Source organism: Pelomonas lactea (assembly GCF_043555885.1).
Taxonomy (GTDB): Bacteria; Pseudomonadota; Gammaproteobacteria; order Burkholderiales; family Burkholderiaceae_C; genus Pelomonas; species Pelomonas lactea.
The window spans coordinates 55098-112768 of sequence record NZ_JBIGHX010000010.1 but is presented as its reverse complement, the minus strand read 5'-3'; the positions used below and the strand labels follow the sequence as shown (position 1 = coordinate 112768).

The following is a 57671-nucleotide window of genomic DNA, read 5'->3' as shown; positions in this document are numbered from 1 at the left end:
GCATGGCGGTGGCGTCGTTCCAGTTGCGGCCCGGCGAGCCCTTGTCGGTGTAGCTCTGCAGGCGCTTGAACGCCAGCAGCACCTTCTTGAACGCCTCGCCCTGGATGACCTTGGGGTCGCGGTCCTTGAAGACCTTCAGGTACAGGTCGCGCCCGCCGTAGTGGGCCAGCACGGCGGTGAAGACGATGCCGTCCTGCCAGGGCTGGCCGCCATGGGCCAGCGGCACCAGGCCAGCGGCCTTGAGCTTGTCCAGCGCGGCGAACAGCTCGTCGAAGGTCTTGGGCTCTTCCGCGATGCCGGCCTTCTTGAAGGCAGCCTTGGAGAACCAGAACCAGCTCATGTTGTGGATGTTGACCGGCGCGGCGTAGTAGTGGCCGTTGACCTTGATGGCGCTCAGCACGGCCTCGGGCAGGAACTTGTCCCAGCCGTCGCGCTTGGCCACGTCGTCGACGTTGTTCAGGTAGCCCTGCTCGACGATGTCGCGGAACTGCTGCGTGGTGTTGAACTGGGCGGCGGTGGGCGGGTTGCCACCGGCGATGCGGTTGATGGCGACGGACCGCGCCTGCTCCCCCAGCGCGACGGCGGTGTCGACCCACAGGCCGCCCTGGGCCTTGTAGGCCTCGGCCAGCGTCTTGGCGGCGGCGGACTCGCCACCGGATGTCCACCAGTGGATGACTTCGGCCTTCAGCGGCGCCTGGGCGACGGCAGGGAAGGCGGCGGCGGCCAGCGCAACGGCGGCCAGGGCGTGGCGGGGGAACTTCATCGTGTCTCCGGATCTCGTGGGGTCGGCGAGGCGCAGTGTCGCCCGGTCAGGCGCGGCGCGCCTGAGGGGAGACCCTGTAATATTTCATTTAGAAATCAACCTCACCCCATGAAGCCAGGTTGATTTCTTATTAATTATTCGTTCAGAAACTGGCTGTACCAGAGGCCGGAGTCCTTCAGGATGCGGCGCTGGGTGGGGTAGTCCACATAGGCCAGGCCGAAGCGGCGCAGGTAGCCCTCGGCCCACTCGAAGTTGTCCAGCAGGCTCCAGGCGAAGTAGCCCTTCACCGGCACGCCGGCGTCCACCGCCTGCTTCAGCGCCGCGAGGTGGCGCTGCAGATAGGACAGCCGCTCCTTGTCGTGCACGCGGCCTTCGGGCGTCAGCTGGTCCTCGAAGGTGGAGCCGTTCTCGGTCAGCTGGATGACGGCCGGGTTGTAGTCGCGCTGCACGCGGGTCAGCAGGTCGACCAGGCCTTGTGGCGAGACCTCCCAGCCGAAGCCGGTGCGCTCGACACCGTGCTTCTCGACAAGGCTGGCACGCATCGGGCCGCCCGTCTTCGGATCCGGATCGTTCTTGACCATCTCGGGGAAGTAGTAGTTCACGCCGAGGAAGTCGGTGGGCGTGGCGATGGCCTCCAGGTCGCCCGGCAGCACCGTGGGCGCCGCGTCGCCAACGAGCGCCAGCGTGTCCGCCGGATAGCCGCGGCCGAACAGCGGGTCCAGGAACCAGCGGTTGCGCAGGCCGTCGTGGCGCTGCAGCGCGGCCGCGTCTTCAGCGCTGTCGCTGGCCACCGTAATGGGGTGCAGGCTCAGCGTGATGCCGATGTCGGCGCCGGCCACGTTCTTGCGGATGACGGGAATCGCCTGGCCGTGGGACAGCAGCACGTGGTGGCTGGCCTGCAGCGCGTCGGCAAAGCTGTTGCCGCCAGGCGCATGCACGTTTTCCCAGTAGCCCATCATGCAGGAGCACCACGGTTCGTTGTGCGTGATCCAGTGCTTGACGCGGTCACCCAGGCGGCGGGTCACGATGTCGGTGTACTCGACGAAGGCGGCCACGGTGTCGCGCGACAGCCAGCCGCCCTGCTCCTGCAGCGCCTGCGGCAGGTCCCAGTGGTAGAGCGTGCACCACGGGTCCAGGCCGCGTTCGAGCATGGCGTCGACGAGGCGGTCGTAGAAGGCCAGGCCGGCCTCGTTCACGGCGCCACGGCCCGTGGGCAGGATGCGCGGCCAGGCGATGGAGAAGCGGTAGGCGTTGACGCCCATGGCCTTGGCCATGTCCAGGTCTTGCGGGTAGCGGTGGTAGTGGTCACAGGCCACCAGTCCGTTGCCGCCGTCGCGGATGCGGCCGGGCTGCTGGCAGAAGCGGTCCCAGATCGATTCGCCCTTGCCGTCTTCCTGGCCGGCGCCTTCGATCTGGAAGGAAGAGGTGGACACGCCCCAACGGAAGTCGGCGGGGAAGTCTTTGCGGGTCGGGGCGTTGTTGGAGCTCATGCTTCGGATGTAAGGGCGCCGGCAGTGAAGCCGGCGCGGGGTCAGGTAACTAGGAGATCAGATCAGAACTTGTACGTGCCGCCCAGCAGGTACTGGCGACCGTAGTGCGTGAAGCGCTCCGGCAGCGTGGAGTTCGGGTCGCTGGCGCCGGACGAGATGCCCACCCGCGTGCGGTAGGGGCGGTCACGCAGGTTGTTGACCTGTGCCGTCAGCGACAGGCCCTTGAAGGCGCCGGTCTCGAACGCGTAGCCGATCTGGGCATCGATGATGGTCTCGCCCGAGATCATGCTGGGCACGTTCTCGCCGAAGGTGCCGCGCACCGTCGTCACGAACGGCGAGCGGTGGCGGCTGCCGACGCGGGCCGAGACGCCGTCGCGCTCGTAATAGACGGTGAAGTTCGTCGACACGCCCGACAGGCCGTCCAGCGGCTTGTTGGGGTTGTTCTCCTCATGCATGGAGCTGCGCGTGTTGGAGTAGCTCAGCGACACGCCGATGCCGTCCAGCGCCGGGCTGAACAGGCCGCCGTCGATGGAGCCGCTCAGCTCCGTGCCGGCGATCATGCCGCCCTGGCCGTTGGCGGGCCGGTTCAGCGTGCCGATGTTGCGGGTGGGCGTGTTGGGCGTCGGGTTGGGGAAGCCGGTGAAGTCAAAGTCGACACCCTGACCGTAGACCGAGCTCTTCACGTTCTTGTGGAAGGCCGCCGCCGCCACATAGCTGCGCTTGCTGAAGTAATGCTCGACCGACAGGTCCACCGCATCGGCGCGCCATGGCTCCAGCTTGGGATTGCCCGCGTTGCCGGACCACAGGAACGGCGCCGTGCCGCTGAGGCTGTACGACATGCCGGCACGCATGTCTTCCATGTTGGGGCGCGCCAGCACCTTGGCCAGGCCGAAGCGCATCACGGTCTTCTCGGTCAGGTCGGCCGACAGGTTGAAGCTGGGCAGCACATCGGTGTAGCTGGTGCCGCCGCTGATGGGATCGCCCTTCTTCGTGACCGGGTTCCACAGCTGTCCATCGCTGGACTGCTGGGCATGCACCACCCGCAGGCCCAGCGTGCCGCGCAGGGGCACCATCCACTCGACGTCGAAACCCAGCTTGGCGTGCGCGGCGGTGACCTTCTCGTGCACGGCCCAGATCCGGCCCGGCGCCTGGTCTTCCGACGCCGGCACGGCGTTGTACAGGCCCAGCGCGCTCGGCAAGTCGAAGTTCACCATGCGGATCGGGCTGCCGGCGAAGCTCAGGTCCGTCGGCGCGCGCAGCAGGTTGGCCGGGATGGCAACAGGCGCGCGGTTGTTCTTGAGGTTGTAGTAGACCTCCGTGCGGTTCATGTTCTTGTCGCGCTCGGAGTAGTCCAGCCCCACGTCGAGGCTGTTGAAGAAGCCGTCGAACGCGCGCCCGGCGGTCAGCTTGAGCGCCTTGATCTGGTCGCGCACCATCGGGAACTGGCTGCGGCCATCGCGCCCCCAGTTCGGCGGGTCGGCCAGCACCACCTTGCTGCCGTCGCCGTAGTCGAACGCCGGGTGGAAGGTGGAGATGCCGTCGCCGGTGGCGATGTTGACCTGCCCGAGGCTGACGCGCGCGGGCGCGCCGGCCGCCAGCTCGGCGTTCTGCTCGTCGCGCTTGGCCTTGGACCAGCTCAGGTCCGCCATCAGCTTCCAGTCGGCCAGCTTCAGCTCGTTGTTCCAGCCGATCGCGCGCACGTCGTCCTTGCGCTTGTTGAAGCTCGTCAGCGCCACCGGGTTGACGTTGTTGACGGTGCCGCTCGTGACGAGCTTGTCGCCGTTGACGACCGTGGTCTGCGCGCCGCTCCAGCTGGCGCCGGCCCACACCGACATGTCGGCCATCACCGTACGGCGCGATTCGGTCTGATCGAAGCGCGAGTAGTAGACGTCCAGCGTGGAATGGAAGCCGTTGCCCGGCTTGTACTCCAGCACGCCCATCAGGCCGTCACGCTTCTGGCGCGACGAGGCCACGCCCAGCTCGAAGCCCTGCAGCGCGACGGAGTCATCCGGCGTGCCCGGCAGCGGCGAGCCCCACACCTTGGTGTTGGCCCACCACCAGCTCTTGTAATGCTGCTCCTGGTTGGGCGAGTCCAGGTGCGCGAAGCCCACGGCCGCGCCCCAGGTGCGGTCGGCCGACTGCGTCACGTAGGACGCCGACAGGCGGTTGCCGTTGCCCGAGATCTCGGGGTTCAACGCGCCGTTGGAATTGCGCTCGAAGCGCGCCCCCACGACGGCTTGCGTCTTGCCGAAGTCCAGCGGCCGCAGCGTCTTCATGTTGATGGTGCCGGACAGCCCTTGAGCCGACAGGCTGGCGTCGGGCGTCTTGTAGACGGTCGCGGCGTTGATCAGCTCCGACGGGAACTGGTCGTACTCCACCGAGCGGTTGTCGCCGGTGGAGACGATCTCGCGGCCGTTCAGCAGCGTGACGCCATAGCGCGGCGCCATGCCGCGGATGCTGATGACCGACGAGCGGCCGGCCACGCGCTGGGCCGTCAGGCCAGGCAGGCGCGAGATCGCGTCGGCGATGGACACGTCGGGCAGCTTGCCGATGTCTTCGGCCGAGATGGCCTCGACGATGGCGTCGGCATTGCGCTTGGTGCTGATGGACGATTCGAGGCTGGCGCGGAAGCCCGTCACGGTGACGGTTTCCAGCTTCTGCTCGGCAGGCGCCGGCGCGGTCTGCGCAAAGGCCGACGTGGCACACAGGCCGACGCAGAGAGCAGCGATGGGGGTGAGGCGCAGGCGCTGTTGCGGCGCCTGCGAAGGCAGGGCGAGGCGGGGCATCTTGTGAGTCTCCTGGATCTGGTTCATCTTGTTCGCCGGTCCGGATATCGGTTCAAATTGGAACCGGTTCCAAACGCGGCGCAAATCTAAGTTGCGCGCACCAGCCTTGTCAACCGGCCTCGCCCTGGGGTTGACGTTTTTTTGCTTCACCCTCTACCGTCGCGGCCCCGACCAGCCCATGCCCATGACCCGCTCCACCCCTTTGCTTGCAGCCACCTTGCTGCTGTGCGCCGGCACCCCCGCTGCACTGGCCGACACCGATGCCGTCGTGCATGCCTGGCCCGTGCGCCAGCCGCAGCGCGACGCTGCGCTGGAGGCCCGCGTCGAGGCCGCGCTGAAGACGCTGACCACGCGCCAGAAGGTCGGCCAGATCACGCAGCCCGAGATCCGCGCCATCACGCCCGACGAGGTGCGCGAGTACGCCATCGGCACCATCCTCAACGGCGGCGGCGCCTGGCCCAACCTGGACAAGGCCGCCACACCGGCGCAGTGGCGCGCGCTGTCGGAGAAATACCAGGCCGCCGCGCAGCAGGCCACGCCGGGCATCCCGCTGCTGTGGGGCACGGACGCCGTGCACGGCCACAACAACGTGCGCGGCGCCACGCTGTTCCCGCACAACATCGGCCTGGGCGCCACGCGCAACGCCGCCCTGGTGCGCGACATCGGCCGCGCCACGGCCCGCGCCGTGCGTGCGACGGGCCTGCACTGGGCCTTCGCGCCGACGCTGGCCGTCGTGCAGGACGTGCGCTGGGGCCGCACCTACGAGAGCTTCGGCGCCGACCCGGCGCTGGTGCGCCAGCTGGGCCAGGCCGCCGTCGAAGGCCTGCAGGACGGCCTGAAGGACGGCCGCGGCGTGCTGGCCACGGCCAAGCACTACATCGCCGACGGCGGCACGCGCCGCGGCATCGACCAGGGCGTGGCCCACGCGTCCGCCACCGACCTCGCCCGCGTGCACGGCGCCGGCTACCTCGGCGCGCTGGACGCCGGCGTGCTGACCGTGATGGCCTCGTTCAGCAGCTGGACCGACAGCGCCGGCTACGTCCAGCACGGGAAGATGCACGGCAACAAGACGCTGCTGACCGGCGTGCTGAAAGAGCGCCTGGCGTTCGACGGCCTCATCGTCAGCGACTGGGACGGCGTGGGCCAGGTGCCCGGCTGCACCGACGAGGACTGCCCCGCGTCCATCAACGCGGGCATGGACATCATCATGGTGCCGTTCAAGTGGAAGGCCTTCCACGCCAACACGCTGCGCGCCGTGGAACAGGGCCGCATCCCGATGGCGCGCCTGGACGACGCCGTGCGCCGCATCCTGCGCGTGAAGTTCAGCATGTCGGTGCCGGCGGCGGTGCCCGCCACGCTGGAGGCGGTGCAGGCGCCCGAGCTGGCGCGCCGCGCGGTGAGGGAGTCGCTGGTGCTGCTCAAGCACAGGCCCGGGCTGCTGCCACTGCCGCGCACGGCGCGCGTGCTGGTCGTCGGTGCGGCGGCCGACAGCCTGGCCCGGCAGGCCGGCGGCTGGAGCGTGACCTGGCAGGGCCGCGACACGACGAACGCCGACTTCCCGCAAGGCACCACGCTGCTGGCCGCGCTGCGCCAGCGGCTGGGCGCGGGCCAGGTCACGTTCGACGCGGACGGCACGCAGCACGACCCGGCCCGCTTCGACGCCGTCGTGGCCGTCATCGGCGAGCCGCCCTACGCCGAGGGCGAGGGGGATGTGCGCGTCACCGAGAACCTGCGCCACAGCCGCCGCCAGCCGGCCGACCTGGCCCTGCTGCAGCAGGTGTCGGGCCGCGGCGCACCGGTCGTCACGCTGCTGTTCTCGGGCCGGCCGCTGTACGTGAACGACCTCGCCAACAGGAGCGACGCCTTCATCGCCGCCTGGCTGCCCGGCACCGAAGGCACGGGGCTGGCCGACCTGCTCGTCGCGCCCGCCGCCGGCGAACCGGCCTGGCCCGGCTTCACGGGCCGGCTGTCGTTCCCGTGGCCGGCCGGGCCGTGCCAGTTCAGCACGCGCGAGGCCAGGCCCTGGTGGCCCATCGGTGGCGGCCTGAGCGGCAAGGAGGCCAAGGCCGAAGGCAAGCCGCTGCCCGAGCCGGCCGACCCGCCCATCTGCCCTCTGTGAGGCTTGCTGTGATTCAATCCGCCCCGCAAACCTAGAGGGCGAATGGCAACGATCAAGGATGTGGCGAGACTGGCCGGCGTGGGCGTGGGCACCGCGTCGCGCGTCATCAGCGGAAACGGCTCCGTCGCGCCGGCCACGGCCGAGCGCGTGCGCAAGGTCATCGCGCAGCTGAAGTTCCGGCCGTCGCAAACGGCGCGCTCGCTGGGCGCCGGCACGTCCAAGCTGATCGGCGTCTACATCCCATTCCTGCGCGGCACCTACTACACGCCCATCCTGCGCGTCATCGACACGGTGCTGCGCACGCAGGGCCTGCACATGGTGGTGGCGTTCGGCGAGGGCATCGAGGACGAGCGCGTCGAGACCAACGACGGCATGCGCTTCCTGCTGGACCGCGACTGCGACGGCCTCATTGTGCTGTCCAACGCGCTGCAGGACGAGGACATCAAGGCGCTGGGCCCCGCGGCCCGCCAGGTCGTCGTGCTGAACCGCCACTTCGACCGCATCAAGGAGCAGTGCTTCACCGCCGACCACGTCCAGGGCGGCGTGCAGGCCGCGCGGGCGCTGCTGCAGCACAAGCACAAGGACATCGCCGTTGTCTCGGGCCCGACGACGTCGCCCGACAACGTCGCCCGCCTGGCCGGCTTCATGGGCGAGCTGGCGCTGCGCGGCCATGACGTGTCCAAGGTGCTGACCGTGCCCGGCGACTTCTCCAACCAGGCCGGCTGGGACGCCGCCGACGTGCTGCTCAAGCTCAAGAAGCTGCCCACCGCCGTGTTCTGCGCCAACGACGAGATGGCCATCGGCCTGCTGGCCCACTTCCAGGAGCGCGGCGTGTCGGTGCCGCACCAGGTGTCGGTGCTGGGCTATGACGACTCGCCCAGCGCCGAGTTCGCCGCGCCGCGCCTCACCTCGGTGCACATCCCCAGCCACGAGGTCACGCTCGCGGGCCTGAACTGGCTGCTGAACCGCTGCTACGAGCTGGCGCTGCCCGTATCCCGCCAGTTCGACATCACCGTGACATGGCGCGCTTCCGTGGCGGCCCCCCGCCCAGTCGCCCGCCGCTGAACGCGGGCGCGCCTGGTCGGCCCCCCGAGGGGGCGGCGATGCGTTCGGCATGGAGCCGAACGCACATCGCCCGCGGGCCGGCTTGGGGCGGCCCGGCGCTCGGCCTCCGCTTTTCGCGGCATCGAAGCAGAGGCCACAATCCGGGCTGATCTTTTTCGGCCTGGCCTCTCCATGTCCCACCGCGTCCTGACCGGCATCACCACCACCGGCACCCTGCACCTCGGCAACTACGTCGGCGCCATCCGCCCGGCCATCGCCGCCAGCCGTGCGGCCGGCGTGGAGAGCTTCTTCTTCATGGCCGACTTCCACGCGCTGATCAAGTGCGACGACCCGGACCGCCTCGCCCACTCCAGCCGCGCCATTGCCGCCACCTGGCTGGCCGCCGGGCTGGACACCGACCGCGTCACCTTCTACCGCCAGAGCGACATCCCCGAGATCCCCGAGCTGACCTGGCTGCTGACCTGCGTGACGGCCAAGGGCCAGATGAACCGCGCGCATGCCTACAAGGCCGCCGTGGACGCGGCGGTGGCGGCCGGCGAGGAGCCCGACGCCAACGTCAGCATGGGCCTGTTCAGCTACCCCGTGCTGATGGCGGCCGACATCCTGATGTTCAACGCGCACAAGGTGCCGGTGGGCAAGGACCAGATCCAGCACATCGAGATGGCCCGGGACGTGGCCCAACGCTTCAACCACCTGTTCGGCCGCGGCCAGGCGCTGTTCACGCTGCCGGAGGCGGTGACCGATGCCGAGATGGAGCTGCTGCCCGGCCTGGACGGCCGCAAGATGAGCAAGAGCTATGACAACGTCATCCCGCTCTTCGAGGGCGGGCCTAAGGCGCTGCAGGACGCGGTGGCCCGCATCGTCACCGACAGCAAGCTGCCCGGCGAACCCAAGGACCCCGAGGGTCAGGCGCTCGTGACGATCTTTGATGCCTTCGCGACGCCCGACGAGCGCGCCGCCTTCCGCGCCGCCCTGCGCGCCGGCCTGGGCTGGGGCGAGGCCAAGCAGCAGCTGGTGGCGCAGATCGAGGCGCAGATCGGCCCCATGCGCGCCCGCTACGCCGAGCTGATGGCTCACCCCGAGCAGCTGGAGGCCACGCTGCAGGCCGGCGCCGCCAAGGCCCGCGCCATCGCCGTGCCGTTCCTGAAGTCGCTGCGCGAGGCCGTGGGCCTGCGCCCCTACACGCAGACGGCCACCGCCGCCGCCACCAAGACCGAGAAGGCCGCGCTGCCGGTGTTCAAGCAGTACCGCGAGGCGGACGGCAAGTTCTACTTCAAGCTGCTGTCCGCCGGTGGCGAGCTGCTGCTGCAGAGCCACGCGTTCGAGCAGGGCCGCGACGCCGGCCAGTGGGTCGCACGGCTGAAGAAGGACGGCTGGGTGGCCGACGCACCGGTGCAGCGCGAGGCCGCCGAGGCCGACATCGCAGCGGCGCTGGCCGCGTTCCAGGACGACCACTGACGTGGTCACCACGCCCGCGATCACCGAGTTGCTGGCCGGCACCGCGCGCGGCGACGCCGCGGCACTGCAGCAGCTCTATGCGGTGCTGTACCCCGAGATCAAGCGGGTCGCCCGCGTGCGGCTGGCGCAGAGCGGCCACGCGGCGGGGCTGAACACGACGGCGCTGGTGCACGAGGGCTTTCTGCGCATGGCCGACCAGCAGGGTCTGCAGGGCGACACGCGTGGCCAGTTCTTCGCCTACGTGGGCCGCGTGCTGCGCTCGGTCGTCATCGACCACCTGCGCACCGAGGGCCGCGACAAGCGCGGCGGCGACGCGGTCATGGTGACGCTGTCGGCCGCCGGCGACGTGGCCGCCGTGCAGAGCCAGGCCGTCGACCTGATCGGGCTGGACCAGGCGCTGGAACGCATGCGCGAGCTGGACCCGGGCCTGTACGAGCTCATCGAGATGATCGGCTTTGCCGGCCTGACCATCGCCGAGGTGGCCACGTTGCGCAACCTCTCCACGCGCAGCATCAACCGCGAGCTGCTGAAGGCGCGCGCGCTGCTGCAGGAGCTGCTGGGCGACCCGCCCAACACCGTGTACTGATGGCCGCTGGCTTGCAGGCCACCGACTGGCAGCGCCTGTCCGCGCTGTACGACGAGCTGGCCGAGCTGCCGCCCGCCGCGCGCGAGGCCCGGCTGGCCGCGCTGCAACCGCCCGAGCTGGCGGCACGCCTGGCCCGCATGCTGGCCAGCCTGCCCGATGGCGACCTGACGGCCACGGCCGGCGTCGCCGGCTTCGAGCAGCAGCTGGCCGCCGCGCTGGCCGACACGCCCGGCGCCACGGCGCGCGCGCCGCAGGCCGGCGACCGCTTCGGCGCCTGGTGCCTGGCCGAGCTGCTGGGCGAAGGCGGCATGGGCCAGGTCTGGCGCGCCGAGCGGGCCGACGGCCTGTACCAGGGCGAGGCCGCCATCAAGCTGCTGCGCGACGACGTAGCCGGCGGCGGCCTGGCCGCGCGCTTCGCCCGCGAGCGCGCGCTGCTGGGCCGGCTGACGCACCCCGGCATCGCGCGGCTGCTGGACGCCGGCGAGCAGGACGGCCGCGCCTTCCTCGTGCTGGAGTACGTGGCCGGGCGCACGCTGTCGGAGCATGTGCGCGCGCACGACCTCGGGCTCACCGAGCGCGTGCGCCTGCTGGTGGACGTGGCGCGCGCGGTGGAGCATGCGCACGCACAGCTCATCGTGCACCGCGACCTCAAGCCCAGCAACGTGATGCTGGACGAGGCCTACCCCTCGCCCGCGGGTACGCGGGCGGTCCCCCGGGGGGACGCTGCCGCCCTTGGGAGCGGCCAGGCGGGCGGCGGCCGCACCAAGCTGCTGGACTTCGGCATCGCCGGCCTGCTGGACGACTCCGGCCAGCAGGCCGACAGCCAGCTCACGCAGCTGGCCGGCCGGCGGCTGACGCCGGCCTATGCGGCGCCCGAGCAGATCACCGGCGGCGCCATCGGCGTGGCTGCCGACATCTACTCGCTGGGCGTCATGCTGTACGAGCTGGCCAGCGGCCAGCTGCCGTTCGGCAAGCGCGGCCTCAGCCGCACGGCGCTGGAGCATGCGGTGCTGCACGGCCAGGCGCAGCGGCTGTCGCGCACCACCGGCGCCGACACCGGCGGCCCGGGCGCCGACAACGCCGGTCCCGGCCGGCCGCGCGACGCCGACCGCGCCGCCGGCGACCTGGAGGCCGTGGCCGCCAAGGCGCTGCGCCGCGACCCGGCAGAGCGCTACGCCAGCGTGGGCAGCTTCATCGACGACCTGGAGCACTGGCTGGCGCAGCGCCCGGTCAGCGTGCGCGCCGAGGACTGGCGCCACCGCGTGCGGCTGTGGACGCGGCGCAACCTGGCGCTGGCCGTGGGCGCCGCCGCCGTGTTCGCGACGCTCAGCGCCGGCCTGGCCACCAGCCTGTGGCAGCGCAACCAGGCCCAGGCCGCCGCCCGCCAGAGCGAGGAGGTCACGCGCTACCTGACCGAACTGCTGGCCTCGGCCAACCCCGACCGGCACGGCGGCCGCGTGCCCACCATCTTCGACGTGCTGGAGAAGAGCCGCGCCGAGCTGCGCCAGCGCTTCGCCGGCGACGACGCCACCTACACCCGCGTGCTGGACGTGATGGTGGCGACCTACTCGGACATGAACCGCCACGACATCGCGATCCCGCTGGCGCAGGAGCTCATCACCGTCAACGCGCGCCACTGGGGCGAGTCCGACGAACGCACGCTGACCGCGCGACTGCGGCTGGCACGCATCTACACGGCGCTGAACTCGCCGCTGGAGGTCATCGCGCTGGGCGAGCCGCTGCTGCCGCAGCTGTCGCGGGCGCGGCCGGGCTCCGAGCAGGAGAACGACCACGTCAACCTGCTGTACCAGCTCATCGTGGCCTACGCCGGCGCGGCCCGCTTTGCCGATGCCGAGGCCATGCACGTGCGGGCCTGGCCCATCGTGCAGCGCCAGTACAAGCCGGCCGACTTCGAGTACCCCTACTACAACACCTACCTCTATCAGCTGCGTCTGGCCGAAGGCCGGCTGCTGGAGGCCGAGCAGCTCATCGCGGCCACCCGCCCGTCATGGGCCACGGCGCCGCCGCACCGCGCGCGCTTCGTGACGCGCTCGCGCCAGCACCTGTGGAACGTGCAGGCGCGGCTGGGCCGCCCCGAGGCCAGCGTCGAGGCGGCGCGCCAGCTCATCGCCGACATGGACGCGCTGCTGGGCCCCGGCAACTCCAGCAGCCAGCGCATGCGCGCCGACCTGGCGCGCCACTTCGTCGAACGCGGCGACTACGCGCAGGCCGTGCAGGTGCACGAAGCCATGGCGGCCGGCCTGCCGCCCGAGGCCGCCCGCCACCCCACGCTGCGGCTGCCGCGCGAGACCGCGGCGCTGCTGGCCCGCGCGCTGGCCCAGCCCGACCGGGCCGGCGACTGGCTGCCCGCCGCGCACCGGCTCGCCGACGAGCTGGCGCACAGCCGCGACATCAGCGGCCCGCCCTGGGCCGAGGCCGGCCTGGCGCTGGCGCGCGTGGGCCTGCGGCTGGGCGACCTGGCCCTGGCCCAGCGCGCGCTGGCGCCGCTGCAGGACCTGCAGGCCCAGCCCTGGCTGGGTATTCACCGCCAGCTGCAGAGCCGCGTCGCCCAACTCGCCGGCGAGCTGGCCCGCGCCCGCGGCGACCGCGGCGCCAGCCTGGCCGGGCTGCGCGAACGCGTCGCGCTGCTGGACGCGCTGCCCGCCCCGCAGGGCCTGCCGCACTGGCGCGCCCAGCTGGACCTGGCGGCCAGCCTCGTGGGCACGCCCGACGCCGCGGCTGCGCTGGCGCGGGCCGACGCGCTGCGGCCGCCGTGGCTGCAGCCGCACCCGCTGGATGCGCTGCGCGCCGAGCTGGGCCGCGGCCAGTGGCGGCCGCAGTGGGCCGGCCAGTTCTGAGCGCGGCCACCCGTTTCTAGAGTCCTTGCCCTACAGAAACTGGGCAGGTCATCACGCCAGAACGTGTTTACCCGCAGGGGAAGGCCGTTACCTCGCGGTAACTTCGCAGGTCCGAAAAGAACGTCGAAGGAGACACCCATGGCCACCATCGCCGCCGACCAGCTCGCGCTGCCCCGCCTGTACCACTGGGAGCGCACCGCCGGCAACGCCGTCACGCTGACCCAGCCCATGGGCGGCACGGAGGTGAAGGACTTCACCTGGACCCAGGTGGGCGACCAGGTGCGCCGCATGGCCGCGTTCCTGAAGGCCAAGGGCCAGGCCGAGGGCTGGCCGGCCGATGCCAAGGTGGCCATCCTGTCCAAGAACTGCGCCTGGTGGCTGATGAGCGACCTCGCCATCTGGATGGCCGGCTATGTGTCCGTGCCGCTGTACCCGACGCTCGCTCCCGAGACGATCACGCAGATCCTCGAACACAGCGAGTCGCGCTTCGTCTTCATCGGCAAGCTCGACGGCTGGGAGGGCATGAAGCCCGGCGTGCCGGCCGGCCTGCCCGGCGCCAGCTACGCGCTGTCGCCCGACGACGCCAAGAAGACCTACGAGAGCTGGGACGCCATCTGCGCCCGCACCGAGCCGATGAAGGACTCGCCGCAGCGCGGCGCCGACGAACTCTGCACGCTGATCTACACCTCCGGCACCACGGGCCTTCCCAAGGGCGTGATGCACACCTTCGGCGCCTTCGCCTGGGCGGTGCATTCGGGCCTGAAGCGCATCCCGATGACGGGCTCGGACCGCATGCTGTCCTACCTGCCGCTGGCCCACGTCGTGGAGCGCACGCTGGTGGAGCATGGCTGGCTGGCGCGCGGCATCAAGATCTTCTTCGCCGAGTCGCTGGACACCTTCACCGCCGACCTGCAGCGGGCGCTGCCCACCGTGTTCTTCTCGGTGCCGCGCCTGTGGGTGAAGTTCCAGCAGGGCATCCAGGCCAAGATGCCGCAGAAGAAGCTCAACTCGCTGCTGCGGCTGCCCCTCATCGGCGGCCTGGTGCGCAAGAAGATCCTCAAGGCGCTGGGCCTGAACGAATGCAAGTTCGCCGCGGGGGGCGCCGCACCCATGCCTGTCGCGCTGCTGGAGTGGTACGCCGCGCTGGGCCTGCACATCAACGAGGGCTACGGCATGACCGAGAACCTCGCGCTGTCGCACCTGACCATCCCGGGCAAGAACCAGCGCGGCACCGTGGGCCCGGCCTACGAGGGCGTGCAGGTGCGCATCGACGCCACCACGGGCGAGCTGCAGATGCGCAGCCCCGCCGTCATGCTGGGCTACTACAAGGCGCCCGAGCAGACCCGCGACAGCTTCACCGAGGACGGCTGGCTGCGCACGGGTGACAAGGCCAGCCAGGACAAGGACGGCTGCGTGCGCATCACCGGCCGCGTGAAGGACTTGTTCAAGACGAGCAAGGGCAAGTACGTGGCGCCCGCGCCCATCGAAGACAAACTGGGCATGAACCCGGCCATCGAGGCCTGCTGCGTGGCCGGCGCCAACATGGGCCAGCCGCTGGGCATCGCGATGCTGTCGCCGCAGGGCCTGGAGCGCGCCGCCAGCGACGCCGCCGGCCTGCAGGCCGAGTTGGCCGAGCACCTGGAAGCCGTCAACGCGCGCCTGGACCCGCACGAGCAGCTGGACACGCTGGTGCTCATCAAGACGCCGTGGACCGTGGACAACGGCTTCATCACCCCCACCTTCAAGGTCAAGCGCAACCGCGTGGAAGAGGCCTACGGCGGCAAGCTGGAAGGCTGGGCGGGCAAGCGGGCCAAGGTGCAATTCGGGGACTGACGTGCCCCTCGCCCAGTCCTGCGCCGCTGCACGCGGGCAGGCTTGGGAGCGGCCCGGCGCTCGGCACGCACGAAAGCCGCGTCAACCGCGCCAGTACTCTGCCCGCCCGTAATGCGCCCGCAGATGCTCCACCCACAGCCGCGTCCGCAGCGGCAGGTGGCGTGACTGCGGAAACACGGCGTAGATGCCGTTGGGCGGCGCGGCGAAGTCGTCCAGCACGGTGACGAGCCGGCCGGCTGCCAGGTCGGCCTCCACCTCCCAGGTGCTGCGCCACGCGATGCCCAGCCCCTGCACGCACCAGTCGTGCAGCACCTGGCCGTCGCTGCAGTCCAGCCGGCCCTGCGTGCGCGTCTCGGGCCGCAGGTGCTGCACCGCGCCGTCGACCTGGAAGGCCCAGCCGCGCACCTGGCTGGCCTCGGAGCTCAGCGTCAGGCAGGCGTGCCGCGCCAGCTCGTCGGGATGGCGCGGCACGCCGGCGCGCTTCAGGTAGCCGGGCGACGCCACGCACAGCCGCCGGTTGTCGGCCAACCGCGTGCTGACGAGGCTGGAGTCCGGCAGGTCGCCCACGCGGACGGCGCAGTCGAAGCCCTCGTGCACGATGTCCACGACGCGGTCGCTGAGGTTCAGCGACAGGCTCAGCTCGGCATGCTCGGCCAGGAACGCCGGCACCAGCGGCGCCACATGGCGGCGGCCGAAGCCAGCCGGGGCCGTCACGCGCAGATGGCCGCTGGCCTTCAGGCCGCCGGCGCTCACTGCGGCCTCGGCGTCGGCCAGCGACGCGATGAGGCGCTGGCAGTCCTCCAGGAAGGCCTGTCCCTCGGGCGTGAGCGTCAGCCGCCGCGTCGTGCGCAGCATCAGCTTCACACCCAGCCGCGCCTCAAGCGCGTCCAGCCGCCGGCCCATGACGGCGGGCGCCAGCCCTTCCGCCGCGGCCGCCGCCGTCAGGCTGCCCTTGGCCGCCACGAGGACGAAGGACTCCATCTGCTTGAGCTTGTCCATGCGCTGATTGTGCTGAACTGCAGACGCAAACCCGGCCGATTCAACACTGATCTTTGCGTTTTAGTCACAGATTCCCTGCGTGTACGGCTGCGAATCGCGGGCTCGCGCGGCGGCAAGATGCGCGGCAATCTGTCATCGGTTTCGTCGTCTTTCCGAGGAGCTTGTCCATGTCCACCACCCGCACCCCTCTCCACCGCCTGCAGGTCGATGCCGACCTGGCCCGCTTCATCGATACCGAGGTGCTGCCCGGCACCGGCGTCGCGCCGGACGCGTTCTGGGCCGGCTTCAGCGCCATCGCGCATGACCTGGCCCCCAAGAACCGCGCCCTGCTGGCCGAGCGAGACCGCCTGCAGTCCGAGCTGGACGCCTGGCACGAGGCCCACCCCGGCCCCATCGCCGACATGCCGGCCTACCAGGCTTTCCTGAAGCGCATCGGCTACCTCGTCGAGCCGCCCGCGCAGGTGCAGGCCACGACCGCCAACGTCGACGCCGAGCTGGCCGTGCAGGCCGGCCCGCAACTCGTCGTGCCCATCCTGAACGCCCGCTATGCGCTCAACGCGGCCAACGCCCGCTGGGGTTCGCTGTACGACGCGCTGTACGGCACCGACGCCATCCCCGAGACCGACGGCGCCACCCGCGCCGGCGCCTACAACCCGGTGCGCGGCGCCAAGGTCATCGCCTACGCCCGCCAGGTGCTGGACCAGGCCGCCCCGCTGGCCGCCGGCTCGCACGCCGACGCCACCGGCTACCGCGTGGAAGGCGGCCAGCTCGTCGTGACGCTGGCCTCCGGCGCCACGACCGGCCTGCAGGACCCGGCTGCCTTCGCCGGCTACCAGGGCGACGCGGCCGCGCCCAGCAGCGCGCTGCTGGTGCACCACGGCCTGCACCTGGACATCCGCATCGACCGCAGCACCGCCATCGGCAAGACCGACCCCGCTGGCGTGGCCGACGTGGTGCTGGAAGCGGCCCTGTCCACCATCCTGGACCTGGAAGACTCGGTCGCCGCGGTGGATGCCGAGGACAAGGTGCTGGCCTACCGCAACTGGCTGGGCATCCAGCTCGGCACGCTGACCGAGGAAGTCGCCAAGGGCGGCACCACCTTCACGCGCCGCCTCAACGCCGACCGCGTCTACACCGCACCTGCAGGCGGCACCGTCACGCTACATGGCCGCTCGCTGATGTTCGTGCGCAATGTCGGCCACCTGATGACCAACCCGGCCATCCTGCTGGACGACGGCAGCGAGATCCCCGAGGGCATCATGGATGCCGTCGTCACGACGACCATCGCGATGCATGACCTCAAGCGTCGCGGCAACAGCCGCACGGGCTCGGTCTACATCGTGAAGCCCAAGATGCACGGCCCGGCCGAAGTAGCCTTCGCCGCCGAGCTGTTCACCCGCGTCGAGCAGCTGCTGGGCCTGCCGGACAGCACGGTCAAGCTGGGCATCATGGACGAGGAGCGCCGCACCTCGGTCAACCTGAAGGCCTGCATCGCCGCCGCCGCCAGCCGCGTGGCATTCATCAACACCGGCTTCCTGGACCGCACCGGCGACGAGATGCACACCGCCATGCGCGCCGGCCCCATGCTGCGCAAGGGCGACATGAAGACGTCGAGCTGGATCGCCGCCTACGAGCGCAGCAATGTGCTGACGGGCCTGTCGTGCGGGCTGCGCGGCCGCGCCCAGATCGGCAAGGGCATGTGGGCCATGCCCGACCTGATGGCCGAGATGCTGAAGGCAAAGATCGGCCACCCCAAGGCCGGCGCCAACACCGCCTGGGTGCCCTCGCCCACCGCCGCCACGCTGCATGCGCTGCACTACCACCAGGTCAGCGTGGCCGCCGTGCAGCAGGAGCTGGAGAAGGTGGACCTCGCCGCCGAGCGCGACGCCATCCTGAACGCGCTGCTGACCATCCCGGTGGCGCCGTCCGCCGACTGGACGCCCGAGCAGCGCCAGCAGGAGCTGGACAACAACGTGCAGGGCATCCTGGGCTACGTGGTGCGCTGGGTGGACCAGGGCGTGGGCTGCTCCAAGGTGCCCGACATCAACGGCGTGGGCCTGATGGAAGACCGCGCCACGCTGCGCATCAGCAGCCAGCACATCGCCAACTGGCTGCGCCACGGCGTCGTCACCGCGAGCCAGGTGCGCGACACCTTCGCCCGCATGGCCCAGGTGGTGGACAGCCAGAACGCCGGCGACCCCGCCTACCAGCCGCTGGCGGCCAACCCGCAGGGCGCGGCCATGCAGGCGGCGCTGGACCTGGTGTTCAAGGGCGAGGCACAACCCAGCGGATATACCGAACCCCTGCTCCACGCCTGGCGACTGAAGGTCAAGGCAGGCTGAAACCGGTATTTACAGACGCGCCGCCCGGCAATATGCCGAACCCTTTCAGCAACGAACGGGAAACCTGCGAAACGCGTTTGTGACAATTGCAGGGGGCTGCCGGGTAGTCCGCCCGACCGGACGGGCGCCCGGCGGCGCCTTGCGAGCGCGAGAAGCCCGGCTTCGTCGCGCATGCACAACAGACCAGCTCGAAAGTCACGCATGACCTGAGGGACCCTGCGCTGACGTAAGTTGGCGTCGCCTCTCCCAAAACAGGCGCCGGCGCGAGGAGCCGCTAGTGCTAACCCGGGGCGGGCAGGGGGTGTCTTCCTTCACACTGCCTGCGCCTCGCCACTTCGGTGATCCTGATGTGGCGAGTATCGGTATTGCATTCAATACTCGCCCATCTTGGAGTCACTATGTTCAAACGAAATATTGTGAGCGCTGCGTCACTAGCGTGCCTCGCAACCCTGGCAATTCCGGCATTCGCCCAGCAACAACAGACGCTGGAGCGTGTTGAAATTACCGGCAGCCGCCTCAAGAAACTCGACCTGGAGGCTGCCAGCCCCACCGTGACGATCACCGCCGCTGAACTGCAGGCGAACCAGGACGTCACGCTGGAAACCTTCCTGAACACGCTGCCGCAGGTCAACCCCGCCGGCACGACCAGTTCCAACAACCCCGGCAACGGCGGCCAGTCGAACATCGACCTGCGCGGCCTGGGCAGCAACCGCAACCTCGTCCTGATCGACGGCCGCCGCCCCATGGTGTCGGCATCGGACCAGACGGTGGACATCAACACCATCCCGATGGCGATGGTGGAAAGCATCGAGATCATCTCCGGCGGCGCTGCAGCCGTGTACGGCGCCGACGCCGTGGCCGGTGTGGTCAACATCAAGCTGAAGAAGCGCTTCCAGGGCCTGGACCTGCGCGCCGGCTACTCCAACACGACCAAGAACCGTGACGCCCGCGAGCGCACGTTCCAGGCGCTGTTTGGCGGCAATTTCGCCGACAACCGCGGCAACGCCGTCATCGGTCTTGAATACATGGATCGCCAGGCGATCTACAAGCGCCAGCGTGATTTCGCGGCGCTGGCCACCAGCACGACGACGTCGTGGCCCGAAGGTCGTTTCGCGCCCAACTCGGCCAATCTGCCCTCGCAGGCCGTCGTGAATTCGCTGTATTCCGGCTACGGCTATACCGGCCCGCAGATTTCCAACGCCAGCCCCCATTCGTTCAACAGCGACGGCACGCTGATCTATCCCGGCCTGTTCAATTCGCCGCTGGATGTCGTGAACTGGAAATACCCGGTCGACGCGGGCGTCAATACCCGTTTCTTCCCCGATTTCTACAGCTACAACTTCGACCCGGCGAATATCCTGGTGCTGCCGATGCAGCGCCGTTCGATCACCGCCAAGGCGAATTACCAGCTGAACAACGGCATCGAGGTCTTCGGCAAGTTCTCGAACTCCAACTACAACTCCACCACCGCGCTGGCACCGACGCCGGTGTCGGGTGGCGCGTGGCGCGCCCCGGGTGAAACGACCGCCGCGACGCAGATCGTCAGCCCCTTCATCGTGCCGGGCAAGCGCGGCACGACGCTGCTGGTGAACGCCAACAACGTGTTCATCCCTGCCGACCTGAAGACGCTGCTGAACAGCCGCACGGGCGACGACCCCAACCTCGTGGGCACCGGCGCTGCCGAGCCGTTCACGATGGCCTGGCGTACCGTCGCTGCGGGCCTGCGCACCAACACGTACACCAACGACGTGACGCAGTACCTGGCTGGCGCCAAGGGCGAGATCCTGAACACCGGCTGGAACTGGGAAGGTTCCGTCTCGCACGGCATCACCAAGATCGACCAGAACCAGCTGGGCAACATCAACGCCCAGAAGCTGGCCGACGCCTTCGGCGCCGTCGACGGCGGCAAGAGCCTGTGCGCGGGCGGTGTGAACCCGTTCGGCCGCCAGGCGCTGTCTGCCGAGTGCGTGTCCTGGCTGCAGCTGCCCACGTCGCTGGCGCAGAAGTTCAAGCAGACCATCGGCCAGTTCTTCGTCAGTGGCGACATCACCGAACTGCCCGCCGGCCCGATGGGCCTGGTGGTCGGTCTGGAAACCCGCCGCTTCGACTACGAGCTGAAGCCGGGCGCCACGTCCGGCCCGATCTACGGCTTCAACTCGCAGTCGCCTGCCAAGGCCCGCAACGCCTTCGACGACATCTTCGCCGAGCTGTCCATTCCCCTGGCATCCAACACGGCCTGGGCCAAGTCCGCCAACCTGTCGCTGGCCTATCGCAACTCCAGCAGCAAGGCGAGCGACTTCATCAAGAACCTGGAAACGCCCAAGACGCGCTCCAACGCGTTCGCCGCGAACCTGGACTGGAAGCCGACCAACGAAGTGCGTGCCCGCGGCTCGCTGCAGCACTCGGTGCGCGCCCCGAACTTCGGCGAACTGTTCGACGGCGGTGGCGGTTTCCCCAGCTTCTTCGACCCCTGCTCGGTCAACAGCGTGGGCCGTACGACCGGCGCCGACGCCGCCAAGCTGGGCACGCTGTGCGCAGCCACCGGTGTGGCCAACCCGAGCTTCGTCGCCACGCCCGGCGGTCAAGCCGAGACCAACACGACCGGCAACGTGAACCTGAAGCCGGAATCGTCCAACTCGGTCACCCTGGGTCTGGTGTGGGCGCCGCGCGCCGACAGCATGTTCGGCGGCTTCCGCGCGACGGCCGACTACTACCGCATCAAGGTCAAGGACGCGATCGCGTCGCCGGACGTCAACGAGTTCATCGCCGACTGCTACAACTACAACGGCCGCAACCCGTCGTACTCGGCCACGCAGTCCAGCTGCGCGACCATCCTGCGCTCGGGCAGCTCCATCGTGGGCGCGTATGACACCGTGGATCCGGACGGCAACTTCGCCGGCAGCAACGAAGGCAAGATCGACACGTCGGGCATCGACCTGTCGCTGGGCTGGACCGGCAAGGTCGGCCCCGGCAAGCTGGACGTCCAGGGCTTCTGGACCCATCTGCTGAACTTCAAGTCCAAGACGACGTCGCTGCTGCCCTCGGTGGACTACGCCGGCACCATCGCCTACTTCGGCGCTGGCCTGGGCCAGACCTTCCCGACGGACAAGGTCACCATCAACACCAACTACAAGTGGAACAGCGTCGGCGTGGACCTGCGCATGCGCTATATCGGCGCGATGACCAACCGCATGGCCAAGCTCTTCCCGGGCGAGGCCCTGACGGGTGTGCCGTCCACCGTGTACTGGGACCTGGGTGGCAGCTACGAGTTCACGAAGGGCATGGTCGTCCGTGCCGGCGTGAACAACCTGCTGGACCAGAAGCCGCGCACCTACTCGCCGAACGTGCAGTCGGGCACCGACCCGTCCACGTATGACGTCGTGGGCCGCCGCTTCTTCGTCACGGCCAACATGACCTTCAACTAAAGTCCTCACGGGCTCCCGAAACGGCCGCAGCGATGCGGCCGTTTTTTTTGAACGCGAGGAAACAAGACCGTGACGACCGAAGACCCCGGCACGATGGTGCTGCTGTCCGATGCCGGCATCGACCTGGCTGCCCACCGGCAGCGGCTGCGCGAGGCCGGCCGCACGCAGATCCGGCCCGCGCTGCGCGACGAGGCAGCAGCCCGGGTCCGTGCCGCCGCGGAGCAGGCACCGTTCCGGCTGTCGGTCAACAGCGGCGCCAAGAGCCTGGACCTGTCACTGGAAGAGCTGGCCACGCTGCAGCCCGAGCAGGCCGCCAAGTTCACCGAACTCGTCCATGCCGGGGCCGCCGCGGGCTTCCAGTACTGCTTCGACACCTACCGGCTGTCCGACGAGGTGGACGCCGGCCGGCTAACCGCGGGCCCGCTGGCAGAGCTGTACCGCGCGCTGAACGCGCCGCCCTTCCTGCAGCACTGCCGCCAGCTGGCCGACGACGACACCATCGCCTTCTGCGACGCGCAGGTCACGCGCTACCGGCCGGGGCACTTCCTGACGATGCACAACGACGACGTCGCCGGCAAGGGCCGCGTGATGGCCTTCGTGCTGAACCTCACCCCGGACTGGCGCGCGGACTGGGGCGGCCTGCTGCTGTTCCACGGTGCCGACGGCAACGTCGACGGCGGCTTCACGCCGGCCTTCAACGCGCTGAACCTGTTCAAGATCCCCTGCGACCACTCGGTCAGCCTGGTGGCGCCGTTCGCGCCGCAGCCGCGCTACGCGGTGACGGGCTGGGCGCGCCGAAAATAGCGCCCGCTCCATGAACCCCGCCCCTGGCATGCCCGACTCCACCGCTCCCCTGCCGACGCACTGCGGCGTCCTCATCATCGGCGCCGGCCCCGCCGGCAGCGCCTGCGCCCGCGTGCTGGCGCAGGCCGGCGTGGACGTGCTGCTGGTGGACCAGCAGCCGCCCGGCCGCGACAAGACCTGCGGCGACGGCCTCATCCCCGACGCGCACAAGGCGCTGGCCCGGCTGGGCCTGCTGGAGGCGGTGATGCGGCGGGCCGAGCCCGTGTCGCACGTGGGCTGCGTCGGCCCGCGCGGCGGGCGCATCGACGTGCCCGGCACGCTGGCCGTGCTGCCGCGCAAGCAGCTGGACGCGCTGCTGCTGCAGGCGGCCCGCGACGCCGGCGCGCGTTTCGAGCAGGCGCGCTTCGAGGCACCGCTGGAGGAGGCCGGCCGCGTCGTCGGCGCGCGGCTCAAGCAGGGCGACGCGGTCGTCGACGTGCGCACGCCGTGGGTGGTGCTGGCCACCGGCGCGGTGCCCAAGGCGCTGACGGCCGCCGGCATGTGCGAGCGCCACACGCCCAGCGGCGTGGCGCTGCGCGGCTACGTGAAGGCGCCGGCCATGGTGGGCCGGATCACGGCGCTGGAAGTCGTCTGGGACAAGGCGCTGCGGCCGGGCTATGGCTGGATCTTCCCGGCGCCGGATGGCCACTTCAACATTGGCGTGGGCGTGACCAACTCGCACCGCGACGACGACGGCAAGGGCCGCAAGCGGGACGTCAACCTGCGCGCCATCTTCGACGCCTTCGTCGAGAAGTACACCCCCGCCGCCGAGCTGATGCGCGTGGGCGAGCTGGTGGGTGAACTGAAGGGCGCGCCGCTGCGGTTCACGCTGGCCGGTGCCAAGTGGACGCGACCCGGCCTCATCGTCACCGGCGAGGCGGCCGGCTCCACCTACTCCTTCACCGGCGAAGGCATCGGCAAGGCGCTGGAGACCGGCATGCTGGCCGCGGACGCGCTGCTGGCGCACGCCAACGACGACGCCGCCGCCCGCCGGGTCTACGAAGCGGGCCTGGCGGCGCTGAAGCCCAAGTTCAAGCTGTACGAGGCCGCCAACCGCGTCAACGACCATCCCTGGCTGGCAGACCTGGTGATCTGGCGCGCGAAGAAGAGCCCCCGCGTGCTGAAGCGCATGGCCGGCGTGTTGAACGAGACGAGCAACCCCGGCAACCTCGTCAGCTTCAAGGGCATCAGCCGGCTCTTCTTCGAGTGAACAACGCCCCTCGCCCAGTCTGGCCCGGCTGAACGCCGGCCACACGGGTCGGCCCCCCTTGGGGACGGCGATGCTCGCGGCATCGAGCCGCAAGCACATCGCCTACGGGCCGGCTTGGGGCGGCCCGGCGCCGGTCCGCCAGAACCCAACGCGTCAAACCCGCTCGACGATGAGCGCGATCCCCTGCCCCACGCCGATGCACATCGTGCACAGCGCGTAGCGGCCGCCGGTCACTTCCAGCTGGTTGACGGCCGTCGTCACCAGCCGCGCGCCGCTGGCGCCCAGCGGGTGGCCCAGCGCGATGGCGCCGCCGTTGGGGTTCACGCGGGCGTCGTCGTCGGCCAGGCCCAGGTCGCGCAGCACGGCCAGGCCTTGCGCGGCGAAGGCCTCGTTCAGCTCGATGACGTCCATCTGCGCCAGCGTCAGGCCGGTCAGCGCCAGCACCTTGCGCGTGGCCGGCGCCGGGCCGATGCCCATGATGCGCGGCGCCACGCCGGCCGTGGCCATGCCCACCACGCGGGCGCGCGGCGTGAGGCCGTGGCGGGCGGCCTGCGCTTCGCTGGCCAGCAGCAGCGCGCAGGCACCGTCGTTGACGCCGCTGGCGTTGCCGGCCGTCACGCTGCCGTCGGGCGTCACGACGCCCTTGAGCTTGGCCAGCGCCGCCAGGCTGGTCTCGCGCGGATGTTCGTCCAGCGTCACGCGCAGCGCCTCGCCCTTCTTCTGCGGCACCTCCACCGGCACGATCTCGCGCTCAAAAAAGCCGCGCTGCTGGGCGGCGATGGCCTTGGTCTGCGAGGCCAGCGCCATGCGGTCCTGCGCCTCACGCTCGATGCCGAAGTCACGCGCCACGTTCTCGGCGGTCTCGGGCATCGCGTCCACACCGTAGGCCGCCTTCATCGCCTTGTTGACGAAGCGCCAGCCGATGGTGGTGTCGTAGATCGCGTTGCTGCGGCTGAACGCCGACTCGGCCTTGGGCATGACGAAGGGCGCGCGGCTCATGCTCTCGACGCCGCCGGCGATCAGCAGCCCGGCCTCGCCGGCGCGGATGGCGCGCGCGGCGCTGCCCACGGCGTCCAGGCCCGAGCCGCACAGGCGGTTGATGGTGGCGCCGGGCACGTCGATGGGCAGCCCGGCCAGCAGCGCCGCCATGCGCGCGACGTTGCGGTTGTCCTCGCCGGCCTGGTTGGCGCAGCCGTAGAGGACGTCTTCCACCGCCGCCCAGTCGACACCGGCGTTGCGCGCCATCAGCGCCTTGATCGGCAGCGCGGCGAGGTCATCGGTGCGGATGCTGGACAGCGCGCCGCCGTAGCGGCCGAACGGGGTGCGGATGGCGTCGCAGATGAAGGCGTGGGTCATGGTGCAGATCCTGAGCAGGTCACGACGTGGTGAGGCGGAGGTAAGGGCTCACGCGGTAGCGTTCGCCGCGGTGGTAGGCGTCCAGCCGGTTGAGCAACGCGACGATGGCTGCCGCGCCCCAGCGCCCTTGCCACTCGAACGGACCGGCGGGGTAGTTCACGCCCAGCTTCATCGCGGCGTCGGCGCCCTCCTCGCTGCACACGCCCTGCTGCACGGCATCGTTGGCTTCGTTCACGAGCATGGCGATGGTGCGAGCCACGATGAGGCCCGGCACGTCCACCATCTCCACCGGCTGGAAGCCCGCAGCGGCGAGCCAGGCCACCGGCGCGTTGAAATTGCCCGACTTGGCATAGGCCAGGTGCGCAGGTTCGCCCAGCGGCAGGTCGAACACCACCACCGGCGCCTGCAGGTCGCGCTCGGCCGCGATCTCGCGCGCGGTGCGGCCGTCGGTCAGGCGGATCTGCGCCCGGTCGGCCTCCAGGCCCACCCAGTCGCTGAGCGTCTGGCGCTCGGCCTGCGGGAAGACGGCCGCGAAGCGGTCGGCCACGAAGCCCTGGCCATGCACCACCAGGCGCTGCGCGGTGGGCGTGTCAAAGCCGGCGACCGGAACGGCGGGCGCGCCTTCCGGGTAGCGGTAGAAGCCCCGCCCGGTCTTGCGGCCCAGGTAGCCCGCATCCACCAGCTCCTGCTGCACCAGCGACGGCGTGAAGCGCCGGTCGAAGAAGTTGGCGGCGAACACCGAGTTCGTCACCGCGAAGTTGGTGTCGTGGCCGATCAGGTCCATCAGCTCGCACGGGCCCATGCGGAAGCCCGCGGCGCGGAGGACCGCGTCGATGACCTCGGGCGTGGCGGCACGCTCCTGCAGCAGCATCAGCGCCTCGGCGTAGTACGGCCGCGCGATGCGGTTGACGATGAAGCCCGGCGTGGAGCGGGTGTGCACCGGCGTCTTGCCCCAGCGCGCGGCCAGCGTGGCGATGGCCTGCGCCACGTGCGAATCGGTGCCCAGCCCCGACACCACCTCCACCAGCTTCATCAACGGTACCGGGTTGAAGAAGTGCATGCCGACCAGGCGCTCGGGCCGCTTCATGCCACGGGCCAGCGCCGTCACGGAAATGGACGAGGTGTTGGTGGCGATGACCGCGTCGTCGGCCAGCAGCGCCTCCAGCTCGGCGAACAGCGCCCGCTTCACGTCCAGGTTCTCGACGATGGCCTCGATGACCAGCTCCGCCGGTTGCAGCGAGGCCACCGGCGTGATGCGCGCCAGCGTCGCGGCCACCGCCTCGGCCGTGAGCTTGCCCTTGGCGGCCAGGCCATCCAGCGTCTGCGCCAGCTTGGCCTTGGCCGCGTCGGCCGCGCCGTCGCGGGTGTCGAACAGCAGCACGTCGTGGCCGGCCTGCGCGGCGACCTGCGCGATGCCGGCGCCCATCAGGCCGGCGCCGACGACGAGCAGGCGGGCGTTGTCGAGGTTCATTCGGGAGCGCTCCAGTTCGGGGGGCGTTTGCCCAGGAAGGCGGCGAAGCCTTCGCGGGCCTCGGGCGTGGTGCGCACGCGGGCAATCGTCTGCGCCGTCAGCTCGCGCACGTCGGCAGTCACGAGGCCGGGCGCCAGGCGCGCGTAGAGCTGCTTGATTTCGGCCTGAGCCTGCGGCCCGCAGGCCAGCAGGTCGGTCACGCAGGCGTCGACGGCGGCGTCCAGCCCGTCGGCCGGCGCCACGCGCTGCACCAGGCCCACGCGCAGCGCCTCGGCGGCGTCGATGCGGCTGGCGGTCAGGGCCAGCCGTCGCGCCTCACGCAGCCCCACCGCATTGACAAGGTGCGGGCCGATGACGGCGGGCAGGATGCCCATCTTGGCTTCGCTGACCGAGAAGCTCGCGGCCTCGGACGCGACGGCCAGGTCGCACGCGGCCACCAGCCCCACGCCGCCGCCCAGGGCCGCGCCCTGCACGCGGGCCAGCGTCGGTTTGGGGCAGTCGGCGATGCGCGCCAGCATGGCCGCGAAGCGGCGCGCGTCGGCGAGGTTGTCGTCCTGCGAGGCGGCCGCGGCACGCTGCATCCACTGCAGGTCGGCGCCGGCGCTGAAGTGCTTGCCAGCGCCGGCCAGCACGATGACGCGCACGCCGGCGTCCGCGCCCAGCGTGGCAAAGGCGTCGTCCAGATCGGCGATGAGCACCTCGTCGAAGGCATTGAACACGGCCGGCCGGTTCATCGTCAGCACAGCCACGCCGCGGGCACGGCGATCAAGATCAAGCGCAGTCCAGGAAGGCATGGACCGGCATTCTGCACCTTTCCCGACCGCTCGGTCGACTAACCATCCACCCGCCCCGTTCCGCCATTCGCCGCCGCAGCCGCCGGCCCGCCCGGCCTGCCTCCTAGACTGCGCGCCATGCCCGAGCCCTCCGCCCTGCGCCGCTGGATCTGCACCGACTGGTCGCAGTGGCTGTACCCCGGTCCGCGTCGCGTGTTCACGGCCGACGAGATGGCCCGCGCCGGCGGCCAGCCCTGGCCCCAAGGCATCGACCAGTACGCCTACGTCAACCTCATCCTCGTGCTGGCCGTGTACGCCAACCACCGCTCGGGCTGGCTGTGGCCGGTCGCGCTGGGCGTGGGCTGGGCGACGCTGGCCGTGGCGCGCTGGCTGTGGCGGGCGCCCACCCGGGCACGGCTCAACGCCGCGTCCTACGGCGTCTGCGCCGGCCTCTTCGTCAGCGCGATGCTGGCCGTGCGGCACGGCATGCGCGAGCAGCTGGAGGACCGCCTGCCGCTGATGCTGGCCGTGATGACGGCCGTGCTGTCCGGCTGGTGGATCCTGACGCTGTACCGCGTCGAGCAGATCGAGGCGCGGCTGCGCGAGCTGGCCGACCGCGACGCGGCGCTGCGCCTGTCCACGCGGCTGGCGGCGGCGCAGATCCAGCCACACTTCCTGTTCAACACGCTGGCCTCGCTGCAGCACTGGGTGGACACCGGCGACGCCCGGGCCGCGCCACTGCTGCGCGACTTCACGGCCTACCTGCGCGCCACGTTGCCGATGTTCGAGCGCGAGCTGCAGCCGCTGGGCGACGAGATGGCGATGGTGCGACGCTACTTGGCCATCATGCAGGCGCGCCTGGGCGCGCGCCTCACGGTCGACATCGACGTGCCCGACGACGCGGTGGCCGAGCTGCCGCCCGGCATCGTGCTGACGCTGGTGGAGAACGCGATTGCCCACGGCATCGAGCCACAGCTGCGCGGCGGCCATCTGCGCATTGCCGCGCGGCGCGACGACAAGCGGCTGCAGCTCACCGTGCAGGACGACGGCCCCGGCCTGGCCCCCGGCTGGGCCGACGGCGTGGGGCTGGCCAACACCCGCCGCCGCCTGCAGCAGGCCCACCCGGCCGCCTCGCTCACGCTGACCGACACCCAACCCGGCTGCCTCGCCACGCTGACGCTATGACCTCCATCACCGCCCTGATCGCCGACGACGAGGAAGCCCCGCGCGAACAGCTGCGCGCCGCGCTCTCGCGGCTGTGGCCCGAGCTGAGCCTGGTGGCGGCCAGCGCCAACGGCGTGGAAGCCTGGGACGACTGCCTGGCCCACGAGCCGGCCATCGCCTTCCTGGACATCCGCATGCCGGGCCTGACCGGGCTGGACGTGGCGCGCCGGTTGTCGACGCTGGCGGCGCCGCCACTGATCGTCTTCGTGACGGCCTTCGACGACCACGCGCTGGCCGCCTTCGACGCCGGCGCGGTGGACTATGTGCTCAAGCCGGTGGACGACGAGCGGCTGGCGCAGACGCTGGCCCGTCTGCGCACGCGGCTGGCCAAGCCGGCGGCCGATGTCGGCGCGCTGCAGCGGCTGCTGGCCAGCCTGCCCCAGTCCCGGCCCGCGCCGCGCCCCATCCAGGCCAGCATCGGCCGCGAGGTGCAGCTGATCCCGCCCGACGAGGTCTTCTACTTCGAGGCCGATGCGCGCTACACCCGCGTCGTGCACCAGGGCGGCGAGGCGCTGATCCGCACGCCGCTGCGCGAGCTGCTGACGCAGCTGGACCCCGACCTGTTCTGGCAGATCCACCGCAGCGTGCTCGTCAACAGCCGCTGCATCGCCAAGGCCATCCGCGTCGACGAGGGCACCATGGTCGTCACGCTGCGCGGCCGCGACGAGCGGCTGCCGGTGTCGCGCCAGTTCCAGGCGCTCTTCAAAGGCCAGTAGATCTTCCAGGCCTGGGGCAAACCCTTGCAAATCCGCGGAGTCCAGTTCGGAGAATCCGCGCCACCGACAAGGCCCCCCAAAAAATAGGGAGGGGCCGCCACCAGAGAAGCCCCCATGCCCGCCGCCCTGCCCAGCCCCCGCTTCGACCACTTCTACCGCCACGACGAACTCACCGCCCTGCTGTTCGCCTACGCGGAAGCCCGCCCCAACCTTGTGTCGGTGCGCTCCATCGGCAAGAGCTACGAGGGCCGCGACATCTGGGTGGTCGTCGTCACCAACCTGGCCAGCGGGATGGACATCGACAAGCCCGCGCTGTGGGTGGACGGCAACATCCACGCGGCCGAGCTGACCGCGTCGACGACCTGCCTGTACTACCTGCACCAGCTGCTGACGCAGCATGGCGGCACATCGCCCGAGGCCCAGCAGGTCAACCGCCTGCTGGACACGCGCACGCTGTACCTCGTGCCGCGCCTGAACCCCGATGGTGCCGAGCTGGCGCTGGCCGACCGGCCGCGCCACATCCGCAGCTCCACCCGCGCCTACCCCTACACCGAGGAGCCGGTCGACGGCCTGACGGTGGAGGACGTGGACGGCGATGGCCGCATCCTGACCATGCGCGTGCCCGACCCGCACGGCGGCTACAAGAAGCACGCCGGCGACCCGCGGCTGATGGTGCCGCGCGAGCCCGGCGAACACGGCGGCGAGTACTACCGCCTCATCCCCGAAGGCTTTATCAAGCACCACGATGGCCTGACCGTGAAGGTCAACCCCGACCGGGAAGGGCTGGACCTGAACCGCAACTTTCCCGGCGAGTGGCGCCAGGAGTACCAGCAGCTGGGCGCCGGCCCCTACCCGACCAGCGAACCCGAGGTGCGCGCGATGGTCGAGTTCATCACCGGCCATCCCAACATCGGCGCGGCGCTGAGCTTCCACACGCACAGCGGCGTCATCCTGCGCCCCTGCGGCACGCGCAGCGACAAGGACATGACGCCCGAGGACCTGTGGCTGTTCCAGCAGTTCTCGGCGCTCGGCGAGAAGCACACCGGCTACCCCGCGATCAGCATCTACGAGGACTTCCGCTACCACCCCAAGGACGTCATCACCGGCACGCAGGACTGGGTCTACGAGCACCTGGGCGCGCTGTTCTGGGTGGTCGAGCTGTGGTCGCCCAAGAAGGAGGCCGGCGTGGACGACAGCACCGGCTGGATCGACTGGTACCGCAGCCACCCGGTGGAGGACGACCTGCGGTTGCTGAAGTGGAGCGACGAGCAGTGCGGCGGCCAGGCGCACGTGGACTGGACGCCGTTCCAGCACCCGCAGCTGGGCGCCGTCGAGATCGGCGGCTGGGACAAGATGAACTACTGGCGCAACCCGCCGCCCGCGCTGCGCGAGCGCGAGGCCGCGCGATTCCCGGCGTGGATGACGCAGATCGCGATGAGCCTGCCCAGGCTGGAGCTGATCCGCACCGAGGTGCGCGCGCTGGGCCCGGACATGTGGCGCGTGCGCCTGGCCGTGGCCAACGCCGGCTACCTGCCGGCCTACGTGACGCAGCGCGCGCTGGAGCGCAAGACCGTGCGCGGCGTCATGTTCGAGATCCACATGCCGTCGGGCGACCCGAGCATCAGCCTCGTCAGCGGCAAGGAGCGCATGGAAGGCCCGCAGCTGGAAGGCCATGGCCCCAAGCAGAGCCAGCTGGCCTTCCTGGCCAACCGCCAGGCCACCGGCGACCGCGCCGTGGCCGAGTGGGTGGTGCGCGCGCCGGTGGGCACGCGGCTGGCACTCAGCGCGAGCGCGGAGAGGGCCGGCGTCGTCCGGACCGAGATCGTGCTGGACTGATCAGCCCACGGGCCGCTCGCTCTCCTGGGCGGCAATCACCGCCTCGCGCCACAACCGCGCGGGGATGAAGGTGCGCAGCTGCTCCATGGCCTTGGCGATCAGCGCCGGGTGCAGGCCATGGTCCAGATGCGGCAGCAGGTCGGCCGTCACGTCGGCGCCCAGGTCCACCAGCGCCTGGGCCGCGTCGACGACATGCCGGTACGGGAAGCGCTGGTCCGCCAACCCGTGCACCAGATGCACGCAGACATCCTGCGGCGCATGCTCGGGCCGCGACAGATAGCCGCCCGCCAGCGCCAGCACGCGGCCCACCAGCGCGGGCTGGGCCTGCACGGCCTCCAGCGCCAGCAGCGCGCCGTCGCCCACGCCGGCCAGGGCCACGCGCTGCCAGGGCAGGTCCAGCCTGGCGGCCTCCAGGCGCAGGCGCTCCATCAGGTGGGGCAGCGCCGCGGCCACGCCGTCAGGGCTGGGTGCGTCGCCAGCCCACCAGCGGCAGCGTCCCTGCACGTCACGCAACGGCGGGTGCAGGTTCAGGGTGACCGCGCGTGGGTACTGCGCCTGCAGCGCTGCCGCCAGCGGCTCCAGGGTGTCGGGGCCATCGGGGGCAATGCCGCTGTCGGGCAACAGCGCGAACAGCAGGTCGGGAGCGTCGTGCGGGGAACTCATCCGGCCATTTTCGACGCCGTGGTGAATTTTTCCAAACCTGTCAAAGAGCGCCGGAACCTTGTGAAAGGTATTTGTCGACCCTGTAAGAAATACCAACGACGAGATTGTTCGCGAGCACCGTCAAAGCGCGTGCGTTCGCCGCGTTTATTCAGACGATTTCCAGTATGCGAAGGTTTATGTTTATTTTCACCAGCAAGTCATCACCGTTCAGCACCGATCGCGCAAGTTGGAATCAGCCGACCGAGCGGTCGATGAAGTTTGTTGGTCAATCGCAACAATGCTGTAACGATGAGTCGTCCGAGCGGTCGGGAATGACCCTAGGTCGGCGCTGATGCTCACATGTAACGAAGGCCACCCCCTAGCATCAAACTTCGTTGACGAGCCGCAGGCTGCGCCGCCGTACCCGGGTGGCGGATGGTTCGTAGACGTACCCCACTGACGGACCCTTTTATGCCCACCCAATCCTCCGGTTTCAAACCTGTTCACAAACCCATCGCCCTGGCAGTTCTCGGCCTGATCCTGGCTCAGAATGCTGCGGCGCAACAAACCCCGGCCGACAATAAGCCGGCCACTACCGTCGAGGCCCCGGCGAAAAGCGAACCCACGAAGCTGGACACCGTCGTCGTCACGTCCGGCTCGCGCATCAAGCGCGACGCGTTCAGCTCGCCCGCACCCATCCTGGTCATCAAGAACGAAGACGCCGCGCTGGCCGGCTTCACGTCGACGGCGCAGGTGCTGCAGAGCACGTCCGTGACCGGCGGCCAAGGCCAGATCAACGCGGCCTACGGCGGCTACGTCACCGACGGCGGCCCCGGCGCCAACACCATCGGCCTGCGCGGCTTCGCCCCGACCCGCTCGCTGGTGCTGCTGAACGGCCGCCGCCTGTCGCCGTCCGGCACCCGCGGCTCGGTCGGCGCCGTCGACCTGAACGTGCTGCCCAATTCCATCGTCGACCGCATCGAAGTGCTGAAGGACGGCGCCTCGTCCATCTACGGTTCCGACGCCGTGGCCGGTGTGATCAACATCATCACCCGCAAGGACCTGGACTCCATCCGCGTGGACGGCGGCATGACCGCAACCGAGCACGGTGGCGGCAACACCTACAACTTCTCCATCGCCGGCGGCCTGATCAAGGACAACTTCCGCGTGCTGGCGTCGTACAACTTCAACGACAACCGCGCGCAGACCCTGGGCCAGCGCGACTGGACCAGCTGCAACACCACCTACCAGCGCACCGTGGCCAACGGCGTCGTCGGTGAGTGGGGCAGCGCCGACTACATCGATCCCGCCACCGGCAAGCCCAAGTGCTACCCCACCGGCCTGACCGGTGAAAACGGCGTGACGATCAACACGCTGGGCACCAGCAACTTCACCGGCGTCGGCGCCACCAACGCCATCGGCACCACGTTCAACCGCTGGCGCCCGAACGCCAACGTGACGACCGGCCTGGTCGGCTACGAAGGCGTCGGCGGTGGCCAGACCACCAGCCTGTACGTGCGCGACACGTTCGACAAGCGCGTGCTGAACAACACGCTGATGTCGCCGATCCGCAACCACAACTTCTACGCCGAAGGCGCGATGGACCTGCCCGCGCTGGGCGACGCCGAGCTGTACGCGGAACTGCTGTTCAACCGCCGCGAGTCGTCGCAGGTCGGCTTCCGCCAGCTGTCGCTGGACTATGCCAAGGGCAGCCCGCTGATCCCGGCCAACCTGCAGTTCAGCCAGATCCAGACTGCTTCTACCGCCCTCACCAATGGTGCCCCCCTGGGCGTGCGCGGCTTCATCGGCGCGGGCAACAGCTACTCCAGCCAGGAAGTGGACTTCAAGCGCGTCACCGCCGGCCTGCGCGGTTCGTTCGCCAAGATCAACTGGGACTATGACCTCTCGGTGGTGCATGCCGAGAGCAGCGGCTCCTACACCTTCGACGGTTTCGCGACCGACCGCCTGGCGCAGAGCCTGAACGTCGTCTCCAACGGCAGCGGCGGCTTCAACTGCGTCAACACCGCCAACGGCTGCGTGGCCGCACCGGCGCTGACCGCCGACGTCATCGGCGGCAAGCTGCCGTCGGCCTGGCTGGGCTTCGTGTACGGCAACTTCGTCGGCAACACGAAGTACAAGGAAACGGTGGTCACGGCGTCCACGACCGGCTCGCTGTTCAAGCTGCCCTACGGCGACCTGAAGGCCGCGTTCGGTGCCGAGTTCCGCAAGGCCTCCATCGACGACACGCCGTCGGAAGCCATGCAGAACGCGAACATCTACAACTTCACCTCGGGCTCGCCGACGCGTGGCAGCGACAACGCCACCGACGTGTTCGCCGAGTTCGAAGTGCCGGTGCTCAAAGGCCTGACGATGGCCAAGGAGCTGACGCTGAACGCCTCCATCCGCCGTGCGGACTACAAGTCCTACGGCTCGGACTCCACCCACAAGATCGGCGCGCTGTGGGCGCCGGCAGGCTGGATCTCGCTGCGTGGCACCAGCGGCACCTCGTACCGTGCTCCGGCGCTGTTCGAGCAGTTCGTCGGCGCGACGACGGGCTTCCTGACGTCGTCGGGCGACCCCTGCAACGACTACACCACCAAGGGTGCCGTGCGCGCCGCCAACTGCGCCAGCGAAGGCCTGCCGACCAACTTCCAGCAGGTGAACAGCATCACGTCGATCACCTCCGGTGGCGCGACGTCGGGCCTGGCCGCGGAAACGTCGCGCAACTCGTCGTGGGGCATCATCCTGCAACCGGGCCTGCCGACCGGCTGGGGTGACCTGTCGCTGGCCGTCGACCGCTTCGACATCAAGGTGGACAACGGCGTGTCGCGCGTCGGCACCGGCAACATCCTGAGCAAGTGCTACGACGATCCGCAGTTCCGCGCCGGTGGCGGCTTCTGCCGCCTCGTGACCCGCAACCCGGGCAACAACGCGCTGTCGGTGAACAACAGCTACGTGAACCTGGCCACCGACGTTGTGCGTGGCTATGACTTCAGCGTCCGCTACACCAACGAAGTGGGCCCCGGCAAACTGCGCGTCAACATGACGGCCACCGAGTTCAAGGAGCAGTCCAACAAGCTGTTCGCCGAGGACCTGCTGGACGACACCAACGGCACGCTGGGCTCGCCGGCCTGGTCGGGCGCGATGGACGTGAACTACACGGTCAAGGGCTGGAACGTCTTCTACGGCCTGGAGTGGGTCGGCAAGATGTCGAACTACGGCTACTACGGCATCAACCCCGCCACCGCCGCGTACAAGATCGACACGCCCAACTACTTCCTGCACTCGGTGTCGCTGTCCTACAGCGACTCGGTCAGCAAGTGGAAGGTCACGGCCGGCGTTCGCAACATCGCCGACAAGAACCCGCCGCAGATCTCCGCGGTCACGACCTTCGGCTCCAACCGCATCGGCAATGCGCCGCTGTACAGCGGCATGGACCTGCAGGGCCGCCGCTTCTTCATGAACGTCCAGAAGACGTTCTGATCGGCTAACGCTCCCACGCCCTGGCAGCCACGCGGTTGCCAGGGCTTTTTTTCAGGTGTGATTTCATGAAAAGCTACTTGAACAACTTGGGCCGGCTGCTGATCGCCGCCGGCGCAGCGCTCGCGGCCTACCCGGCCGCCGTGACGGCGCAGACGGCGTCTGGCGCGCCCATCCGTGTCCCGACCGTGGAGACGCTGGCGCAATTCCCCGGCATGACGGGCTTCCAGATCTCGCCGGACGGCAAGCACATGGTGGCGCTGCAGAGTCAGGGCGACACGCGCAACATCCTCGTGTGGAAGCTGGCCGACCTCGCTGCCCGGCCCACCGTCATCGGCGCCAAGAACATGCAGATCTCCGCCGTGTCGTTCCTGAAGAACGACATGCTGCAGGTCAGCATGATGCAGCCCTACGACCTGCGCGGCGACGAGTTCGTCAAGGTCTTCATCAACAAGCTGTTCTTCACCGACCTCGAGGGCAAGAACTGGATCGAGCCGATGGCGGCCACCGAGATCCCGCGCTCCGAGATCGCGAAAAAGGCCGCCGCGCTGGCCAACCCCACGGTGCTGAACCGGCTGCTGAGCGACCCCGAGAACGTCATCGTCATCAGCGACTCCGGCGCCACGGCCAACCGCGACGTCTACCGCTACAACCTGCGCACCAACAAGGCCGTGCGCATCATGCGGCTGGGTGAGTCGGACAACAACGTGTTCGTCAACGGCAAGGGCATCGTCTGGGCCAAGTCGCGCCTGAACAGCGACGGCCAGGGCCTGTTCATCGCGATCGAATTCCGCAACAAGGACGGCGACTGGGAAGAGCACTTCCGCAACTACGTCAAGAACCGCGACGTCGTCGACGTCATCGGCATGGGCACCAAGCCCGGCACGGCCGTCATCAGCAGCAACGTGGGCCGCGAGTTCACGGCGCTGTACGAGTACGACATCGCCTCCCGCAAGATCGGTGAACCGCTGTTCGAGCACAAATTCTTCGACGCCACCGGCGTGCGCACCTTCCGCACCGACGACGGCCCGTCCGAGGAGGGCTACGACGGCTACACCTACAACGGCTACCTGATGCGTGACCGCGAGACGCACTGGACCAACCCCAAGCTTGAAGCGGTCGTGCGCGGTGTGGGCCAGGCGCTGGGCATCAAGGAAATCGATCAGGAGCTGGTTGGCGTCGGCAGCGGCGTGAAGGCCAAGGTCCGCGCGTTCGACGGCGTGTCCGTCCACCTCGCGGGCTATGTGGGCGGCGAGACGCCCACCTACCTGATCCGCGTCAGCGGCCTGGCCTACCCGACCGAACACTACCTGCTGCGCGGCGGCAGCATCCAGCTGCTGGCCAAGGAGCGCCCGGACTTGGACCGCCGCGCCCTCGGCACCGCGCGCTTCGTCTACTACCAGGCGCGTGACGGGCTCAATATCCCCGCCTACCTGACGGTGCCCAACCCGCAGCTGTGCGGCGCCGGCCCGTACGCCGCGGTCGTGCATCCGCACGGCGGCCCGTGGGCACGCGACACGATGGAGTACGACGGTTCCGGCTGGGTGCCGCTGCTGGTGTCGCAGTGCCGCGTCGTGCTGCAGCCGCAGTTCCGCGGCTCGCAGGGCTGGGGCCGCACGCTGTGGCTTGCCGGCGACCGTGAGTGGGGCCAGAAGATGCAGGACGACAAGGACGACGGCGCCAAGTGGCTGGTCAGCGAGAAGCTGGCCGACCCCAAGCGCATCGCCATGTTCGGCTTCTCCTACGGCGGCTACTCGGCGTTCGCGGCGTCGGTGCGCTCCAACGGCCTCTACAAGTGCGCCATCGCTGGCGCAGGCGTGTCGGACATCGAGCGCATCTGGGCCAAGTTCTTCAACAACCCGTACTTCCAGTCGGCCCAGGAACCCACCGTGCGTGGCCTGAGCCCGCTGACCAAGGCGGACAAGATGGAGATCCCGCTGATGGTCTACCACGGCGACCGCGACCAGACCGTGCCCATCATCCAGTCCGAGCTGTTCGTCGACAAGGCCAAGGCCGCCGGCAAGCCGGTGGAGTACCACGCGCTGGCCGACTACGCCCACGGCCCCGCCTGGACGCGCAAGATCATGGCCGACCAGCTGGGCCTGATCAGCACCTACCTCGGCAAGGGTTGCGGCGGCGGCGGTCTCTGAGACTGTTGGCCCCTCGCCCAGTCGCCCCCGCTGAACGCGGGCGTCTGGGCGGTCCCCCGAGGGGACGGCGATGCTTGCGGCCTCGAGCCGCAAGCACATCGCCAGCGCGGGCCGGCTTGGGAGCGGCCCGGCGCTCGACCCGCAAGCAAGGCACCACGCGGTGCCTTTTTCTTTGCCTGCTGCGACGCCCCCTATCAGACCTTCAAAGTGAACGGGTTGAAGTTCGTGCCGCGGTCATAGAAGTCCACGCCCTCGGCGCGCTTCAGGAACGCCACCAGCCTCGCCGTGACGGGGTACAGCACCGCCTCCCAGATCAGCTTGAAGAAGTACTGCGCGACGAACACCGCCAGCAGCTGCTCCTGCGGCCAGATGCCCCAGAACGCGATGCTCAGGAACAGGCCCGTGTCCAGCAGCTGGCCCACCGCCGTGGAGCCGACGATGCGCGCCCACAGGTAGCGACCGTTGGTGGCCACCTTCATCTTGGCCATCACGAAGCTGTTGGCGAAGCTGCCCGCGGCGAACGCGATCATGGACGCGGCAACCACGCGCCAGGTGTTGCCGAACATCGCCTCGACATGCAGCTGGTAGCTGTCCATGAAGCCGTTGCGCGCCGGCGGCAGGTTCACGATGACGAAGGCCATGAAGGCCGCGAACAGCAGCGCACCGAAGCCGGCCCAGACGACGCGGCGGTCGCGCCCGTAGCCGTACACCTCGGTCAGCACGTCGCCGAAGATGTAGCTGATCGGGAAGAAGAACAGGTCCGCCCCGAAGGTGACAGGCCCGATCAACGGCAACTGCACCTGCGCCGCCTTGGCCGGGCCGATGAGGTTGGCGCACAGCAGCACGCAGACGCAGGCCGCCATGATCAGGTCGTAGTATTTGTAGCTGCGCTGGGCCGTCGCGGTCATGGGCTCCCTCCTGTTGGAGCCCGGATTGTGAGCGCTAGCGTGTACCGGTCAGCCGCAGCAGCGTCTGGTGCAGGCGGGTCGTGTCGATGGGCTTGGTCAGGAAGTCGTTCATGCCCGCGGCGAACGCGTCATCGCGCTCCGACACCAGCGCCGCCGCCGTCAGCGCGACGATGGGCAGTTGCTCGGCCGGGAACTGCTTGCGCAGCTCGCGCGTCGCATCGTGCCCGCCCATGACGGGCATCTGCACGTCCATCAGCACGATGTCGAAGGGCTTGCCGACGCTGGCGGCCGCGTGCACGGCCTCGATGGCCTGGCGGCCGTCGCTGGCCTGCGCCACCTCCATGCCCCACTGCTCCAGCTGGGCCACGGCGATGAGCATGTTGACCGGATGGTCCTCGGCGATCAGCACGCGCCGTCCGTGCAACGCATCGTGGCCGCCGGCGCGCGACTCGCGCGGCTGGTGCGCCATGGGCGCCGGCGCGCCGGGCAGCGGCAGTTCGGCCCAGAACGTGGAACCCTCGCCCAGCGTGCTGCACACGCCCACCTCGCCGCCCATCAGCTCGGCCAGCTCGCGGCAGATGGACAAGCCCAGCCCGGTGCCGCCAAAGCGCCGCGTGGTGGACTCGTCCGCCTGCGTGAACGGCTGGAACAGCCGCGCCTGCTGCTCGACCGCGATGCCGGCGCCGGTGTCGCTCACCTCCATGCGCACCCACTCGCCGGCGCTGCCCTGGCTGTTGCGCGACAAGGCCTTCACACGCACGGTGATGCCACCGTGTGACGTGAACTTGAGCGCATTCGTCAGGTAGTTGGACAGGATCTGCCGCGTGCGCAGCGGGTCGCCGAACACCCAGCTGGGCAGCGCGGGGTCAATCTCGACCGCGAACGTCAGGCCGCGGGCCTGCGCCAGCGTCAGGTAGGCCAGGCGGATGGACGCCAGCAGCTCGCGCAGCGAGAACGGCTGCGTCTCCAGCGTCAGGCGGCCGGCCTCGATCTTGGACAGATCCAGGATGTCGGAGATCAGGCCCGAGAGGCTCTCGGCGCTGTCCATCATCTGGTTCAGGTAGTCGCGCCGCTGCTCGTCGCTGATGTCGGGCTGCTGCGCGAGGCGCCCCAGGCCCAGCAGGCCGTTGAGCGGCGTGCGGATCTCGTGGCTGGTGTTGGCCAGGAAGGCGCTCTTGGCGCGGCTGGCGGCCTGGGCCTCGTCCTTGGCATGGGCCAGCTGGTCTTCCACACGACGGCGCTCGGTGACGTCCTCGATGATCCAGATCGTGCCGCCGCGGCTGGGGTGGGCCGGGTCCACGGCCTTGGCCAGCAGCCGCGCCAGGAACGTGGAGCCGTCACGGCGCCGCATGGTGCGCTCGGTCTCCACCTGCTGGCCGGACGACAGCGGCTCGCCCAGCTCGCGGCCCACGGCCTGCCACTCCTCCACCGTCGGCCAGACCACGCTGCCATGCTGCCCCAGGAGCGCACCGCGCTCCCAGCCGAACATGGCCTCCACGCGCGGGTTGGCCAGCACGAACTGCTGGTCGCGCGTGAGCGCGATGCCGATGGACGCGTTCTCCAGGATGGCGCCGTGCACGAGCCGCGTGCGCTCGCTCTCCGACACGTCGCGCGCGTACAGCACCAGGTAGTTCTGCCCGTCCATCTCGAACGGCGCCACCGACACCAGCATGGACACCGCGCTGCCGTCCTTGCGCCGGAAGGCGATGGGCACGTTGCTGGCGATGCCGTCGCGGCGGATGGACTCGCGCACGGCAGCGCGGTCGGCCGGGTTGTGCCAGATGCCGATCTCCTCGGACGTGCGGCCCAGCACCTCCGAGCTGCTCCAGCCGGTCAGGTGCTCGAAGGCCTTGTTGACCATCGCATAGCGGCCGGTCTCGGCCTCGGTCAGCGTGATGAGGTCGGGGCTGGTGGCGACGAGGTGGGACAGCAGGCCCTCGCTGCGGCGCAGCGCGTCCTGCGCGCGGCTCTGCTCGGTCTGGTCGGTGAAGAAGGTCAGCGTGGCCGGGCCCGAGGCCGTCTCCACCCGCACGCTGGTGGCCTGCACGAGGCGGCGGCGGCGCGACAGTGTCCGCAGCCGGTACTCGGCCATGGGCTGCATGGCGCCGGGCGCCAGGCCTTCCAGCCGCGCCGCCTGCTGGCGCGCGGTCTCGTCGTCGCCCGGCTCGTAGTGGCTGAACAGGTCCTGCCCGATCATGCTGGAGCGCTGCGCGTAGCCGAACATGGCCATGGCCGCCGGGTTGGCGTCCACGACGCGGCCCCAGCGGTGCAGCACCAGCGGCGACGGCGAGCGGCGGAACAGCTCGCGGTAGCGCGTCTCGGTGGCATGCACGGTCTGCTCGGCCGTGACCTCGTGCGTCACGTCGCGGCCCACGCCCCAGTAGCCGCGGAAGTTGCCCTGCGCGTCAAAGCGCGGCTCGCCGCTGATGGACACCCAGCGCGGGCTGCCGTCCACCCCCACGCGGCGCGCCACCATGCCGTGGAAGGGCCGGTGCGATTCGAGGTCAGCGCGGTGCGCGTCGAGCTCGTCGTCCGACAGGCCCATGCCGTCGATCTCCCACGGCGTCTTGCCCAGGCGCGCCTGCAGGTCCAGGCCCGAGCTGCCGGCGCGCTCCTCGGCCACATGGGTGAAGCGGAACTCACGGTCCATCTCCCAGTACCAGTCCACCGCCATGCCCAGCAGGCCGCGGAAGCGCGCCGTGCGCTCCTCGGCCTCGGCCAGCGAGCGCTGGACCATCTTCAACAGGCCGAAGCCGGCGATCAGCCCCGAACCCAGCAGGCTGAACTGCACGATGGTGCGCAGCAGCAGGCTGTTCATGGCCATCGGATGCGTGACCCAGCCCAGCGCCTCGGCGCCCGCCATGGCGGCCAGGCCGCCGCCGGCCAGCGCCGTGAGCACGCCCCCCGCGCGCAGCCCCAGCATGCCGGTGGCAAACGCCACCACCAGGCCCGACAGCGGCAGGCTCAACGCCCACACACCCAGGTCGCGCGACACGGCCACCACCATGGGCAGCGCAATGACCAGCGCCATCATCAGCAGCGCCACACCCGGGCGCGACGCGCTGCGCGGGCTGCGCGACAGCAGCAGCAGCCGGGCGAAGGCCAGCACCGAGATCAGCGCAGCGATCAGCGGCGGCAGCCAACCCTCCAGCCACTCGCCCGGCTGGCGCGTGCTCCAGAGCAGTACCGCCACGGGCAGGAAGACGGGCCCGCAGGCCAGCAGGAAGACGCGCGCCGCATGCCAACGCATGCTGGTGGCCAGGCGCTCGCGCTGCTGCTCGGCCGGGGCGGCGTGGCCGACGAGGCTGCTGAGGTCGTCGCCGGCGCGGGCCATGTCAGGCCAGGGCGAGGCGGGTCGCTTCGGCCACGGCGCGGGCTCGCTCGGCAAAGTCGGCGCCACGGCTCGCGTAGAGGATGGCGCGCGACGAATTGACCACCAGCGGCGCCGTGCGGCCGGCGGCCTGCACGACGGCACCGGCGTCGCCGCCCTGTGCGCCGACACCCGGCACCAGCAGCGTCAGCGTGGGCGCCAGCTCGCGCACGCGCGCGATCTCGGCCGGGTAGGTGGCGCCCACCACCAGGCCCAGCTGGCCGTTGCGGTTCCACTGGCTCTCCGCCAGGTGGGCCAGGTGCTCGAACAGCCGCGGCTGGCCGGGCACGTCGGCCAGGCGCTGCATCTGCCAGTCGTCGCCGCCCTTGTTGGACGTGCGGCACAGCAGGATGGCGCCCTTGCCCTCGTAGGCGAGGTAGGGCTCCACGCTGTCGAAGCCCATGAAGGGCGACAGCGTGACCGCGTCGGCGCGGTAGCGCACGAAGGCCTCGCGCGCGTACTGCTCGGCGGTGGAGCCGATGTCGCCACGCTTGGCGTCGAGGATGACCGGCACGCCGGGCGCCACGTCGTGGATGTGGTCGATGAGCCGTTCCAGCTGCGCCTCGGCGCCGTGCGCGGCGAAGTAGGCGATCTGCGGCTTGAACGCGCAGACCAGGTCCTTGGTGGCATCGACGATGGCCGCACAGAAGTCGTAGAACTTGCTCGCGTCGCCGGCCCAGGCACCGGGCAGCTTGGCCGGTTCGGGGTCCAGGCCCACGCAGAGGCGGGATTGCGGGCAGAGGGCTTGGAGCTGGGCGGTGAAGGTCATCAGTAAGCGGAGAGAGGGGCGGTCTGGGCGAGGACGAATTCTGCAAAGGCGTCGGCCGTCAGCGGGCGGCTGAACAGGTAGCCCTGCACTGCCTGGCAGCCCTGGCGGCGCAGGAAGGCGAGCTGGCCGTCGGTCTCGACGCCCTCGGCCAGCGTCTGCAGACCCAGGGCACCGGCCATGCGGATGACGGCGTCGACGATGGCGCGGTCCTCGGCGTCATCGGTCAGGTCGCGCACGAAGGACTGGTCGATCTTGAGCTTGCTGACGCGGAACTTCTTCAGGTAGGCCAGCGACGAGTAGCCGGTGCCGAAGTCGTCGATGGACAACCGCACGCCGCGCTCGTGCAGCTCGTTCATCACCGTGATGGCGACGCTGGGATTGTCCATCGCGGCGCCCTCGGTCAGCTCCAGCTCCAGCCGCTCGGCAGGCATGCCCACGTCGGCCAGCACGCGCTCGACGAGCTCGGGCAGGTCGTCGTGGCGGAACTGCACGGCCGACAGGTTCACGGCCATGGACAGCTCGGGCAGGCCGGCGTCGTCCCAGCGGCGCAGCTGTTGCAGCGCCTCCTGCAGCACCCATTCACCGATGGGCAGGATGAGCCCGGACGCCTCGGCGATGGGGATGAACTCGGCGGGCGACACCCAGCCCAGCTCCGGGTGCTGCCAGCGCAGCAGCGCCTCGGCGCCGACGACGCGGCTGTCGCCATCGGCGTCCAGCGCGAGCTGCGGCTGGTAGTGCAGGCTGAGCTGGCCGCGCTCCTGCGCGCGGCGCAGCGCGTTCTCCAGCAGCAGCGCGCGGGCCGATTGCGCCTGCATCTCGCTCGTGAAGAAGCGGTAGGCGTTGCGGCCGTCCTTCTTGGCGCGGTACATGGCCGCGTCGGCGCACTTGCACAGCGTGTCGAAGTCGTCGCCGTCGGTCGGGAACATCGCGATGCCCATGGACGGCGTGACGGTCAGCTCCTGCCCCTCCACCTGGAAGGGCGCGCTGGCCAGCGCCATCAGCTTGGTGGCGAGGTGGGCGGCGCCGGCGATGTCGGTCAGCGGCAGCACCAGCACGAACTCGTCGCCGCCGGTGCGGGCCACGGTGTCCTGCTCGCGCACGGCGCCGCGCAGGCGGGCGGCGAGCTGGGTCAGCAGGCTGTCGCCGACGCGGTGGCCCAGCGAGTCATTGACGTTCTTGAAGTGGTCCAGGTCCAGGAACAGCACGGCCAGCGGCTCGTCGCCGCGGCGCGCGATGTCGATGGCCTGGCTGGCGCGGTCGGCCAGCAGCAGGCGGTTGGGCAGGCCGGTCAGGCCGTCGAAGAGCGCCAGCCGCTCGGCGCGCGCCTCGGCGGCCTGCTGCTCGGCAATCTTGAGCTCCAGCGCCTCGACGGTCTGGCTGAGCTGCTCGGTACGCTGCGCCACCAGCGCCTCCAGCTGAGCCTTGGTGCGGGCCATCTCCTGCTCGGCCTGCTTGCGCAGCGTGATGTCCTGCGTGATCCAGATGGAGCCGCGCGACAGGTCGCTGCGGTCGATGGCCTTGCTGCGCACCTCGCACCAGACGGCCGTGCCGTCGCGCCGGCCCAGCAGCATCTCGCCATGGAAGGACTCGCCCTTGGACAGCGGCTCGTAGCAGAGGTCGCCCGCGGCCTTCCAGGCCTCGTCGCTGAGATACCAGGCGCGCGACAGCTGGCCGTCCAGCTCGCCAGGGCCGTAGCCGAACAGCTGCTCGAACGCGCGGTTGCAGCGCGTCACGCGGCGGCCGCGCAGGAACACGATGCCCACCATCGCATGGTCGAGGATGAGCTGCTGCTCGGCATGCAGGTCGGCCAGCGCGGCGTCGGCCAGCTTGCGCTCGTGGATGTCGTCGACGATCCAGATGGAGCCCGCGGCCGGGTCGGCGGCGTCGATGAGGCGGCCGGTCAGGTGGGCCCAGAACAGCTCGCCGTTCTGGCGCCGCATCAGCTGCTCACTGCGGAAGGTCTCGCCCGCGGCCAGCAGCGGGTAGGCGCGGCGGCCCAGGCTGCGCGCCTCGTCCTCGCTCTCGTAGAGCTCGATGCTGCTGCGCCCGGTGGCGGCCTCGGGGCTGGCGAAGCCGTAGATCTCGGCGTAGCGCTGGTTGCAGCGCACCAGCGTGCGGGCCTTCACGTACACCACGCCCACGCCGGCATTGGCCAGGATGACATCCAGCTCCCGCAACGCCTGGCTGAGCGCGGGGTTGTCGCTGGGGTCGGGCGCAAGGCTCATGAAGGCGTCTGCAAGCGTCGAACGGAAGGGCGGCGGAGTATCAGGGCATGAACCGTTTATTGTCTGGCCTCATGCATATCCTGGACACCCAACGCCTGGCGCTGCGTGAATTCACACCGCAAGACGCCCCCTTCCTGCTGCGCCTCGTCAACGAGCCCGGCTGGCTGCGCAACATCAACGATCCCGGCGTGCGAACGCTGGACGACGCGCTCGCCTGGGCCGAAGGCCGGCTGTTCAAGGCCTACCGCGAGCTGGGCCACGGCTTCTGGGCGGTCGAGCGCCGCGACGATGGCACGCTGGTCGGCATGTGCGGGCTGTTCAAGCGGCCGGCGCTGCCGGAGCCGGACATCGGCTACGCGCTGCTGGCCGAGCACGAGGGCCGCGGCTATGCGCTGGAGGCGGCCCGCGGCTGCGTGGCGCATGCACGCGACGCGCTGGGCTGGAAGACGCTGATGGCCATCACGGCGCTGGACAACCCGCCCAGCGTGGCGCTGCTCGCCAAGCTGGGCTTCATCGAGCAGGGCCAGGAACAGCTCGAGGGCTACAACGAGCCCTCGAGAGTGTTCCGGCTGGCGCTTTGATCAGTGGGGGACGGAGCTACTCGCTTCGCTCGGGCGGTCTGTCCCGCAAAGCCAACTCTGATCAGGTGGGGACAGAGCTACTCGCTTCGCTCGGGCGGTCTGTCCCGCAAAGCCCTTAGATTCGCTTTGCCAGGTCCTGCGCAATGCCGGTGTAAGACCCCGGCGTCATCTTCAGCAGCCGCGCCTTCTCGGCCTTGGGCAGGTCCAGGCCTTCGATGAAGGCGCGGATGGATTCCTGCGTGATGGCCTTGCCGCGCGTCAGCTCCTTGAGCTGCTCGTAGGGGTTGGGCAGGCCGAAGCGGCGCATCACGGTCTGGATGGGCTCGGCCAGCACTTCCCAGGCGGCGTCGAGGTCGTCGGCCAGCGCGGCTTCGTTGACTTCCAGCTTGGAGAGGCCCTTGGCCAGCGAGTCGTAGCCCAGCAGCGCGTAGCCCAGGCCCACGCCCATGTTGCGCAGCACGGTGGAGTCGGTCAGGTCGCGCTGCCAGCGGCTCACCGGCAGCTTCTGGCTCAGGTGCGTCAGCACGGCGCTGGCCAGGCCGAAGTTGCCTTCGGCGTTCTCGAAGTCGATGGGGTTGACCTTGTGCGGCATCGTCGAGCTGCCGATCTCGCCCGCCTTGGTCTTCTGCTTGAAGTAGCCCAGCGAGATGTAGCCCCAGACGTCACGCGCCCAGTCGATGAGGATGGTGTTGGCGCGCGTGAACGCGTCGAACAGCTCGGCCATGTAGTCGTGCGGCTCGATCTGGATGGTGTACGGGTTGAACGTCAGCTTCAGCTGCTTCTCGATGACGCTCTTGCTGAACGCCTCCCAGTCGTGGCGGGGCCAGGCCGACAGGTGGGCGTTGAAGTTGCCGACCGCGCCGTTCATCTTGGCCAGCGGCTTCACGGCGGCGATGCGCGTGCGCGCCGTCTGCAGGCGGGCCACGACGTTGGCGATCTCCTTGCCCACCGTCGTCGGGCTGGCCGTCTGGCCGTGCGTGCGGGACAGCATCGGGATGGCCGCGAACTGGTGCGCCATGCCGCGCAGCTTCTCGATGATGCCGTCCAGCGCCGGCAGCATGACCTCGTCGCGCGCGGCCTTCAGCATCAGCGCGTGGCTGGTGTTGTTGATGTCCTCGCTGGTGCAGGCGAAGTGCACGAACTCGCCGGCGGCCTCCAGCTCGGCGTGGCCGGCGAAGCTGCGCTTGATCCAGTACTCCACGGCCTTCACGTCGTGGTTGGTGGTGCGCTCGATGGCCTTGATGGCCTCGGCGTCGGCCTCGGAGAACTTCTTCACCAGGCGGCGCAGGCGGCTGCGCGCAGCGCTGCTCAGCGGCTTGAACTCCTTGAAACCGGCATCGCTGAGCGCAATGAACCACTCCACCTCGACCTGCACGCGGCGGTGCATCAGGCCGAACTCGGACAGCAGCGGGCGCAGCGCCGCGACCTTGGCGGCATAGCGGCCGTCCAGCGGCGAGAGGGCGCTGATGGCGGAGTAGTCGGTGGTGGTCATGGCAGGCCGGCGGGTCGTGGAAAACCCGGCATTCTAAAAGTCACGCCGGCCGGCGACCCACCGGCGTTCGCGGGGTCAGGGTTCGCTGAAGAACCTCACGCGCTCCGCGTCCGCCGGGTGCGTCGAGATCGCGATGGCCACGGGGTTGTCGCTCACGCTCGCATGCTTCTTGGCCAGGCGCTCGAAAAACACGGCCATGCGCGACGTGTCCACGCCGCCGGCGCGGGCCAGCGTGCGGCCGTACAGATCGGCCTCGCGCTCGTTGTCGCGCGAGTAGGCATTGCTCGCCAGCAGCGCCGGCGCGGCGGCCAGCAGCGACGAGAAGTCGCCCACGATGACCGTCGCGACGATGCCCACCGCGCCCGCGCGCAGCATCAGCCGCAAGCCATGGCGGTGCTGCACATGGCCCAGCTCGTGGGCCAGCACGGTCATGACGGCGTCGGGCTCGTCGGCCAACAGCTCCAGCAGCGCGTCGGTGATGACGATGTCGCCGCCCGGCAGCGCGAACGCGTTGGGCCCCAGCGACTTGCCGCCGTCGCGGATGTGGATCTCGTAGCGCGCCGGCAGCGGCGTGCGGCCGCTGGCGCGGGCGGCGTCCAGCGCAGCGGCCCAGCGCTCGCGCCAGGCGCGCTGCTGCGCGGCCGTCAGCCGGCTGGGCTTGAGCCAGTCGCCCTCCAGCCCCGCCAGCACCTGCTCGCCCAGGCGCTGCTCGACCGAGGCCGGCAGCACGTCCACCGCCCGGTCGACGGCCCACGGCAACCCCCAGCGGTAGCCAGCGGCCAGGCCGGCCACCAGCAGCAGCAGCGACAGCGCCGCCAGCCGCCAGCTCTGCTGCCAGCGCACGACGAGGCTGTCGCCACGGCCCGAGGCCTGGGCCCACGCATCGAAGGCCGGCGCGTCGGCAAAGCTCAGCAGCCCGCCACCCGGCAGCAGGATCTGGCGTTGGCCGTGGCGCTGCCGCTCGGGCCAGGTGAGGCCGGACAGCGGCGCGCTGTGGTCGCCGAAATGCAGCGTCGCGCCGTCGACCCACACGTCCACCAGCCGCCCGCGGGCGCTGCGGCCGTCGAACCACTCGGCAGCCAGGCGCGGCGCGTCGCCCATCACAGCCCCATGTCGATGCCGAAGAAGTCGCCGGCGATGTCACCCGTCGCGTCCTCGTGGCCAGCGGTGGCGGCGGTCACCCAGTCCAGCGGATCCCCGGTGCAGTCGATGCTGACCGCCTCCAGGCGCAGCCGGGCCGTCGACACTGCCGCGAAGGGTCGATACAGGCCCAGCGTCAGCAGCGTCAGCAGCCAGTTCTTCAGCGTCAGCGCCAACAGCGAGCGGAACGAGAGCCGGCTGTTGAACGCCAGCGCTTCGCTGCGCGTGCCATTCCACACCAGGTTCTGCAGCCGCGCGGCGGCATACGGCGCAATCATGGCGAAGTAGATGACATAGCCCAGCACGACGCCCAGCGTCAGGAAGACCACGCCGATGCCTCGCGGCAGCCCCATGAGCTTTGCCGCGCCCACCACCAGCGCCACGACGACGCCGGCCACGAACATCGGCAGCAGAGACATGCCGACGAGCTTCAACGCGAACAGGTAGATCTGACCGCCCGACAGCTGGATCCGCGAATGCTGGTCGGCGATTCGATAGCCGTTGTGCTGGAAGCGTTTGAACAACGCCAGCGACCATGGGCCGAGCAGCGCCATGAACAGAGCGCCGCCCGCATAAAGCCATGTCGCTGGTGTGAGCTGGTGCTCGAGCTCGGCGCCTTCGCCGCCCAGCAACGCCGCACCGCCAATCAGCGCCATGGCCGGTAGATAGCTGGGCGCGCAAGCAAGATAGGCGCCACTCATCGAACCCTCGAAGCGCATGCGCAGCCCGCGCCAGCTGGTGTTGCCCAGGCGGAACTGCAGCGACGCGCGCCACAGCGCCGGCCACACGGCGCACAGGATCAGGAAGGCCACGAACGCCGCGCCGGCCGACACCTTGCCGGCGCCGGTGTAGGCGGCCATCAGCACCACCAGCAGCACGAAGCCGCGGAACATCTTCCACGGGTTGCCGTGGAAGCTCAGCGCCTGGCCGTCCACCAGCGTGTTGGCATAGAAGTAGCGGATGCGCCGCGCCTTCGCGAACGGCAGGTACAGCCCCAGCGTCACGAGGATGAGCAGCAGGTTGACCGACCAGATGCGGAAGTACTCGCTGCCCGACCCCGTGAAGCGGATTTCGAGGACACGGGGCCCCTGGATGGGCGATGGCGAAGCGGCCGCGTCGGCGGCGGCCTGAAGGTCTGACATGGAAACTCCCTGACTGTGAACGCCACCGTCTACCGCAGTGGGCCGGGCGACACTTTGGCGGCAGCCCCGGATGCCGGCAACCCCTGCTTTCCTGGGGCCTGTCGGGCCGGGCCGACAGGCCTTTTTCACGGGCAGACCGCCCAGGGCCGCTGGCTAGAATCGTTTCGACTTGTGACCCCCGTGTTTGCCCTATGACCGCGATGAAGTTGATCGGTTCGCTCACCAGCCCTTACGTGCGCAAGGTGCGCATCGTGATGGCCGAGAAGAAGCTCGACTACCAGCTGGTGCTCGAAGACGTCTGGGGCAGCGACGCCATCCTGAAGATGAACCCGCTGGGCAAGGTGCCCTGCCTGGTCATGGAAGGCCAGGACTCCATCACCGGCGCGGTGTTCGACTCGCGCGTCATCGTCGAGTACGTGGACACGCTGTCGCCGGTGGGCAAGCTCATCCCCGAGCGCGGTCGCGAGCGCTGCGAGGTGCGCACCTGGGAGGCGCTGGCCGACGGCATCATGGACGCCGGCATCCTGGCCCGCATGGAGCGCACCTGGGCCCACCGCACCGCCGAGCAGCGCAGCCCGGCCTGGATTGACCGCCAGCTCGGCAAGGTCAACGCCGCGCTGGCGGCGATGAGCCAGGGCCTGGGCGACAAGGCCTGGTGCTCGGGCAACCATTTCTCGCTGGCCGACATCTCGGTGGGCTGCGCCCTGGGCTGGCTGGAGTTCCGCTTCCCGGACATCGCCTGGCGCGACGACTACCCCAACCTGGCGCGCCACATGGACAAGCTGTCCCAGCGTCAGAGCTTCATCGACACGGTGCCGATCGCGGGCTGAGTGTTCCGGCCGAGCGCCGGGTCAGGCGATCAGCAGTTCGCGCGAGCGGACGTGCAGCAGCCGCACCAGGCGCCAGACGCGGCCTTCGATGTCGGCGACATGCTGTTTCCACAGCGTCGCGATCTCGGCCAGAAGCAGGCCTTGCGCCAGCAGCGTCAGCAGGTGGCGGGTGGACTGATCGATCTGCCGGCCGGCGGGCGTGGCGTCCAGCGCGGCGGCGGCCTGGCGGGCCAGCGCCAGCGGGCTGCGCTCGATGCCGAAGGCCGCCAGCGCCTGACGGGCCAGCTGCGGGCTGAGCATGGCGCGGCGCTCGTGCAGCCGCGTCAGCGCCTCCACCAGCCCGGTGCCGCTGCCGTCGTCCACGTGGTATGCATTGGCGCCGGCGCTGAGCGCGGCGAACAGCTGCAGGTCGTCGGCCGTGGGTGTGAGCAGCAGCAGCTGCGGGCGCACCGGCAGGCGGCCCAGCTCGGCGGCGACGCGCATCGCGTGGCTGTCGGTCAGGCGCAGGTCGCAGGCGACGATGTCCGGCGCCAGCGCGGCCAGCTCGCCCAGCGCGTCACCCAGCACGGAGTTGCTGCCCGCCAGTTCCACGCCATCGGCCCTCAGCAGCAGCGAGCGCGTGCGCTGCAGGGTGGGCTCGCTGAGGCGGAGGAGGTAGACGGTGAACATGTAACTGCCAGGAAATCGCCCAGCATTGTGCGCGTTTTGGCCGGCACCCCCCTAGTTTGTAGACTTTTTCCCCCTCGTCCAGGCGGCACGCGAATCAGGGTGAGCGCTGGATGTCGCCTTGCGGCGCAAAGCTGTGCGCACTGGCCAGCGGCCAGTAGATGCGGAAGGTGTTGTGCTGCACCTCGCCGCGCAGGATGGCGCCGGGCTCCACGAAAGGCAGCAGGTTGGCCAGCAGCTTGACCTCGTGCTTGTCCAGGCGGTGCACGATGTGCTGGGCCGTGATCTCCTGCGGATGGCACAGGCCGGCGGCTTCCACCAGTTCCTTCAGCGCCTTCAGCGTGTTCTGGTGGAAGTTGGCGACGCGTTGCGCCTTGTCGGGCACGACGATGGCGCGCTGGCGGGTGGCGTCTTGCGTTGTCACGCCGGTGGGGCAATGGCCCGTGTGGCAGGCCTGGGCCTGGATGCAGCCCAGCGCGAACATGAAGCCGCGACCGGAGTTGCACCAGTCGGCGCCGAGTGCCATCAGGCGCACGATGTCGAAGGCGCTGGTGACCTTGCCGGCGCAGCCGATCTTGATCTTGTCGCGCAGGTTCAGGCCCACCAGCGTGTTGTGGATGAGCAGCAGCCCTTCCTGCAGCGGCGCGCCGACGTAGTTGGTGAACTCCAGCGGCGCCGCGCCGGTGCCGCCTTCGGCGCCGTCGACGACGATGAAGTCGGGCGTGATGCCGGTCTCCAGCATCGCCTTGCAGATGGCGAACCATTCCCAGGGATGGCCGATGCACAGCTTGAAGCCGGTGGGCTTGCCGCCGGACAACGTGCGCAGCTGCTCGATGAACCGCATCATCTCCACCGGCGTGGAGAACGCGCTGTGGCGGGCCGGCGAGATGCAGTCCACGCCGATGGGCACGCCGCGCGCGGCGGCGATCTCGGGCGTGACCTTGGGGCCCGGCAGCACGCCGCCATGGCCCGGCTTGGCGCCCTGGCTGAGCTTGAGCTCGATCATCTTGACCTGCGGGTCCACGGCTGCAGCCTGGAACTTGCCCGCGCTGAACGAGCCGTCGTCGTTGCGGCAGCCGAAGTAGCCCGAGCCGATCTCCCAGATCAGGTCGCCGCCGTGCTGGCGGTGGTGAACGCTGATGGAGCCCTCGCCGGTGTCGTGCGCGAAGCCGCCCAGCTTCGCGCCCCGGTTCAGCGCCAGGATGGCGTTGGCCGACAGCGCGCCGAAGCTCATCGCCGAGATGTTGAACACGCTGGCCGAGTAAGGCTGCGCGCGGCTCGCGCCGATGGTGATGCGGAAGTCGTGGCTCGTGAGATGAGTCGGCACCAGCGAGTGGTTGATCCACTCGTAGCCGCGCACGCCCACGTCCAGCTGCGTGCCGAAGGGGCGCTGGTCGGGGTCGCCCTTGGCGCGCTGGTAGACGATGGAGCGCTGCGCGCGGGAGAACGGCGCGGCGTCGGTGTCGCCCTCCAGGAAGTACTGGCGGATCTCGGGCCGGATGAACTCCAGCAGGAAACGCAGGTGACCGATGACGGGGTAGTTGCGCAGGATGGAGTGGCGCGTCTGGCGCACGTCGCGCAGGCCCAGCAGCGACAGCGCCAGGAACAGCAGCACCAGCAGGCCCTCCGCCAGGCCGCCCATCCAGCGGACGGCGAAGAACAGCGCCAGCAGGCCGCACAGCACCCAGGTGGCGTAACGCAGCGGGAAATGCTGGTTGAGGCGGCGCGTCCAACCGGGCCAAGCAAGCATGAGGGATCCTCGCAACCGTGACCTGCAGAGCTTAAAGCCGCCGGCCTACACAATCGGCCCGCGTCAACCCTCAGGATTCGCCTCGATGAAGTCCCTGTTCTCCAAGCTCGGCTGGCTGTTCTCCAAGGCCTGGTGGCTGCTCGACGGCACGCGCCGCGCGCTGATGAACCTGTTCGTGCTGCTGCTGATCGTCATCGTCGTGACGGCACTGCTGACGCGCGGGCCGAAGCCGCTGGCCGAGAAGACGACGCTGGTCGTGAAGCTGGACGGCAACCTCGTCGAGCAGTTCTCCGGCAGCCCGCGCCAGCAGCTGATGGCGCAGGCGCAGGGCCAGAGCGTGCCGCACCAGACGCGGCTGCGCGACGTGCTGGCCGTGCTGGACCAGGCCGCGCGCGACCCGCAGGTGGGCGCCGTGCTGCTGGACGTGGAAGGCCTGCAGGGCGCCGGCCTGGCCAGCCTGCACGAGGTGGCGGCCGCGCTGCAGCGCTTCAAGCGCAGCGGCAAGCCGGTGCTGGCCTATGCCGACAACTACAGCCAGCGCGGCTACTTCCTGGCGGCGCAGGCCAACGAGGTCTACCTGCACCCCATGGGCATGGTGATGCTGGAAGGCTTCGGCCGCTACCGCACCTACTACAAGGACGCGCTGGACCGCGTGGGCGTGACGCCGCACGTCATCAAGGCCGGCACGTACAAGAACTTCGCCGAGACCTACACCGCCACCGGCCCCAGCCCGGCGACGCAGGAGGCGGAAGGCCTGGTCTACGGCGAGCTGTGGAACGGCTTCACCGGCGCCATCGAGGCGGCGCGCAAGCTGGAGGCCGGCAGCATCGCCAAGGACATCGCCGAGCTGCCGCAGCGCCTGGCCGACGTGCAGGGCGACACGGCCCAGCTGGCGCTCAAGGCCAGGCTGGTGGACGGCCTGAAGACGCGCGACCAGATGCGCGAGCTGCTGATCGCCAAGGGCGCGAAGGACGAGCCGAGCAAGAGCTTCCGCCAGGTGCAGCTGGGCGAGTACCTGGCGCATGTGAAGGACGCCGGTGCGCCGACGACGCTGCAGCCGGGCGTGGGCATCGTCGTGGCCGAGGGCGAGATCGTCGACGGCGACGCCGGCCCGGGCCGCATCGGCGGCGATTCCACGGCGCGCCTGATCCGCAAGGCGCGCGAGGATGACGCCATCAAGGCCGTCGTGCTGCGCGTGAATTCGCCGGGTGGCAGCGCCTTCGCGTCCGAGATCGTGCGCCGCGAGCTGGAGCTGACGCGCGCGGCCGGCAAGCCGGTCGTCGTGTCCATGGGCGACGTGGCGGCCTCGGGCGGCTACTGGATCGCCACCAGCAGCGACGCCGTCATCGCCGACGCCGGCACCATCACCGGCAGCATCGGCGTGCTCGTCATGCTGCCCACGGCCGAGAAGCTGCTGGACAAGCTGTCGCTGCACACCGGCGGCGTGACGACCAGCTGGCTGGCCGGCGGCTACGACGTGCGCCGTCCGCTGGAACCTCGCCTGCAGGCCATCGTGCAGTCGGGCATCGACCACGTCTACGCCCGCTTCACCGGCCTGGCCGCCGAGGCGCGCAAGACGACGCCGCAGAAGATCGACGCGGTGGCGCAGGGCCGCATCTGGACCGGTGCGCAGGCCAGGGAGCGCGGCCTCGTCGACCGGTTGGGCAGCCTGGACGACGCGGTACAGACGGCCGTGAAGCTGGCCAAGCTGGAGGTCAAGGACGGCGACAAGCCGCGCCTGGCCTACGTGGAACGCGACCTCAGCCGCAGCGAGCGGCTGCTGGCGTCGCTGGGTGACGTGATGGCGCCCCCGCTGGCCCAGGCGGTGGGGCAGGCGCTGGGCCTGGATGCGCTGCCGGCGCCCGTCGTCGAGGAGCTGGCCACGCTGCGCGAGCTGGCCCGGCTGTCGGCGCAGGGCAAGTGGGAGCGGGCGGCGGTGGTGCACTGCCTGTGCGCGGCGCCCTGAGGCGCCTGCGCCGCAGGCCGGGTCAGTACACCGGGTCCGGCAGCTGCTCCTTGGCCACCACGCGCTGCGTGGCCGGGCGGTCGAACACCCGCTTCAGGTAGGCGCCCAAAGCCGGCCGCGTCTTGGCCGGGCGGGCCTGCATGCGCGTCCAGCGGCACAGCATGAAGGCCAGCGGGTCGACGGCCGTGTACTCGCTGCCCAGGAACCAGTCGCCGCCGTGGCGAGCCAGGTGGGCATCCAGCTGGTCCAGCATCGGCGCCACCTGCGCCTCGGCGCGGGCCTTCACCTCGGCGGCGTCGGTGGCCATGCGGTCGGGGTAAAAGTAGTGGATCAGCATGGCCTGCAGCGTGTTGGTCAGCCACACCATCCACTTGTAGTACTCGGCCCGCTCGGGCGTGCCGGGCGCCGGCGCGAAGCCTGGGTGGCAGTCCGCCAGGTGCATCAGGATGGCGGCGGTCTCGTACAGCACCAGGTCGCCGTCCACCAGCGTCGGGATCAGGCCGTTGGGGTTGAGCTTCAGGTAGGCCGGTGACTTGTGCTCGTTGTTGGCGCGGTCCACGACGCGCAGCGTGAACGGGACGCCCATTTCCTCCAGCAGGATGTGCGGGGCGAAGCTGGCGTTGCTGGGAAAGTAGTGCAGTTCGATCATGGCGAGACAGCGGGGCGACAGGTGAAGCGGCGAACTTTACGTGGCCGCAATGCCGGCGACGTCCACGCGGCGCAGCCTGTCGGCGTTGCCCTTGTCACCCCGGTTCCAGGTTGAAGACGATGAAGACCCTGCTCCACGCCTCCGCCGCCGCGCTGCTCGCGCTGTGCGCCGCCCTCCCCGCCCACGCCGACGTGCGCGTGCGCGCCAACATCGGCATGGTGTTCGACAACCGCTACCACCACGACCACTACTACCCCGCCCCCGGCTACGTGGCGCCGTACGTGCCGCGCGGCGCCGTCGTCGTGGGCGCGGGCCCGGGGCGCTACTGGTTCCACGGCGGCGTCTGGTACCAGCCCTACGGGCCGCGCTACCGCGTCGTGGCGCCGCGGGTGGGCGTCGTCATCCCGCTGCTGCCGCCGGCCTACGTGACGGTGACGCTGGGCGGCCTGCCGTACTACTACGCCAACGGCGTGTACTACCGTGCGGTACCCGAAGGCTATGCCGTCGTCGCGCCGCCACCGGAGCCGGTCGTTGCCCAGGTGCAGCCGGCACCGGCACCACCCCCTCCCAAGGCCGATCCCATCATCTACCCGCGCAACGGCCAGTCCAACGAGCAGCTGGAGAACGACCGGCGCGACTGCAACCGCTGGGCGACGACGCAGCCCAACGCGCAGGCCGACGCCAGCGTGTTCAACCGCGCCGTCGAGGCCTGCATGGACGGCCGCGGCTACACCATGAAGTAGTGAGCCCCTCGCCCAGTCGCGCCCTGCTGAACGCAGGCGTGCCTGGTCGGCCCCCCGAGGGGGCGGCGATGCTCACGGGGCATGCCCCGCTCGCACATCGCCAGACGGACCGGCTTGGCGCGGCCCGGCGCTCGGCCCGGAACACACGCCCCTCGTCCAACGAGTACGTTGGACGGTCCCCCGAGGGGACGGCGATGCACGCGGCATCGAGCCGCGTGCACATCGCCTGACGGGCCGGCTTGGGAGCGGCCCGGCGCTCGGCCCGAAAAGGGCACTACGCCGATCAGACCGTGCAGCCGGCCTCGGCCCTGGCGCCGCCCGCGCGGTAACGAACAGCCGTCATCTCCGCCAGGATGGAGAGCGCGATCTCCGGCGGCGTGCGGGCACCGATGTCCAGGCCCACGGGGCCGTGCAGGCGGTCCAGCTGCTCGGCGGTCAGGTCGAAGTGCTCGGCCAGCCGGGCGCGGCGCTTGGCCTGGTTGACGCGGGAGCCGATGGCGCCGACGTAGAAGGCCGGGCTCTTCAGCGCCTCCATCAGCGCGAGGTCGTCCAGCTTGGGGTCGTGCGTCAGCGCGACGATGGCGGTGGCGTCGTCCACCTGGAAGGCGGTCACGACGTCGTCGGGCATGTCGCGCGTCAGCGTGGCGCCGGGCAACGCGAAGCCGTCGGCGTACTCCTCACGCGGGTCGCACACGGTCACGCCGTAGCCCAGCGCCTGCGCCATCTGCGCGAGGTAGTCGGTCATCTGCCCGGCGCCGATGACCAGCAGCCGCCACTGCGGGCCGTGGTGGCTGACGAGCTGCGTGTCGGTCAGCGCCAGCGTGTCGGCCCCGCGCGCGGCGGGCTGCAGCATGACGGCGCCGGTGGCCAGCTCCAGCGTGCGGCGCACGCGCTCGCCGCGGGCCAGCCGGGCCAGCAGTTCGTCCAGCGCCGACTGCGGGCCCAGCGGCTCCAGCATCAGCTCCAGCGTGCCGCCACAGGGCAGACCGAAGCGGCGGGCCTCCTCGGCGCCGACGCCGTAGCGCAGCGGCGTGGGGCGTGCCAGCGCCAGGCTGCCGGCACGCAGCTGCGCGACGAGGTCGTCCTCGATGCAGCCGCCGGACACCGAGCCGGCGATGAGCCCGTCGTCGCGCACCGCCACCAGCGAGCCCACCGGCCGCGGCGCCGAACCCCAGGTGCGCGTGATCGTGCCCAGCACGACGCGGCGCGCCTCGGCCCGCCAGCCGGCAGCCGTGCGCAACACGCTGAGGTCGAGGTTGTCCATGGCCGTTGCCCTGCCCTTGTGCTGAAAGGCCGCGAGCGTACTCGGCAACGCCATCCGCCCGCCGGGGGCGGCCCAATGCCCCCCGCGGCGCGCTCAGGGATAGTGCTTCAGCGTGGCGGTGTTGCTGCCGCCCTGGCAGCGCGCGGCGTCGCCGGCGTCGTTGATGACGTGCTCGATGCTGCCCTTGTCGACGAGGCAGACGGTGATCATGTGCTGGAAACGCACGCCCGCCGCCCGGGGCGCCTCGATGGCGCGGTCCAGCACGACGTCAGGCTGCAGGAACACGCTGTAGATGCCCAGGCCCCAGGCCTGGTGGCGCGTCACCGTGTCGGCCACCTGGTACGACGCGAAGCCGCGGCGGCCGGCGGCGTTGGTCCACTGGCGCTGCGTGGGCGGGTCGTACGGGATCTCGGACTGGTAGAAGTAGACCCGCCCGCCATTGCCGCGCCAGACCACCTGCTCCTGCTGGAAGTGCTCGACGAACAGGCCGTAGATGGTCACGTCCTCGCCGTCCACCACCAGGCCGTGGGCGGACGGGTTCAGCGCCCAGCCGACGCCCTCGCCGTGGTCGGCGCGCCAGATCCAGGTGTGGTCCACCAACGTGTCGTGCGCGTGGATGCGCAGCGCCGTGTGCACCTGCCCCGCGGCCGCGCCGCCGACGCGGAAGAACAGGTCGTGCAGCACCGTCGGGTCGGCCAAATGGCGGCGCTTGCTGCCGGCCGTGCCCACCTCCATCAGCACGCCGGCATCC

Annotated in this window: 39 protein-coding genes (2 of these 39 cut by a window edge); 19 read left to right on the top strand and 20 right to left on the bottom strand. The window is 70.1% G+C overall.

Translation table 11 applies throughout. The features are described from left to right. The 3 genes from ACG04Q_RS22940 to ACG04Q_RS22930 form a co-directional block, all read right to left on the bottom strand. On the bottom strand, positions 1–763 hold the 5' portion of the coding sequence (locus ACG04Q_RS22940; RefSeq protein WP_394513847.1) for an ABC transporter substrate-binding protein. The gene continues 470 nt to the left of window position 1, outside the view; only the first 763 of its 1233 coding nucleotides appear in the window; it begins with the start codon at positions 761–763; its stop codon lies beyond the left edge, outside the window. Positions 764–897: 134 nt separating this feature from the next. Next, complete coding sequence (locus ACG04Q_RS22935; RefSeq protein ID WP_394513846.1) at positions 898–2253, bottom strand: GH1 family beta-glucosidase; 1356 nt, start codon at positions 2251–2253, stop codon at positions 898–900. Between the two features lie 62 nt (positions 2254–2315). Beyond that, positions 2316–5039: a TonB-dependent receptor gene (locus tag ACG04Q_RS22930; protein ID WP_394513844.1), complete on the bottom strand. Its 2724-nt coding sequence runs from the start codon at positions 5037–5039 to the stop codon at positions 2316–2318. 184 nt (positions 5040–5223) lie between these two features. On the opposite strand from ACG04Q_RS22930, the gene ACG04Q_RS22925 reads away from it, so the two are divergent. The 6 genes from ACG04Q_RS22925 (at position 5224) to ACG04Q_RS22900 (ending at position 14958) form a co-directional block, all read left to right on the top strand. Then, positions 5224–7158: a glycoside hydrolase family 3 protein gene (locus tag ACG04Q_RS22925; RefSeq protein WP_394513843.1), complete on the top strand. Its 1935-nt coding sequence runs from the start codon at positions 5224–5226 to the stop codon at positions 7156–7158. A 42-nt stretch (positions 7159–7200) separates the two neighbouring features. Next, entirely contained in the window at positions 7201–8223 is a 1023-nt protein-coding gene (locus tag ACG04Q_RS22920; RefSeq protein ID WP_394513841.1) for a LacI family DNA-binding transcriptional regulator, read from the top strand. Between the two features lie 171 nt (positions 8224–8394). Continuing rightward, positions 8395–9681: a tryptophan--tRNA ligase gene (locus tag ACG04Q_RS22915; protein ID WP_394513839.1), complete on the top strand. Its 1287-nt coding sequence runs from the start codon at positions 8395–8397 to the stop codon at positions 9679–9681. Position 9682: 1 nt separating this feature from the next. Beyond that, positions 9683–10267 carry an ECF-type sigma factor gene (locus ACG04Q_RS22910; protein WP_394513838.1) on the top strand — a complete coding sequence of 195 codons (585 nt, stop codon included), beginning with the start codon at positions 9683–9685 and terminating at the stop codon, positions 10265–10267. Continuing rightward, a complete protein-coding gene (locus tag ACG04Q_RS22905) occupies positions 10267–13125 on the top strand; it encodes a serine/threonine-protein kinase (protein WP_394513836.1) in 2859 nt (952 codons plus the stop codon). Before ACG04Q_RS22910 ends, ACG04Q_RS22905 begins: the two co-directional genes overlap by 1 nt. Positions 13126–13263: 138 nt before the next feature. Further along, a complete protein-coding gene (locus ACG04Q_RS22900; RefSeq protein WP_394513835.1) occupies positions 13264–14958 on the top strand; it encodes an AMP-binding protein in 1695 nt (564 codons plus the stop codon). An 81-nt stretch (positions 14959–15039) separates the two neighbouring features. Here the strand turns inward: ACG04Q_RS22900 and ACG04Q_RS22895 are convergent, their stop codons facing one another. Then, complete coding sequence (locus ACG04Q_RS22895; RefSeq protein ID WP_394395650.1) at positions 15040–15957, bottom strand: substrate binding domain-containing protein; 918 nt, start codon at positions 15955–15957, stop codon at positions 15040–15042. Between the two features lie 167 nt (positions 15958–16124). On the opposite strand from ACG04Q_RS22895, the gene ACG04Q_RS22890 reads away from it, so the two are divergent. The 4 genes from ACG04Q_RS22890 (at position 16125) to ACG04Q_RS22875 (ending at position 23777) form a co-directional block, all read left to right on the top strand. Further along, positions 16125–18299, top strand: coding sequence for a malate synthase G (locus tag ACG04Q_RS22890; protein ID WP_394513834.1), 2175 nt, complete (start codon positions 16125–16127; stop codon positions 18297–18299). 347 nt (positions 18300–18646) lie between these two features. Beyond that, the gene (locus ACG04Q_RS22885) at positions 18647–21724 is read left to right on the top strand and encodes a TonB-dependent receptor domain-containing protein (RefSeq protein WP_394513832.1); all 3078 of its coding nucleotides are present in this window, start codon (positions 18647–18649) and stop codon (positions 21722–21724) included. A gap of 69 nt (positions 21725–21793) precedes the next feature. Next, positions 21794–22528 (top strand): 2OG-Fe(II) oxygenase, encoded by a 735-nt coding sequence (locus tag ACG04Q_RS22880; RefSeq protein WP_394513830.1) that lies wholly within the window; start codon positions 21794–21796, stop codon positions 22526–22528. A 10-nt stretch (positions 22529–22538) separates the two neighbouring features. Next, a complete protein-coding gene (locus tag ACG04Q_RS22875; RefSeq protein ID WP_394513829.1) occupies positions 22539–23777 on the top strand; it encodes an NAD(P)/FAD-dependent oxidoreductase in 1239 nt (412 codons plus the stop codon). A 153-nt stretch (positions 23778–23930) separates the two neighbouring features. Here the strand turns inward: ACG04Q_RS22875 and pcaF are convergent, their stop codons facing one another. From pcaF to ACG04Q_RS22860, 3 genes are read right to left on the bottom strand one after another with little or no spacing between them, the layout of a single operon-like run. Continuing rightward, positions 23931–25133, bottom strand: a complete 1203-nt coding sequence (gene pcaF, locus ACG04Q_RS22870; RefSeq protein WP_394513828.1) for a 3-oxoadipyl-CoA thiolase — start codon at positions 25131–25133, stop codon at positions 23931–23933. 19 nt (positions 25134–25152) lie between these two features. Then, the gene (locus ACG04Q_RS22865; protein WP_394513827.1) at positions 25153–26604 is read right to left on the bottom strand and encodes a 3-hydroxyacyl-CoA dehydrogenase; all 1452 of its coding nucleotides are present in this window, start codon (positions 26602–26604) and stop codon (positions 25153–25155) included. Then, positions 26601–27398 (bottom strand): enoyl-CoA hydratase-related protein, encoded by a 798-nt coding sequence (locus ACG04Q_RS22860; protein WP_394513825.1) that lies wholly within the window; start codon positions 27396–27398, stop codon positions 26601–26603. Before ACG04Q_RS22860 ends, ACG04Q_RS22865 begins: the two co-directional genes overlap by 4 nt. A gap of 117 nt (positions 27399–27515) precedes the next feature. Here ACG04Q_RS22860 and ACG04Q_RS22855 point away from each other — a divergent pair, with 117 nt between their 5' ends. From ACG04Q_RS22855 to ACG04Q_RS22845, 3 genes are all read left to right on the top strand, one after another. After that, the gene (locus ACG04Q_RS22855; RefSeq protein ID WP_394513824.1) at positions 27516–28562 is read left to right on the top strand and encodes a sensor histidine kinase; all 1047 of its coding nucleotides are present in this window, start codon (positions 27516–27518) and stop codon (positions 28560–28562) included. Continuing rightward, on the top strand, positions 28559–29317 hold the full coding sequence (locus ACG04Q_RS22850; RefSeq protein WP_394513823.1) for a LytR/AlgR family response regulator transcription factor: 759 nt from the start codon (positions 28559–28561) through the stop codon (positions 29315–29317). The genes ACG04Q_RS22855 and ACG04Q_RS22850 overlap by 4 nt, the downstream gene beginning before the upstream one ends. A 114-nt stretch (positions 29318–29431) precedes the next feature. Beyond that, positions 29432–31153 carry a M14 family metallopeptidase gene (locus tag ACG04Q_RS22845; RefSeq protein WP_394513822.1) on the top strand — a complete coding sequence of 574 codons (1722 nt, stop codon included), beginning with the start codon at positions 29432–29434 and terminating at the stop codon, positions 31151–31153. Here the strand turns inward: ACG04Q_RS22845 and ACG04Q_RS22840 are convergent, their stop codons facing one another. After that, positions 31154–31816 carry an alpha/beta hydrolase family protein gene (locus tag ACG04Q_RS22840; protein ID WP_394513821.1) on the bottom strand — a complete coding sequence of 221 codons (663 nt, stop codon included), beginning with the start codon at positions 31814–31816 and terminating at the stop codon, positions 31154–31156. A 450-nt stretch (positions 31817–32266) separates the two neighbouring features. Here ACG04Q_RS22840 and ACG04Q_RS22835 point away from each other — a divergent pair, with 450 nt between their 5' ends. After that, complete coding sequence (locus ACG04Q_RS22835; protein WP_394513820.1) at positions 32267–35278, top strand: TonB-dependent receptor domain-containing protein; 3012 nt, start codon at positions 32267–32269, stop codon at positions 35276–35278. 65 nt (positions 35279–35343) lie between these two features. Beyond that, positions 35344–37425 carry an alpha/beta hydrolase family protein gene (locus ACG04Q_RS22830; protein ID WP_394513819.1) on the top strand — a complete coding sequence of 694 codons (2082 nt, stop codon included), beginning with the start codon at positions 35344–35346 and terminating at the stop codon, positions 37423–37425. Between the two features lie 194 nt (positions 37426–37619). Here ACG04Q_RS22830 and ACG04Q_RS22825 read toward each other — a convergent pair whose 3' ends face one another. Genes ACG04Q_RS22825 through ACG04Q_RS22810 form a run of 4 tightly spaced genes read right to left on the bottom strand, consistent with a single transcriptional unit; the run spans position 37620 to position 44697 of the window. Further along, a complete protein-coding gene (locus tag ACG04Q_RS22825; protein WP_394513818.1) occupies positions 37620–38333 on the bottom strand; it encodes a queuosine precursor transporter in 714 nt (237 codons plus the stop codon). Positions 38334–38367: 34 nt separating this feature from the next. Then, positions 38368–41667, bottom strand: coding sequence for a PAS domain S-box protein (locus tag ACG04Q_RS22820; RefSeq protein ID WP_394513817.1), 3300 nt, complete (start codon positions 41665–41667; stop codon positions 38368–38370). Position 41668: 1 nt separating this feature from the next. Then, positions 41669–42472: an orotidine-5'-phosphate decarboxylase gene (gene pyrF / locus ACG04Q_RS22815; protein WP_394513816.1), complete on the bottom strand. Its 804-nt coding sequence runs from the start codon at positions 42470–42472 to the stop codon at positions 41669–41671. Next, on the bottom strand, positions 42472–44697 hold the full coding sequence (locus tag ACG04Q_RS22810) for a putative bifunctional diguanylate cyclase/phosphodiesterase (protein ID WP_394513815.1): 2226 nt from the start codon (positions 44695–44697) through the stop codon (positions 42472–42474). The genes pyrF and ACG04Q_RS22810 overlap by 1 nt, the downstream gene beginning before the upstream one ends. Before the next feature lie 71 nt (positions 44698–44768). Between ACG04Q_RS22810 and ACG04Q_RS22805 the strand changes: the two genes are divergently transcribed. Then, complete coding sequence (locus tag ACG04Q_RS22805) at positions 44769–45278, top strand: GNAT family N-acetyltransferase (RefSeq protein WP_394513814.1); 510 nt, start codon at positions 44769–44771, stop codon at positions 45276–45278. A gap of 115 nt (positions 45279–45393) precedes the next feature. On the opposite strand, the gene purB is transcribed toward ACG04Q_RS22805, so the two are convergent. The 3 genes from purB to ACG04Q_RS22790 all read right to left on the bottom strand — a co-directional run bounded on the left by purB (position 45394) and on the right by ACG04Q_RS22790 (position 49052). Further along, on the bottom strand, positions 45394–46770 hold the full coding sequence (gene purB / locus ACG04Q_RS22800) for an adenylosuccinate lyase (RefSeq protein WP_394513813.1): 1377 nt from the start codon (positions 46768–46770) through the stop codon (positions 45394–45396). A 75-nt stretch (positions 46771–46845) separates the two neighbouring features. After that, complete coding sequence (locus tag ACG04Q_RS22795) at positions 46846–47871, bottom strand: M48 family metallopeptidase (protein ID WP_394513812.1); 1026 nt, start codon at positions 47869–47871, stop codon at positions 46846–46848. Beyond that, complete coding sequence (locus tag ACG04Q_RS22790; protein ID WP_394513811.1) at positions 47871–49052, bottom strand: YjgN family protein; 1182 nt, start codon at positions 49050–49052, stop codon at positions 47871–47873. The genes ACG04Q_RS22795 and ACG04Q_RS22790 overlap by 1 nt, the downstream gene beginning before the upstream one ends. A gap of 200 nt (positions 49053–49252) precedes the next feature. On the opposite strand from ACG04Q_RS22790, the gene ACG04Q_RS22785 reads away from it, so the two are divergent. Further along, positions 49253–49882 (top strand): glutathione S-transferase family protein, encoded by a 630-nt coding sequence (locus ACG04Q_RS22785; protein WP_394513810.1) that lies wholly within the window; start codon positions 49253–49255, stop codon positions 49880–49882. Positions 49883–49903: 21 nt separating this feature from the next. Here ACG04Q_RS22785 and ACG04Q_RS22780 read toward each other — a convergent pair whose 3' ends face one another. Both ACG04Q_RS22780 and ACG04Q_RS22775 read right to left on the bottom strand, forming a co-directional pair. After that, on the bottom strand, positions 49904–50551 hold the full coding sequence (locus tag ACG04Q_RS22780) for a response regulator (protein ID WP_394513808.1): 648 nt from the start codon (positions 50549–50551) through the stop codon (positions 49904–49906). Positions 50552–50645: 94 nt separating this feature from the next. Then, positions 50646–52298, bottom strand: a complete 1653-nt coding sequence (locus ACG04Q_RS22775; protein ID WP_394513807.1) for an FMN-binding glutamate synthase family protein — start codon at positions 52296–52298, stop codon at positions 50646–50648. 85 nt (positions 52299–52383) lie between these two features. Between ACG04Q_RS22775 and sppA the strand changes: the two genes are divergently transcribed. After that, positions 52384–54264 (top strand): signal peptide peptidase SppA, encoded by a 1881-nt coding sequence (gene sppA / locus ACG04Q_RS22770; RefSeq protein WP_394513805.1) that lies wholly within the window; start codon positions 52384–52386, stop codon positions 54262–54264. Between the two features lie 22 nt (positions 54265–54286). Here sppA and ACG04Q_RS22765 read toward each other — a convergent pair whose 3' ends face one another. Further along, positions 54287–54913, bottom strand: coding sequence for a glutathione S-transferase family protein (locus ACG04Q_RS22765; RefSeq protein WP_394513803.1), 627 nt, complete (start codon positions 54911–54913; stop codon positions 54287–54289). A 119-nt stretch (positions 54914–55032) separates the two neighbouring features. Between ACG04Q_RS22765 and ACG04Q_RS22760 the strand changes: the two genes are divergently transcribed. Next, positions 55033–55656 (top strand): DUF6515 family protein, encoded by a 624-nt coding sequence (locus ACG04Q_RS22760; RefSeq protein ID WP_394513801.1) that lies wholly within the window; start codon positions 55033–55035, stop codon positions 55654–55656. Between the two features lie 283 nt (positions 55657–55939). Here the strand turns inward: ACG04Q_RS22760 and ACG04Q_RS22755 are convergent, their stop codons facing one another. Continuing rightward, on the bottom strand, positions 55940–56920 hold the full coding sequence (locus ACG04Q_RS22755) for an XdhC family protein (protein ID WP_394513800.1): 981 nt from the start codon (positions 56918–56920) through the stop codon (positions 55940–55942). 93 nt (positions 56921–57013) lie between these two features. Continuing rightward, positions 57014–57671, bottom strand: the end of a protein-coding gene (locus tag ACG04Q_RS22750) for a hypothetical protein (protein ID WP_394513799.1). Its footprint extends 1076 nt past the window's final position; 658 of the gene's 1734 nt are visible here — the last part of the coding sequence; its start codon lies off the right edge, out of view — the gene reads right to left on this strand; its stop codon occupies positions 57014–57016.

Excerpts from the sequence above, each read along its gene's own strand:
- ACG04Q_RS22935 (WP_394513846.1), bottom strand. The coding sequence starts at position 2,253 with ATGAGCTCCAACAACGCCCCGACCCGCAAAGACTTCCCCGCCGACTTC.
- ACG04Q_RS22930 (WP_394513844.1), bottom strand. The coding sequence starts at position 5,039 with ATGCCCCGCCTCGCCCTGCCTTCGCAGGCGCCGCAACAGCGCCTGCGC.
- ACG04Q_RS22925 (WP_394513843.1), top strand. The coding sequence starts at position 5,224 with ATGACCCGCTCCACCCCTTTGCTTGCAGCCACCTTGCTGCTGTGCGCC.
- ACG04Q_RS22920 (WP_394513841.1), top strand. The coding sequence starts at position 7,201 with ATGGCAACGATCAAGGATGTGGCGAGACTGGCCGGCGTGGGCGTGGGC.
- ACG04Q_RS22915 (WP_394513839.1), top strand. The coding sequence starts at position 8,395 with ATGTCCCACCGCGTCCTGACCGGCATCACCACCACCGGCACCCTGCAC.
- ACG04Q_RS22905 (WP_394513836.1), top strand. The coding sequence starts at position 10,267 with ATGGCCGCTGGCTTGCAGGCCACCGACTGGCAGCGCCTGTCCGCGCTG.
- ACG04Q_RS22900 (WP_394513835.1), top strand. The coding sequence starts at position 13,264 with ATGGCCACCATCGCCGCCGACCAGCTCGCGCTGCCCCGCCTGTACCAC.
- ACG04Q_RS22895 (WP_394395650.1), bottom strand. The coding sequence starts at position 15,957 with ATGGACAAGCTCAAGCAGATGGAGTCCTTCGTCCTCGTGGCGGCCAAG.
- ACG04Q_RS22890 (WP_394513834.1), top strand. The coding sequence starts at position 16,125 with ATGTCCACCACCCGCACCCCTCTCCACCGCCTGCAGGTCGATGCCGAC.
- ACG04Q_RS22885 (WP_394513832.1), top strand. The coding sequence starts at position 18,647 with ATGTGGCGAGTATCGGTATTGCATTCAATACTCGCCCATCTTGGAGTC.
- ACG04Q_RS22875 (WP_394513829.1), top strand. The coding sequence starts at position 22,539 with ATGAACCCCGCCCCTGGCATGCCCGACTCCACCGCTCCCCTGCCGACG.
- pcaF (WP_394513828.1), bottom strand. The coding sequence starts at position 25,133 with ATGACCCACGCCTTCATCTGCGACGCCATCCGCACCCCGTTCGGCCGC.
- ACG04Q_RS22865 (WP_394513827.1), bottom strand. The coding sequence starts at position 26,604 with ATGAACCTCGACAACGCCCGCCTGCTCGTCGTCGGCGCCGGCCTGATG.
- ACG04Q_RS22860 (WP_394513825.1), bottom strand. The coding sequence starts at position 27,398 with ATGCCTTCCTGGACTGCGCTTGATCTTGATCGCCGTGCCCGCGGCGTG.
- ACG04Q_RS22855 (WP_394513824.1), top strand. The coding sequence starts at position 27,516 with ATGCCCGAGCCCTCCGCCCTGCGCCGCTGGATCTGCACCGACTGGTCG.
- ACG04Q_RS22850 (WP_394513823.1), top strand. The coding sequence starts at position 28,559 with ATGACCTCCATCACCGCCCTGATCGCCGACGACGAGGAAGCCCCGCGC.
- ACG04Q_RS22845 (WP_394513822.1), top strand. The coding sequence starts at position 29,432 with ATGCCCGCCGCCCTGCCCAGCCCCCGCTTCGACCACTTCTACCGCCAC.
- ACG04Q_RS22840 (WP_394513821.1), bottom strand. The coding sequence starts at position 31,816 with ATGAGTTCCCCGCACGACGCTCCCGACCTGCTGTTCGCGCTGTTGCCC.
- ACG04Q_RS22835 (WP_394513820.1), top strand. The coding sequence starts at position 32,267 with ATGCCCACCCAATCCTCCGGTTTCAAACCTGTTCACAAACCCATCGCC.
- ACG04Q_RS22830 (WP_394513819.1), top strand. The coding sequence starts at position 35,344 with ATGAAAAGCTACTTGAACAACTTGGGCCGGCTGCTGATCGCCGCCGGC.
- ACG04Q_RS22825 (WP_394513818.1), bottom strand. The coding sequence starts at position 38,333 with ATGACCGCGACGGCCCAGCGCAGCTACAAATACTACGACCTGATCATG.
- ACG04Q_RS22820 (WP_394513817.1), bottom strand. The coding sequence starts at position 41,667 with ATGGCCCGCGCCGGCGACGACCTCAGCAGCCTCGTCGGCCACGCCGCC.
- pyrF (WP_394513816.1), bottom strand. The coding sequence starts at position 42,472 with ATGACCTTCACCGCCCAGCTCCAAGCCCTCTGCCCGCAATCCCGCCTC.
- ACG04Q_RS22810 (WP_394513815.1), bottom strand. The coding sequence starts at position 44,697 with ATGAGCCTTGCGCCCGACCCCAGCGACAACCCCGCGCTCAGCCAGGCG.
- ACG04Q_RS22805 (WP_394513814.1), top strand. The coding sequence starts at position 44,769 with ATGCATATCCTGGACACCCAACGCCTGGCGCTGCGTGAATTCACACCG.
- purB (WP_394513813.1), bottom strand. The coding sequence starts at position 46,770 with ATGACCACCACCGACTACTCCGCCATCAGCGCCCTCTCGCCGCTGGAC.
- ACG04Q_RS22795 (WP_394513812.1), bottom strand. The coding sequence starts at position 47,871 with ATGGGCGACGCGCCGCGCCTGGCTGCCGAGTGGTTCGACGGCCGCAGC.
- ACG04Q_RS22790 (WP_394513811.1), bottom strand. The coding sequence starts at position 49,052 with ATGTCAGACCTTCAGGCCGCCGCCGACGCGGCCGCTTCGCCATCGCCC.
- ACG04Q_RS22785 (WP_394513810.1), top strand. The coding sequence starts at position 49,253 with ATGAAGTTGATCGGTTCGCTCACCAGCCCTTACGTGCGCAAGGTGCGC.
- ACG04Q_RS22780 (WP_394513808.1), bottom strand. The coding sequence starts at position 50,551 with ATGTTCACCGTCTACCTCCTCCGCCTCAGCGAGCCCACCCTGCAGCGC.
- ACG04Q_RS22775 (WP_394513807.1), bottom strand. The coding sequence starts at position 52,298 with ATGCTTGCTTGGCCCGGTTGGACGCGCCGCCTCAACCAGCATTTCCCG.
- sppA (WP_394513805.1), top strand. The coding sequence starts at position 52,384 with ATGAAGTCCCTGTTCTCCAAGCTCGGCTGGCTGTTCTCCAAGGCCTGG.
- ACG04Q_RS22765 (WP_394513803.1), bottom strand. The coding sequence starts at position 54,913 with ATGATCGAACTGCACTACTTTCCCAGCAACGCCAGCTTCGCCCCGCAC.
- ACG04Q_RS22760 (WP_394513801.1), top strand. The coding sequence starts at position 55,033 with ATGAAGACCCTGCTCCACGCCTCCGCCGCCGCGCTGCTCGCGCTGTGC.
- ACG04Q_RS22755 (WP_394513800.1), bottom strand. The coding sequence starts at position 56,920 with ATGGACAACCTCGACCTCAGCGTGTTGCGCACGGCTGCCGGCTGGCGG.